Here is a 54458-nt window from a genome sequence, read left to right as displayed (position 1 = left end):
TTACCAGCTCGATTGGCAGCCTGACACAATCACCATCGGCATCGACGGCCGCGCGGTGATGCAGGTGCGCAACGACCAGCCCGGCGGCGCGGCGGCATGGCCCTTCACCACGCCGTACGACCTGATCCTGAACCTCGCGGTCGGCGGCGACTGGGGCGGCAAGATGGGCGTCGACGACGCGGTCTTTCCGCAGCGGATGACCGTGGATTACGTCCGCCACTGGGCGCGCCAATAGGCGCCGCCGGCTGGGGCGAGCGCCAGCCTCGCCTCAGCGGCGGCTGCGCACGCCCAGCATCGCCAGCCCGCCGGCAAGCGTCAGCGCCGCCAGCACCAGCAGCACCGCGCTGAAATCGCGCGGGGTGGCGAGCATCCAGGCGAGCAGCGGCCCGAGCAGCGCGGGAAGCGTGTTGGTGAGGTTGAGCAGCCCCAGGTCACGCCCGCGATGCGCCGGGGTGGGCAGCAACTGCATGGCAAAGGCGGCGTGCAGCGCCAGGAACACCGCGGACCCGATCGCATAAGCGACAAAGGCGATCGCCGCCCAGCGCCAGTCGGGCGCCACCGCCATGCCGGCAAGCCCGATCGCCGCCAGCACCGCGCCGCCCACCAGCGCCGGCTTGCGCCGCGCCGACCGGTCCGACGCACGGCCCGCAAGCAACGCCACCGGCAGCGACAGGACGAAGCCCACCGTCAGCAATTGCCCGACGCCCGGCGCCAGCGCCGCGGCGGGGACCGTCGGCATGATGCTCTGGAAGTAGTAAAGGAGGTAAAGCGACAGCGCGTTGCCGGCGACCTGCACCAGCAGCCGCGCGGCAAAGGAAATGACGATGTCCTGTCGCCGCATCATGACCACGCCGACCGGCGGTGGCGGCTGCGCGGCGATCCGCGCCCGAGTCACCAGCAGCGGGGTGACCGCCGCGCCGGTGATCGCTGCGACGATCGCCAGCCGCATCCCCTCGCTCGCCCACGCCAGCCCGACCAGCATCGCCGACACGGCGGACGCGGTCGGCACCGCCGCCGCCAGCAGGCCGCCCGCAACTCCCTTTTGCGCGTCGGGCACCTCGTCCGCCATGATCGCCAGCAGCGGCCCGAGCAGCGCGTTGACCGCTGCCTGGAACAATCCCACCGCCAGCATGATCGCCCACGGCGTCTGGGCCAGCGCGATGCCGGCGAAGGATGCCGCCGTCGCGACCAGCCCGAAGGCAATCCAGCGCCGCCGCCCGCCGCCGCGCGCCACGGAGCGGTCGCTCAGCCAGCCGAACAGGATGTTGGAGGCGCTGGCGACGATCGCGCCGACGATCACGATGGCACTGAACAGCCCGATCCGCGCCTCGCCCGCGATCAGTTCGATCTTCAGCGGCAGCAGCAGCGCGAGCAGCGGCTGGTACGCGATCACGCCGCCCGCATTGGCCAGCGCAAACACCAGCAGGAAGCCGGCCGATCGCCGTTCCCCCGGCGTCAAGATGCGCGTTTGAACCATCAGATCCGCACGATTGTGCGCTTCTCCAAAAAACCGGGGCAATTGCGCCACAGGATCGCGACCCGAAAACAACGACGTGCACATTAAGCACGATCGCAGACAAACAAACCTTGCAGTGCGCGCGGAACGGACCATGTAGCGTTCAATCATGACATTTGACACACTTCCCGCGCCGCTCGCTGGCGCGCTCGCCGAGCGCGGCTATCAGGCGCCCACGCCGGTCCAGGCCGCCGTAATCGAACCGGAGGCCGCTGGCCGCGACCTCATCGTTTCCGCCCGGACGGGTTCCGGCAAGACCGTCGCCTTCGGCATGGCGATGGCATCCGAACTGCTGGGCGAGGACGATCGCATCATTCCCTCGCGTGAGCCGCACGCGCTCGTCATCGCGCCGACTCGCGAACTCGCGCTTCAGGTCAGCCGCGAGCTGATCTGGCTCTACGGTCCGACCGGCGCGCGCATCGTCACCTGCGTCGGCGGCATGGACGCGTCCAAGGAGCGCCGGAACCTCAATCACGGCGCGCATATCGTCGTCGGCACGCCCGGCCGCCTGCGCGACCATCTCGAGCGCGGCGCGCTGGAGCTTTCCGCGCTCAAGGTCGCGGTGCTCGACGAGGCGGACGAGATGCTCGACATGGGCTTCCGCGAGGATCTCGAGGAAATCCTCGACGCGACGCCCGAGACGCGCCGCACGCTCCTGTTCTCGGCCACCATGCCCAAGCCGATCGTTCAGCTGGCCAAGCGCTACCAGAAGGACGCGCTGCGCATCTCCACGGTCGAGGAAGACCGCGGCCATGGCGACATCAGCTACCAGGCCGTCGCGGTCAGCCCGTCGGACATCGAACATGCGGTGATCAACCTCCTTCGCCTGTACGAGGCGGAGACGGCGATCCTGTTCTGCGCCACGCGCGACAATGTCCGCCACCTCCACGCCAGCCTCGTCGAGCGCGGCTTTGCCGCCGTGGCGCTGTCGGGCGAGCACAGCCAGAATGAGCGTAACGCCGCGCTTCAGGCGCTGCGCGATCGCCGCGCCCGCGTCTGCGTCGCGACCGATGTCGCCGCGCGCGGCATCGACCTGCCGAGCCTCAGCCTCGTCATTCACGTCGAGCTGCCGCGCGATGGCGAGACGCTGCAGCACCGTTCAGGCCGCACCGGGCGCGCGGGGAAAAAGGGCACCGCGGTGCTCATCGTCCCCTATCAGCGCCGCCGCTGGGCCGAATCGATGCTGCGCAACGCCAAGATCCCGGTCGAATGGGTGCCGGCGCCGACGCCAGAGGACGTGCGCGCCAAGGATCGCGAGCGGCTGCTCGAACAGCTGCTCGCCCCGGTCGAGGTGGAGGAAGAGGATCAGGCGCTCGCCGAGCGGCTGATGGCCGAGAAGACGCCGGAGGAAATCGCCGGTGCCCTCGTGCGCGCCTATCGCGCCGCCATGCCCGCGCCGGAGGAGATCGTCGCCGCGACGCCGGAGGCGCATCGCGCCGCCCAGCGCGAGAAGCACCGCCCCGGCTTTGACGATGTGGTCTGGTTCCGCATGAATCTCGGCCGCCGCCAGAACGCCGATCCGCGCTGGATCCTGCCGCTGATCTGCCGCCGCGGCAATCTGACGAAGAACGATGTCGGCGCAATCCGCATCGGGCCGAACGAAACCGCCTTCCAGATCCCGCGGGCGCTGGCCGCGAAGTTCCAGTCGGCCGTGGCAAAGACCGCGAGCCCCGAGGACGACGTGCTATTCGAGGTGTCGGACCAGGCACCCTCCTCGCGCGGGGTCTCCGGGCCGCGTACCGGCAGCGCGGATCGTGCCGAAGGTCGGGCGGGACCGGGCCGTGGCCCCGCGCGCGGTGGCCCGGATCGTGGTGGGCTGGGTCGTGGCAGCGCGGGCCAGGGCGGCCCGGCGCGTTATTCCGCGACGCGCACCAAGCCGTCGGGCGGCGGTCCGCGCCGCCCCTGACCGGCGCGCGCATCGCTGCACTTTAAGCGCATCGACTTAAATCTCGTTGCACCCGTCAGCGGTGCCCATTACCCCCGGCGCAACGGCCAGGAGCGCCGGGGGAGAGATTGATGCGCACCATAAAGTTACAGAAGCCCGGCGGGCTCGACCGCCTGCAGGTCGCCGATAGTGAGCGGGTGGCGCCCGGCTACGGCGAGATCGTCGTGCGCATCGGCGCCAGCTCGCTCAACTTCCACGATTATGCCGTCGTCACCGGGATGATCCCGACGCCGGACGGCCGCATCCCGATGTCGGACGGCGCGGGCGAAGTGGTCGAGGTGGGCGAAGGCGTCCGCGAGTTCGCGGTCGGCGACAAGGTCGTCTCCACCTTCTTCCCGCACTGGATGGATGGCGAACCTGCGCTCGAATTCATGCTCGACGTCCCCGGCGACGGCGCCGATGGCTTCGCGCGCGAATATGTGACCGCGCCCGCCACCTCCTTCACCGGCGCGCCGCAGGGCTATTCGGATGCGGAGGCGGCGACGCTGACCTGCGCCGGCCTCACCGCGTGGCGCGCATTGGTCGTCAACGGCCAGCTGAAGGCCGGCGATACCGTGCTGGTGCAGGGCACCGGCGGCGTGTCGATCTTCGCGCTGCAATTCGCCAAGGCGGCCGGTGCGCGCGTCATTGCCACCTCCTCCTCGGACGAGAAGCTTGAGCGGCTGCGCAGCATGGGCGCCGACCACCTCATCAACTACAAGAGCCAGGAGAATTGGGGCGAGGTCGCGCGGGGCCTGACCGGCGGGCGCGGCGTTGACCATGTCGTCGAGATCGGCGGATCGGGCACCATGCCGCAATCGATCGCCGCGACGCGGATCGGCGGCCATATCGCGCTGATCGGCGTGCTCGCGGGCATCGCCGGCAATGTGCCGACGATGTATGTGATGCAGGGCAATCAGCGGATCATCGGCCTGACGGTCGGCGCCCGCCGCCACCAGCAGGACATGGTCCGCGCGATCGAGGCGAACGGCATCCGCCCCGTGATCGACACGCACTTCCCGCTGGAACAGATCGCCGACGCCTTCCGCCACCAGGAATCGGGCAAGCATTTCGGCAAGATCGTGCTCGACATCTGACCGGCATGGGTGCGCGCGGGGATCGGCCCGGCGCGCACCTAAGCCATTGCACCCGGGCGCCTTGGCGCATTAGGTGCGGCAATCTTATTGTCGCAATCCGGGGACATCATGAAATTCACGGCGGCTTCGCTCGTCTCTCTCGTCGCGCTTGTTGCGCACAGCGCATCCGCCCAGGTTCCGGCCACCAAGCCCAAGTGGGACGTGAACGCCCCCGCCGGCGCCACCATTCGCGAGGTACCGATCCGCACCAGCGAGGGCAGCTGGATGGACGTGGACGTCAGCCCCGACGGCCGCACGCTCGCCTTCTCGCTGCTGGGCGACATCTACACCATGCCGATCGCCGGCGGCACGCCGACGCGCATCGCCGATGGCCTCGCCTATGAAGTGCAGCCGCGCTTCTCGCCCGATGGCCGGCGCATCGCGTTCACCTCCGATCGTGGCGGTGGCGACAACATCTGGGTGATGAACGTCGACGGCAGCGACAAGCGGCAGGTGACCAAGGAGGACTTCCGCCTCCTCAACCAGCCGAGCTGGAGCAAGGATGGCCGCTTCATCGTCGCCAAGAAGCATTTCACCACCGGGCGCTCGCTCGGCACCGGCGAAGTGTGGATGTACCACGTCTCCGGCGGCAGCGGGGTGCTGCTGGTCAAGCGCCCCAACGAAACCCACCAGAAGGAACTGGGCGAGCCGGTGTATGCGGCGGACGGCAAGTCGGTGTTCTACACCCGCAACGTCACGCCCGGCCCGATCTTCGAATATGCGCAGGATTCGAACACCAACCTGTTCGATATCGAGCGTTATGACCTCGACACCGGCGAGGTGACCAAGGCAGTGACCGGCGCCGGCGGCGCGGTGCGCCCGACGCCGTCCCCCGATGGCAAGAAGATCGCCTTTGTCCGGCGCGAGGCGACCCGCTCCAAATTGTACGTGAAGGATCTCGCTTCGGGCGAGGAGCGCAAGATCTACGACGATCTCGACCAGGATTCGCAGGAAACCTGGGCCGTCACCGGCGTCTATCCCAACATGGCGTGGCTCCCCGACAATTCGGGCCTCGTCTTCTGGGCCAAGGGCAAGATCCGCCGCATCACCGCCGATGGCAGCAACGCGCGCGAAATCCCGTTCACGATCAACGACACGCGCGGCATCCTCGATGCCCCGCACCCGGAAATCGCGGTCGCGCCCGATCGCTTCACCACCGCCATGCCGCGCTTCGCCAGCGTCTCGCCCGACGGGCGTCAGGTGGTGTTCGAAACGCTCGGCAAATTGTGGGTAAAGCCGGTCGCCGGCGGCGCCGCCCGCCGCCTGACCCGCGACAATGACGCCTTCGAACTGTTCCCCAGCTGGTCGCGCGACGGCAAGTCGCTGGTCTATGTCAGCTGGACCGACGATGGCCTCGGCCGGCTGCGCGTGATCGGCGCCAGTGGCGGCACGGGTCGCGACGTGACGGGCCAGCCGGGCCATTACGCGCGCCCGCGCTTCTCGCCCGACGGCAAGACGATCGTGTTCGAGCGCAGCGGCCATGGTGGCCTGACCAGCCCGAAATGGGCCGAGGATTCGGGCGTGTACCGTGTCGCGACCAGTGGCGGCGCGGTCACCCGCGTGCTGCGCGGTGCCGCCTCGCCGCAATTCGGCGCGGCCAACGACCGCATCTTCATGCTGGAGGATGAGCGCAAGGACGGAAAGTCGGTGCGCCAGCTCGTCAGCACCGACCTGTCGGGGCAGGACAAGCGCGTTCACGCCGATGGCGAACTCGCGACCGATTACATCGTCTCGCCGACCGGCGAATATGTCGCCTTCCGCCAGAATTACGCCGCCTATGTCGTCCCCCTGATGCCGGGCGGGCAGACGGTGTCGCTCTCACCCGACAGCAAGACGCTGCCGGTGACGAAGGTCAGCGCGGGCGGCGCCGATTATATCAACTGGTCGACCGACGGCACGCAGCTGCACTGGAGCCTGGGCCCGACGCTCTACACCGCGTCGACCGCCAGCCTGTTCCCCGCCGCGCCGCGCGGCGAAGGAACGCCCGGCTTCACCCCGCCGACCAGCGGCATCAGCCTCGCCATGGAGCAGGCGGCGGCCAAGCCGACCGGCACCGTCGCGATCACTGGCGCGCGGCTCGTCACCATGGCGGGCGAGGATGGCGGCATCATCGACGATGGCGTGGTGGTGATCCGCGGCGATCGCATCGTCGCGGTCGGCCCGCGCGCCTCCACCGCCATCCCCGCCGGCGCGACCACCGTCGATGCCGCGGGCAAGACGATCATCCCCGGTCTCATCGATGCGCACGCGCACGGTCCGGCCGGCACGGATGAGCTGGTGCCGCAGCGCAACTGGTCGATGATGCAGAACCTGGCGCTTGGCACCACCACGCTGCACGATCCGTCCAACCGCTCGAGCGAGATCTTCGCCGCGGCGGAGATGCAGCGCGCCGGCCTGATCCTCGCGCCGCGCATCTTCTCCACCGGCGAGATCGTCTATGGCGCGAAGGCCGCCGATGTGTACGCGCAGATCGACAGCCTCGACGATGCGCTGGCGCACGTCCGCCGGCTGAAGGCGCAGGGCGGCCACAGCGTGAAGAACTACAACCAGCCGCGCCGTGACCAGCGGCAGCAGGTGGTGGAAGCATCGCGGCGTGAGAACATGCAGGTCGTGGCGGAGGGCGGCTCGCTCTTCGGCCTCGACATGACTCACATCGCCGACGGCAATTCGACGCTGGAACACAATATCCCGCTCGAAACCTTCTACGATGACGTGCTTCAGTTCTTCTCGGCGTCGAAGACCAATTACACGCCGACGCTGGTGGTCAGCTACGGCGGCCTCGCCGGCGATCCGTACTGGCGCCAGGCGACGGATGTGTTCGCGCATCCGCTGCTGAAGGCGCATACCCCGCCGACGCGGCTGCTCGCCGACAACGCCCGCCGCATCAAGGCGCCCGACAACAATTTCGTCGACGACGACAATGCGCGCGAGGCGCACAAGCTGGCCAAGCGCGGCGTGCTCGTGTCGATCGGCGCGCATGGCCAGCAGGCCGGCATCGGCGCGCATTGGGAATTGTGGTCGTTCGTGCGCGGCGGGATGACCCCGCTCGAGGCGCTTCGTGCCGGCACGATCGTCTCGGCCCAGTCGCTCGGCATGGCGAAGGACATCGGCTCGCTGGAGGTGGGGAAGCTCGCCGATCTGGTGGTGCTCGATGCCGATCCCACGGCCGACATCCGCAACAGCGACAAGGTCCGCCAGGTGATGCTCGGCGGGCGGCTGTACTATGCGGCGACGCTCAACGAGGTCGCCACCGGCACGGCAAAGCGCGGCCGCTATTTCTGGGAGAATGGCGCCGCCGAGTAACCCCGGCGCCCTCCTCCACCCCATCCGCAACCCCTTGTGTTCGCCGCCCACCGGCGGCGAACGTCCGTCCCCCAGGAGTATGATCATGGATCGTCGCACCTTCCTCGGCAGCACCGGCGCTGCCGCACTGGCGACTGCCGTTCCCGCCGCCGCGCAAAAGGCTGCCGCCCCCGCCGCCGCCGGCACCAACGACCAGCAGCTGCGCACCTTGCTCGACCGTATCTTCTACGAGCGGATCGACGGGAACCCGGAGGGCGCCACTGCGCTCGGCCTCGACACTGGTGAGCGTGCGGCGCTGAAGTCGCAGCTGAACGACGGCTCGGCCGCCGGCGCGCAGAAGGATCTGGCGCGCGCGAAGCGTGAACTGGCCGCGCTGCGCCAGATCAACCCCGCCTCGCTCTCCCCCGCCGCCCGGCTGGATTACGAGGTCGTCTCCTACCAGCTCCAGCGCGGCATCGCCGGTGCCGAGAAGTTCACCTACGGCGCCAGCATGGGCCGGTTCACGCCCTACGTCCTCACCCATCTGACCGGCGCCTATCGCGAGGTGCCCGATTTCCTCGATGCGCAGCACCGTATCAAGGATGCCGCCGACGCCGACGCCTATGTCGCGCGCGTCGCCGCCTTCGCCACGGCGATCGATCAGGATAGCGAGCGGCAGCGCGCCGACGCCGCGCGCGGTGTGTTCGCGCCCGATTATGTCCTCGACACCACGCTGAAGCTGATGGGCGGGCTGCGCGATCAGCCGGCCGCCTCGACCGTCCCGGTGACGGCGCTGGCGGGCAAGCTGAAGGCTGCGAACCTCCCCGACGCGCGCGTCGCCGAAGCGACGAAGATCATGAATAAGCAGGTGTTCCCGGCGCTCGATCGCCAGCGCGCCTTGATTACCCAACTGCGCGGTCGTGCGGTCCATGACGCGGGCGCATGGCGTCTGCCCGATGGCGAGGCCTATTACGCCGCCGCGGTCGAGGCCGCGACGACGGTCGCCATGTCGGGCGAGGAAGTGCATCGCCTCGGCCTTGCCCAGGTGGCCGAGATCAGCAACCGGATCGACGGCATCCTGAAGGCGCAGGGCATGACGCAGGGCAGCGTCGGCGAGCGGCTGGTCGCGCTCAACAAGCGCCCGGATCAAGTCTATCCCAATACCGACGCCGGCAAGGAGCAGCTGGTCGCGCAGCTCAGCGCGCAGGTCGTCGCGATGCAGAAGCGCCTGCCCGAGCAATTCTCCTTCATCCCGAAGGCGCCGGTCGAGGTCCGCCGCGTGCCCAAGTCGATCGAGGCGGGCGCACCTGGCGGCTATTACCAGAACGCCTCGCTCGATGGCTCGCGCCCGGGCATCTACTACATCAACCTGCGCGACAGCTTCGATCGCCCGAAGTTCGGCCTCGCCACCCTGTCCTATCACGAGGCGGTGCCGGGCCATCACCTGCAGGTGATGACCGCGCTCGAATCGCAGGACATTCCGCTCATCCGCCGCCGCGGCGGCTTCAGCGGCTATACCGAGGGCTGGGCGCTCTATTCGGAGCAGCTGGCAGACGAAATGGGCATGTACGAGGGCGATCCCCTCGGCCAGGTCGGCTATCTCCAGTCGCTGCTGTTCCGCGCGACCCGCCTCGTCGTCGACTCCGGCATGCATCACAAGCGCTGGAGCCGCGAGAAGGCGACCGATTACTTCATCGCCACCACCGGCATCGCGCGCGGCCGCAGCCAGAATGAGATCGACCGCTACACCGTCTGGCCGGGCCAGGCGTGCAGCTACAAGATCGGCCACACCGTCTGGGCGCGCCTGCGCGACGCGGTGAAGCAGAAGCAGGGCGCCGCCTTTGATCCGCGCAAGTTCCACGCGGTGCTGCTCGACGGCGCGATGCCGCTCACCATCCTGGAACGCATGGTGACGGAGCGGATGCTGAAGGCGTAACGCCGCCGCGCCTTTCCGCGCCGCCATCTGCGCCGCCACCTGCGCCACCCTCGCTAAGGAGGCAGGATCCCGTCGATCCTGCGCCTTTGCGGCGGTGGCGTTTGTGTTAGGGGTCGGGGCAAATACGGGAGAGGCACCAATGCAGACCTATGACGACGTCGTGAACGGCCGCCGCAGCATTCGCGGGTTCAAGCCCGATCCCGTCCCCCGCGCGCTGATCGAGGAAGTGCTGGCGCTCGCCATGCGCTCCCCCTCCTCGCTCAACACGCAGCCGTGGAACTTCACCGTCGTCACCGGCGAACCGCTCGACCGCATTCGTGAGGGCAATACCGAGCGCAACCTCGCCGGCGTGCCCCATTCGCGCGAATTCCGGCTGGGCGAGGATTATGGCGGCGTCCACCGCGAGCGGCAGATCGAAATCGCCAAGCAATTGTTCGGCGCGATGGACATCGCGCGCGAGGACAAGGCGAAGCGGCACGATTGGGTGCTGCGCGGCTTCCGCCAGTTCGACGCCCCCGTCTCGATCGTCATCACCTATGATCGCGTGCTGCTGGGCAGTGACATCGCGCCGTTCGATTGCGGCGCGGTCACCACCGCATTGGTCAACGCCGCCTGGTCGCGCGGGCTGGGCTGCGTCATCAACAGCCAGGGGATCATGCAATCACCGGTAGTGCGCGAACATGCCGGCATCCCCGACGATCAGGTAATTCAGACCTGTGTCGCCATGGGCTGGCCCGATGACAGCTTCCCCGCCAATGCGGTCGTGTCGCGCCGCAAGCCGGTGAGCGAGGCGGCCCGCTTCGTCGGCTTCGCCGACTGACGCTCAGACGCGCGGTCAGAACCGGACGCAAAACAAGAAAGAGCCTGCCGGCGATCCGAACCGACGTGGAGTGCCGCGGTTCGGCGCCGACAGGCCCAGATGAACGGGCGGGAGCCCCTCCTCCCGCCGTCGTTCAGCGCGGAAAGCGCTTGTCCATCCAGCCCAGGATCGCGCGGTTCACCTCGTCGGGATATTCCTGCTGCGTCCAATGGCCCGATTTCTCGACGAGCACCTTGTCCAGATCCGGCACGTAGCGTTCCATCCCCTCGGCCATCGCCGGGCTCAGCACCACGTCATTTTCCGCCATCACCATCAATGACGGCACCTCGACCTTCTCGACGAGGTCCGCCGAGGCCTGCCAGTTGCGTGTGAAATTGCGGTACCAGTTGATCCCGCCGGTGAAGCCGGTCGCGGCAAAGGTCTGCGCAAAGGCCGCAATCTCGTCGTCGCTCAGGAATTGCTGCTGGTCGGTCGCCGGGTCGTACAGCTTCAGCCCTTCGCCCAGCGCCAGCGTGCGCTGCTCGGCCGGCAGCTTCTCATATTCCTTCAGCGTCAGCATCGGCTTGCGCATGAAATAGCGCATCGACCGTTCCGGGTCGGCGCCCAGCGCGGCATCCGCCTCCCCCGGCTTCTGGAACCAGACGATGTACATGTCATCGCCATAGACGTGGCGCATCGCGGCGATCGGATCATTCTCGCCGCGCGGCAGGAACGGCGTGTTGACCCCGATCACCCCCGCGCACCGCTCCGGATAACGCAGCGCGAATTGCCACACGACCATCCCGCCCCAGTCATGGCCGCAGGGAACCGCTTTTTCGATACCCAGCGCGTCCATCAACCCGGCGATGTCGGCGGTCAGATGCTCCAGGTCATAATCCTCGACCTTCTCCGGCCGGCTGGTCAGCCCATAGCCGCGCTGGTCGGGCGCGATCGCCCAGCGCCCCGCCTTCTCGAACGCCGCCAGCTGGTGCCGCCACGAAAACGCCAGTTCGGGAAAGCCGTGGCAGAAGATGACCGGAACGCCCTCGCCCCGTGGCCCGACCTCATAATAGGCCATGCGGATGCCGTTGGTGTCGGCGTATTGCACCGGCGGCATCGCCTCTGCGAGCGCGCGCGGCGCTTCCATCGCATCGTTCATCGCGGCGCTCATGCCCGCAACTCCGGCCGGACGACGACCTTGCACTGTTTCTCCGGGTCGGCCAGCGCGGCAAAGGCGGCGGCGACGTCATCCAGCCCGACCTCGTCGGTGATCGCCGGCAGCACGTCGATCCTGCCATCCGCGATATTGACCAGCGTCGCGGCAAATTCGCCCGCGGTGTAGCCAAGCACGAAACGGAAATCGATCTGCTTGTTGATGCACAGGAACGGCTCGATCTTGTCGGTTTCCATGCACACGCCGACCACGATCACCTGCGTGCCCACCGGCACCGATTCGATGATGTTCTGCAGCACGCCGGGCACGCCGACGCATTCGAACACGATCGCCTTCTTGCCGGCCTGACCGCTCATCATCGCCGCCATCCGCTCGGACGAGGTGCGCGGCACGCCCAGCTCGCTCCACTTGGTGTGCGGCGATTCCTTTGCCGGATCGACGATGATGTCGGCGCCCATCTTCTCCGCCACCGCGCGCCGCGCGGGTGAGAAGTCGGCCGCCACCACCGGGCCCAGCCCGCGCGATTTCAGCGCCGCGATCACCGCCAGGCCCACCGGCCCGCACCCGATGACGAGGTTCACCGTGTCCGCTCCCGCCGCCGACATAGCGACGGCATGTTCACCCACCGCGAACGGCTCGGTCATCGCGGCCTGCACGTCGCTGAGCCCGTTGGGCACCGCGATCAGCATCGCCTCGCTCAGCACCATCTGCTCGCTGTAGCCGCCGGGATAATTGTTCGAATAACCGATCGCCTCATAGCCCTGCGGCTTCATCGCGATCGGCATGGAAACGACGCGAGTCCCCGCCTTCAGTGTCTTCGCCGATCCCGGGCCATGATCGAGGATCTCGGCGGAGAATTCATGGCCGAAGATCATGTCCTTGGACGGGTCGGTGCGCGATTTCTCGCCGGTCCGCTCGCCCAGTTCCAGCATGTTCTCGAACGAATGGACGGCGTGAAGGTCGGAACCGCAGATGCCGCAGGCCAGCGTCTTGACCAGCACCTCGCCCTGGCCCGGCGTCGGATCGGGTACCTCGTCACACACCAATTGCTTGTTGCGTCTCACCACTGCGCGCATCGCGAGCCACCCTCTCCTGTCGTCCGGCCTGTTCCGGCGGATCATGCGTCGCATGGTGGCGCGCGCCCTCGTCCGGCGCAACCCTTATAATCATAACATGTTCGTATTTATTGCACGTGATCGGTATTTGGCGTATCCGGCCGTCAATCATGGGCGGAGGGACGAATGGTCGGCAACAGCGTGCCCGGCAGGCTGCAGGAACAGGTTATTGTGGTCGGCGCGGGGATTGCGGGGCTGTGCACTGCGCTGCGGCTGGGCGGCGGCACGCGCCGGCTGCTGCTGCTGGAACGTGACGACGCCCCGCCGGAGGGTGGCCCTGATGTGGCGTTCGACCAGTGGCAGCGCCGCGGCGTCGGCCAGCTGCGGCAGAGCCACGCCTTCCTCGCCCGGCTACGCAACATCATCCGCGACGAACATCCCCAGCTGCTCGCCGATCTCTACGCCGCCGGGTGCCGCGACATCGCCTTCCCGGACATGCTGCCGCCCGCACTGCGCGCGCGCTACGTGCCCGCGCCGGGGGATGAGGATCTGACCATCATCACCAGCCGGCGCACGACGATCGAACTCGTCATCCGCCGCTATGTGGAGCAGCTTCCCGGCGTCACGATCCGCAGCGGGGTGAAGGTGCGCGAGCTTATCCAGGATCGCGACGGCTCGGGCCTGATCCACGTCACCGGGGTAATCGCCGATACCGTCAACGGGCGCGAGGAAATCCGCGCCGACGTGGTGGTCGACGCTGGCGGCAAGGCGGCCAATCTGATCGAGCAATTGATCAAGGCCGGCGCACCGATCGGCGAAGCGGCGGAGACCGCCGGCGTGCTCTATTTCACCCGCCACTACCGCCTCCACGACGGGCAGGAGGAGCCGCCGCGCGGCGAGATCGCCGCCTCGGGGGACCTTGGCTATCTGAAGTTCGGCGTCTTTCCGGCCGACAACCATCGTTTCTCGATCACGCTGTGCGTGCCGGAGATCGAACACGGCCTGCGCCGCGCGGTGATGGACGGCGACATGTTCCAGCGCATCTGCATGGCGATGCCGGGCATGGCGCCCTGGGTCGATCCGGCAAAATCGGAACCGGTCGGCAAGGTCATCGGCATGGGCGACCTCCACAGCCGGTGGCGCAGCCTCGTCACGGACGGGCGACCGGCCGTGCTCGGCTATTTCGCGATTGGCGACGCCTTGGTACGCACCAACCCGCTCTATGGCCGCGGCTGTTCGCTCGCTGCGGTCAGCGCGGGCGTGCTGCGCCGCGCGCTCGATTCGGGCAGCGATCCTGCCGCGCGCCTGCTGGTCTATGACGGCGGCATCCGCGCAGAGGTGAAGCCCTATTACGACCTGATGCTGAAACAGGATCGCTCCGCCATCCGCCGCGCGCGCGCGACGCTGACGCCCGGCCATCGCCCGCGCGTCAAGGCGCGCCTCGCCAAGAGCTTCGTCGACGACGGTATCACCATCGCGGCGCGATCCGACATCAATCTGATGCGCGCGATGATGCGCGGCTTCCACATGCTCGAACATCCCGAGGCATGGCTGAAACGCCCCGCCAACCTCAGCAAGGTACTGAGCTATTGGGCGCGCGGGCGACGGCGCAATGCCGCGGCCTATGCGCCCGTCCCCGGCCCGGACCGCCCCGAACTGATGGCGCGGCTGGGGCTCGATCCACAGGCGGACATGCTCGCCGCCTGACGGCAGCACGGGCGCGCCGCGTGCCCGCGCGCCCCACGCCTCATCCGGCGGTGGCGCCGATCGGGATCGGCGTCGCGGCAGCAACCTCGGCGTCGATCGTCGCAAACAATTTGCCCGCCGCCATCTCGTCGCGCGTCCGCTCCGGCTCCAGCGCCGCCATATGGTCCAGCCGCACCAGCTCGCGCGGCACGTACCAGTGCAATGTGTCGCTGTGATACGCCTCCCACACCGTCTCGGCGACTTCCCGTGGCGGAATGGCGCGGAACACGCCGGCCTTGGGCGCGCTCGCCGCCGCGCCTTCCGGCAGGATCGGCGTATCGATCAGCGCCGGCAACACGTCGGCGACGCGCACGCCATAGGGCTTCAGCTCGATCGCCAGCGCCTCGGTCAGCCCCTTCACCGCATGCTTCGTCGCCGAATAGACCGCGATCATCGGCATGCCATAGGTCGCCGACGAGGAGGATGTGGTGAAGCACAGCGACCCCGGCGTCGCCTTCAGCAGCGGAATCGCCAGATGGATGCCGGTCAGCACGCCAATGAAATTGACCTGTACCACCGCCAGCACATCATCCCACGGCTGGTCGGCGAACGGCCCGCCCCGCCCGATCCCGGCATTGTTGTAGAGCAGGTCGAGCTTGCCGTCGGTGCACGCGGCAAAGGCGTCGAGCGCCGCGCGATACGCCGCGCGATCAGTGACATCGAGCCGCTGGACGAGGCAATTGTCCGCGCCCAGCTCTTCCTTCAGCCGCGCCAGCCCCGCCTCGTTGACGTCCACCCCGCCGACGAACCAGCCTTCGCGGGCGAACAGCCGGGCGGTCTCCAGCCCCATGCCCGATGCCGCCCCGGTGATGAAGATCGCCTTGCGCCCATTGGCGCGCGCGCCCTCGCTCGCGCCGCTCATTCCGCCGCCTCCGATTTCTTGTCGAGGCCCATCGCGGCCAGGATTTCGGGGCGGATATTCTCCGTCCCCTTCTTCTGGATATGGTCCGCCAGCCGCGCGCCGACCGCCGCCTGCGCCTCGCCGATGAAGCGGGGGCGGTTCGCCGCCGCCCATTCGATCGACGCCTCGCGATTGGCATTCACCCCGTTCACCGCCGGCATGACGTAGCGCGCGATCAGCTCATAGGATTTCTTCTTATTGTCCCATTCGGCCCAATTGTGGTCCATCATCAGGAACGCGCCGAACCCGCCCGATTGCTCGCGCAGCCGCTCGATCTGCTTCATCGCATCCTCGGGCGTGCCGATCACCGCCATGCCAGAATTGACCAAGGCGTCGACCGGGTCGCTGCCATCCGCCGGGGCGAGCGGCAGCGCCGCCACCTCACGGAAATAGTACAGCCATTTGTCGAGGCCGAAGCGCACCTGCGCACGCGCCTCCTCGCGCGTCGCGGCGACATGCATCGGCCCGACCAGCCGCCACTGACTACGGTCGACGCGCGTGCCGCTATCGGCCGCCTGCTGCTCGGCGATCGCCCAGTTGGACGCCAGCGCATTGAACCCGCCGCTTTGCGTGGCGCCGATCGACAGCAGCCCCAGGCCGTGCCGCCCCGCCGCCGTCGCGCCCGATGGCGACACCTGGCTCGCCACGCTGATCTCCACCGAGGGGCGGCTGTACGGCAGCATCTGCAACCGCGCCTCGTTCAGCTCGAACCAGTCGGTCTTCTTCGTCACCTGCTCACCGCGCAGCAGCGGGACGAGCACGTCGATCGCCTCGTCCATCCGGTCGCGCTGCTTGGCGACGGGAATGCCCATCATGAACGCGTCCGACGGCAGCGCGCCCGGCCCGACGCCGAACATCACGCGCCCGCGGGTGATATGGTCCAGCTGGTTGATCCGGTCCGCCAGCATCAACGGGTGGTGGTACGGCAGCGACGACACGCCGGTCCCCAGTCGGATGTGCCGCGTCCGCTCCGCCACGGTGGCGATGAACAATTCGGGGCTGGCGATCAGTTCGTAGCCGGCCGAATGATGCTCGCCCAGCCACGCCTCATCATAACCCAGTTTGTCCATGTGGACGACGAGATCCAGGTCGCGCTCCAGCGCCAGCGTCGGGTTCTCGTTCAACGGGTGGAAGGGCGCAATGAACGCCCCGAAGCGAATCCTCTCTCCCGCCATCTCTTCTCTCCTCCTGCCCTGTTTGGCGGCGATGCTACGCCGCACCACCGGCGGAGGCCATATGGATTCTGCAACATGTTATGATAATTTGCCCCGGCGCGGCGTTGCGGCTAAGGGACGGGGTGCCTAGGGTCCATGCCATGCAGAGGAATTACGGATGAGCCGCCGCGAGGAGGCGAAGGCTGAGCGTCGCCACCGCATCATCGCGGCCGCCCGCGATCTGATCAAGGAAACCGGCGACACCGGGCTGTCGATGCGCGCCATCGCCGCGCGCGCCGGCGTGTCGCTCACCACGCCCTACAATCTGTTCGGCTCGAAACGCGCGATCGTCATCGCCTTGCTGGAGGACGTGCGCGAATTCCACGAACGCTTCTCGCAATTGCGCAGCGTCGGCCCGGTCGACCGCATCTTCCAGGCAGTGTCGATCACCATCGCCTATCTCGCCGACGACCCCGATTTCTACCGCACCCTGTGGACCGAGGCGCTGCGCTTCGACAGCAAGGAATTGCGCGGTGAGCTTCAGTCGCCGCAGCGCTACGGCTTCTGGTTCTCGCTCCTGGGGGAGGCGCGCAACGAAGGCGCGCTGCTGCCGGGGCTGGAGCTTGATCCGCTGCTCCACGCGCTCGACGGCGTCTATGTCGCCGCGATGCTCGCCTGGGTGCTCGGCGCGATCGACGTGCAGGAGATCGAGGCGCATGTCAGCTACGGCTATGCGCTGGTGCTGCGCGGCGCGGCGACGCCCGAATATAGCGCCGCGATCGAGGAAAAGCTGATGGGCTATCAGCGCGATCTGATGACGCTGCGCCCGGCAATCGTCGCCGCCTGAAACCATTCGGGCGCCGCCCCGGCACGCGGCCGGGGCGACCTCCTTCTGGCTTACGCCTTGATCGCGGCCAGTGCCTGGTCGAAATCGGCGATCAGGTCATCGGCATCCTCGACGCCGATCGAGATGCGCACCAGATTGTCGGTAATGCCCAGCGCCGCCTTGCGATCATCGGCGACCGACAGGTGAGTCATCCCCGCCGGGTGGCTCGCCAGCGTCTCGGTGCCGCCGAGGCTCACCGCCAGCTTGGCGATCTTCAGCGCGTCGAGGAACGCGAACGCCTCCGGCTCGCCGCCCTTCAGGTACAGCGAGAAGGTCGAACCCGCGCCGCTGCAATGGCGGCGATAGATGTCGGCCTGCCTTTTGTCCTCGCCCCGCTCCAGGAAGCCGAGGTAGCCGACTTTCTCCACCTTGGGATGCGCGGCCAGGAATTCGCACACCTTGGCGGCATTCTCGCCCGCCCGGCTCATGCGCAGTTCCAGCGTCTCGAGGCTGCGCAGCAGCATCCACGCCGTATTCGGGTCGCAGATCGTGCCGATCGTGTTGCGCATCAGCCGGATGGTGTTGATGTGCTCCTTCGATCCCAGCACGCCGCCCGCCACCAGGTCCGAATGGCCGCCGGCATATTTGGTCAGCGAATAGACGACGATGTCCGCGCCCTGCTGCAGCGGCTTGGCCCACAGCGGCCCCAGGAACGTGTTGTCGATCGCGATCGGCGGCTTGTTCTCGCCGGTGAAGATCGCGTCACGGCTCGCCGCGACCGCTTCCACGTCGACCAGCGCATTGGTCGGGTTGGCCGGGCTTTCGAGATAGATCAGCGCGACATTGCCGGTCGCAGCCTCGGTCAGCACCGCGTCGATCTCCTCGCGCGTCGCACCGGCCGGGAAGTCGAGCCACTTCACGCCGAACTTGCCCAGGATTCGCGCGATCAGCGTCTCGGTCGCCGCATAAAGCGGGCCGGAATGGACGATCGTGTCGCCCGGCTTGGTCATCGACAGGAACAGCGTGGCGATGGCCGACATGCCGCTGGAAAAGGTCAGCGCATCCTCGGCATCTTCCCACACGCTCAGCCGGTCTTCCAGGATCTCCTGGTTCGGCCCGTTGAAGCGCGAATAGACAAGGCCCTCGGCCCCGCCCGGGCGCTTGCCGGTCACGCCCTCGAAATGGCGCTTGCCGGCGGCGGCATTGGGGAAGACGAAGGTGGAGGTGAGGAAGATCGGCGGCTTCAGCGCGCCTTCGGACAGCGCCGGATCATAGCCGTGGCCCATCATCAGCGTCGCCGGCTTCAGCTTGCGCCCGCCGATCTCCTCGACCGCCGCCTTGGGTGAGACGCGCGGGGCGACGCCGGTCAGGTCGGCTTCGGTTTCCTTGGTCATTCAGTAACTCCGGTCGGTGGCAGGTTGATCGCCACCTTGCCGGCAGTCTTACGGCCAGTGGCCTCGCCCCGCCATCATTTGGCGACATAAGGGGTGAAGGCGCCGATGACGCAGCTGCCGGTGGGGAAACGCGCCGAGCGATCGACCGTTTCCGCAATATCACCGCGGCACAGCCGGGGGCCGAACTGGCGCGTGACCAGCATGTCGCCGCGCGCCACGCCCTCGCACCCGCCGTTGGTATCGCTGACATAGATGCGGTTGCGCCCTTCGCGATAGACCAGCTTGTCGCCGATCGCGCGCAGCGAGATGGTGCGGAACCGCGTATCGATGCAATCCACCTGCGGCTGCGGGGTCAGCCGCGCGAGGTCGCGTTCCAATTGCGCACGATCGCGCTCCTGCGGGCCGGGGCGGTCGGCGGCGGCCCCGGTCGCACAGCCAGTGGCGGAAACGGCGGCGGCCCCGGCCATCGCGGCAAGCGCAAAGGTTGTCAGCACCCTGGCCATCATCATCCCTCCATGCTCGCGCGCAGGTTTGTCCTGTCGCGCCACCAACGTTTCTACCCGCGAAAACTATCCTTCGCCGCTCGTAGTTCACCCAGTCGGGCGGCGCTGTCGGCGCGCAGGAAGGGATTGGTCGCCAGCTCCTCGCCGATGGTGGTCGGGATCGTCGCCTCGCCCGCGGCACGCGCCGCATCCACGCGGCCCATCCGGTGCCGGATCGCCTCATTGTCGGGCTCGGCGACCAGCGCATAGCGGCCGTTCGACTGGGTATATTCATGCCCGCAATAGACGCGCGTTGCCGGCGGCAGCGTGGCGTAGCGCTGCATGTTGCCGAACATGTCGTCCGGGGTGCCCTCGAACAACCGGCCGCAGCCCATCGCGAACAATGTGTCGCCAGTGAAGATCGCAGCGTCATCGGCAAAGTAGAAGGCGACATGTCCCTGCGTATGCCCGGGCACCCGCATCACCGCCGCGCGATGCGCGCCCAGCGTCACCACATCGCCTTCGCCCACGCCATGGTCGATCTGCCCGATCTTCTCGCGCTCCGCCTCCGGCCCGGTGATCCGCGCACCGGTCGCCGCGACGATCGCACCATTGCCGCCGACATGATCGGGGTGCCAGTGCGTGTTCCAGATGTCGGTGATCGTCCACCCGCGCGCCGCCGCCGCATCCAGCACCGGCTGCGCCTCGCCCGGATCGATCACCATCGTCGCGCCCGATGCGGGGTCGTGGACCAGCCAGCTGTAATTGTCGCTCAGCACCGGCACGCGCACGATTTCCAGCGCCCCCGTCGCTGCTTCAGCCGGCACCCTCTCCTGTGACAATGGCATCATAGCCCCTTTCATTGAATTCGATCAGGCAGAAACCGTGGCCGAACGGATCGGCAAAGCCCGCGATCCGGCCATAGGGTGCCGCACGCACCCCCGTCTCGTCCACCGCCCCCGCCGCGATGGCGGCCGCGCGCGCCGTGTCGAGGTCATCCACCGCAATGTCGAAATGCACCGGCGTCCAGTGCCGGCGATAATCGCGGCGCGCCGGCGAGGCATCGCTCGCCACGCTGCCGTCCGCCTGTTCCAGCAGATAGAGCGGCGCTTCCAGCCCCAGCAGCTCGACCGCGCCTGCCCCGATCCGCCGCCCGACCCGCAGGCCGAGCGCGCGGCAGTAAAAGGCCTCCGCCCGCGCGAGATCGGGAACGTCGAGGTTCACGATCAGTCGCGCGGGCGCGGGCATCACCAGGTCCCGGTATTCGGCATCGACGCCCAGGGTTCCTGCGGCGGCTTCGGCCCGTTCAGCTGCAGCAGCTCGATCGAGATGCCGTCGGGCGTCTTCACGAACGCCATGTAACCGTCCCTCGGGGGGCGGTGGACGGTATAGCCGGCGTCTAGCACCGCCTGGCACGTCGCGTAGATATCGTCGCAATCATAGGCGAGGTGCCCGAAATTGCGCCCGCCGGTATATTCCTCCGGCGCGCTGCCATCCTCGGGGGGCCAGTTATAGGTCAGCTCCACCTCGGCATGGGCGCGCTCGCCCGGCCCGCGCATGTCGTCCGGCGTGGCAAGGAAGATCAGCGTGAATCGCCCTGCCTCGCTCTCGGTACGGCGCACTTCCTTCAGGCCCAGCACCTCAAAGAATTTGATCGTCTCTTCCGGGTTGGTGACCCGGATCATGGTGTGCAGATAGCGCATCAATCCTCCATGCTCATTTCTGTTCGCCGCCTTTCTGTTCGTCAGCGCCGAACTGCGCCAGCGCGCGCGCCGCCGATTGTCCCGCGGGCCGATCGGGCGCCAGTCGCACCGCTTCGCCCCACGCCGCCTTGGCGCCGGCCTCGTCGCCCGCCGCGGCGGCGATATTGCCGGCCTCCAGCTGCACCTGCGCGTCGTCGGCCGATCGTCGGAGCGCCTGCGCGATATCGGCGCGCGCCCGGCCCAGGTCGCCGTCGCGCCGCGCCAGCGTCGCCGACAGCAGCCAGGCGAGCGGATCGTCCGCCGCATCCTTGACCGCCATGTCGAGGTCCGCGCGCGCCGCCTTGCTGTCGCCGATCGCCACCAAGGCGCGGGCGCGGTCGAGCGCCGCCTCGCCGCGCTCCATGCCGGTCAGCGTGCCCGCCGCCAGCGCCGCGTCGAGCGCGGATCGCGCCTTCGCCGCATCCTGCCCGGCGAGCCAGGCATTGCCGGCCTGCGCCCAGTAACGCGCCGCCGCCTCGTCCTGCGCCAGTTCCGCCGCCCGCGCCGCTTCCTCGAACGCGGCGGCCGCCGCCGGGAAACGGTTCTGCCCGGCGAGCGCCAGGCCCAGGCAGCCGCGCCCGGCCGCGCTGCGATCAAGCGACGCTCGCCGCTCCGCCGCAACCGGATCCTCCGCAGCCAGCGCGACACAGCTCGTCGCGGATGGCGCCGCGACCGATGGCGCAGCAACCGGAGGCGGCGCCACCGAAGGGGTCGCGGCCTGAAGCGCGGCAAGAAGCAGGATCATGGCAGCAGGTCCCCGACGGTTCGGGTCAGCAGCGCAATGTCCGCCTCGCGCGACAGGCGATGATCGCCGTCCTTCACCAAAATCACCTGCACGTCGTCGGACCGGATCAGCTCGGCCAGCCGCACCGATTGCGCCCAGGGCACGTCGGGGTCACGCTGGCCATGGATCAGCCGCACCGGGCAATCGATCGCGATCGGCCCGTGCATCAGCCGGCTCGCCTCGCCCGCCTGCCAGAAACGGCGGGTATAGACGGTCGGCGCCGGGCCATAGGGGTTGGCCCGCTCCAGCTTGTTATATTGCAGGATGTAGAGCTTTTCGGGCTGGCTGAATCCCCAGTCGGTGAAATCGGGCGCGGCGGCGATACCGACCATGCCGACCACGCGATCGGGCCGTGCCAGCGCCGCCAGCAGCATGATCCACCCGCCCATCGACGATCCCACCAGCACCACCGGGCCCTCGACGGCATGGTCGATCATCGCCAGCGCATCGTCGCGCCAGTCGGTCAGCGACTGATCCTCGAACTTGCCCTCGCTCTCGCCGCAGCCGGCATAGTCGAACCGCAGGAATGCGCGGCCGTGCTCGCGCGCCCAGGCCTCCAGCGCCAGCGCCTTGGTGCCGCTCATGTCGCTGGCATAGCCGGGCAGGAACACGATCGTCGGGCCGTCGCCCTCGGTCAGGTGATAGGCGAGGCGGGGGCGCTGGGCTTCGGTCATCGCGCGCGATGTAGGGGCGATCGCCCGATTGCGAAAGGCGACAGCATCGCGATGCGACGCCGCGCCGCCGCGATCAGATCACATATTCGACCGTCTTCAACTGCGTTTCCGCATCGCGCTTCGCGGTGCGCTTGGCGACCATCTCGGCATGCAGCTCGGCGATCGTGCGGCTGCCGGTGGTCTTGAACGCGAACGGCAGCACGCCGTGGATCACTGCGCCCACGCCGCCCGCCAGCATCCGCACCCCGAACCGCGTCGCGACGCCGAAATGCTCGGCATAGCTTTCCCCGACGGACTCGGGGTGATCCAGGAACAGGCGGCGGAACAGGGTGGGATTGGTCGTGCGCATCATGAGACCTTATCACGCCTGTCGATCTGCGTCAGCATCTCCGCGGCCAGCAGCGGCAGCGTATCGTCGCGCGCGCCCATCACCACGATCCGGTCGCCCGGCCGGGCATTGGCCACCAGATGCGCCGCCGCCGCCGCCCGCTCGGCGATATGCCGCGCATTGCCGCCGCTGATCGTTATGTCGTTGGCGATATCGGCGCTGGTCACCTCGCGGCTCACCGTCCCGCCCTGGTAGACCGGGTCGGGCAGCACCAGCAGGTCATCGACGCCGAGCCCGTCGACGAACGTCTGCACCAGCTCGCGCCGCATCGTCTTCAACGGGCCATAGCCGTGCGGCTGGAACAGGACGAGCAGCCGGCCGGGAAAGGCATGGAGCGTGGCGAGCGTCGCGGCGATCTTGTCGGGGTTGTGCCCGAAATCGTCGATCACCGTGACCCCGTCGGCAGTGCCGATGACGTCGAACCGGCGCTTCAAACCGGTGTAGGCCGAAATTCCCCGGAGAGCGGCCGGCAGCGTGACACCCGCGGCCAAAGCTGCCCCGATAGCGGCCAGGGCATTGGCGACATTATGCCGCCCCGGAACAGCCAGGCGGACGCTTTCACCGTTCAGCGTGAACGACACCGCGAACGGCTCCTCGACCACATCGCGCGCCACCAGGTCCGCCTCGCCGCCCAGCGAGAATGTCGTCACCCGCTCGCGCGGCACCCGCATCGCCAGCGCCGCCGCATCGGGATTGTCGGCGTTGACGATCGCGTGGCCCGCCTTGGCAATGAAGTCACCGAACAGGATGTTCAGCTCTTCCAGTGACTTGTGATCAAGGCTCACGTTGTTCAGCACCGCGACGCGCGGCGTGTACAGCGCGATCGACCCGTCGCTTTCATCCACCTCGCTGACGTACGGCGCCCCCTCGCCCACCAAGGCGCTGGCGAACGGCCGGTCGGCGCCGGCGAAATCCTTCATCACCGCGCCGTTCATCACCGTCGGATCCATCCCCGCATCGTGCAGGATCCGCGCGATCATCCCGGTAACCGTCGATTTTCCGCTCGTCCCCGCCACCCCGATCGGCAGCCGGCTGGCGTTGAACAGCGCCGCGTTGAGCTCGGCACGGCTCATCCGCGGGCAGCCCAGCCGCGTCGCCGCGACAATGTCCGCGACCGTATCCTCGACCGCGGCGGAGGCGACGACGATCTGCTCGGTCGAGGTAATCCCGCTGCCGTCCTGCGGGAACAGCGCGACGCCCTTCGCCTCAAGGTCGGCGAACTTGGCCGGCACCCGCCCCTGGTCCAGGCCCCGGTCCGATCCCGCAACGCTCGCGCCGCGCCCGGCGAGGATCATCGCCAGCGGCATCATCCCCGATCCGCCGACACCGACGAAGAAGAAGCGTTTTCCTGCGATGTTGCCGTCCTGCATGGCCGCGGGCTATCGCCGCCGCGGGGCTTGGGCAAGGCGAAGGCGACGAGGCACATGACATTGCGGCCGATACGAAGGGTGCAGGCGTGAGGATCGGCATCGTCGCGCCCGCGAACAGCGCCAGCCCCGACATGGTCGCCCCGCTCACCGCTTATGCCGCGCTCGCCTATCCGGAGGTGGAGCTCGTCTTCCATCCGCAATGCTGGGAAAGCGACGGTCATTTCGCCGGCCCGGACGCGCGCCGCGCCGCCGCCTTCCTCGAATTCGCCAATGATCCCGGTTTCGCCGCGATCTGGTTCGCGCGCGGCGGCTATGGCTCCAACCGAATCCTCGACGCCGTCATGCCGCAGCTCAACGACGCGGCACGGCGCAAGAAATATGTCGGCTATTCGGACATGGGCTTCATGCTCGCCGCGCTTTACGCCCGCCGCATCGGCCAGGTCGCGCACGGGCCGATGCCGGTCGACGTGCTGCGCAGTTCGGGCGGCGGCGACGCCACGGTCGCCCGCTCGCTCGGCTGGATCGCGCGCGGCGAGCGGCAGGGGCTGGAGCCCGGCCTCGGCCGCCGCCCCGCTGCCGCCTTCAACCTCGCCATCCTCGGCGCACTGATCGGCACGCCCTGGCTGCCCGATCTCACCGACCACGAATTGCTGATCGAGGAAGTGGCGGAGCCGCTCTACAATGTCGACCGGCTGCTGTTCACCATGGCCAACGCGACGCAGCTGCGTGGCATCGCCGGTGTGCGCCTCGGCGCCGTCACCGCGATCAAGGACAATAATCCGCGCTGGGGCGAGACGCTGGACACGATGATCCGCCGCTGGTGCCGCGACATGGGGGTGCCGTTCCTCGGCCCGGCGGAGGTCGGCCATACCCAGACCAACCGCGTCGTGCCGTTCGGCCTCGCCTGAGCCGTTACCTGCCGGTCAGTCGGCCGGTGCGGTGGCGAGCGCGTCGGCCAGCCACGGCGGGATGATCGCATCGCCCAGCGACTCGACCCGACGATGCTCCACCATCAGCCCCAGTGCGGGATAGGTCGCGCGCGTCCGGTCCCCCGCTTCGGTCAGCGGCGCGACGACCAGCCGGCGATTGACCTTGGAGCGGTAATTCATCCGCGCGGTATTCTCCTGCCCGACATAACATCCCTTGCCGAAACTGACGCCGTTCAGCTCGCGCGCATTGCATTCCAGCCACAATGTCTCGCCGCTGCCCAGTTCCCCCACCCCCTCGGTCACGCCCAGCGACAGGCGGTGCGCCAGCCAGCCCTCCGCCGCCGCGCCGGGCGCGGCGATCCACCGCTGCCCCAGCGTGGCGAGCCGCGGGTCGGGCACGCCCTCGCTGCCGTCCACGGCCCAATGCACCGCCAGCGAATCGTCCCGCGCGATCGCGATCTTGCGCCGCAGCCGATACAGCGTCAGCCGCTTGGCCAGCGCGTCGGCCTGCTCCCCCCCGCAATCGAGCAGCAGGTCCTCGCCATCGGCCCACACCAGGAAATCGAACAATGCCTTGCCTTGCGGGGTCAGCAGCGCCGTCCACACCGGCAGCGGCCCCGTGACATCATTGGTCACCAGCCCCTGCAGGAATCCGCGAACATCCTCCCCGCTGAGGCGTAGGACGGCGCGATCGGTGAGCATGGTGGCGTTGGTCATGCCGACAAGCTAGGGCGTTCCGGCCCTATTCCAAGCTCCCGGATTGTCCGATGACCGACCGCCTCACCATCCGCCGCCCCGACGACTGGCACGTTCACCTGCGCGACGGCGCGATGCTTCAGCTGGTCGCGCCCTACACCGCGCGGCAATTCGCCCGCGCGATCATCATGCCCAATCTGACCCCGCCGGTGACCACCGCCGATGCCGCGCGCGCCTATCGCGAACGGATCATGGCCGCGCTGCCCGCCGGAACCGATTTCACGCCGCTGATGACCTGCTACCTCACCGACGGCGCCGATCCCGACGCGATCGCCGCCGCGCATGCCGAGGGCGTGTTCACCGCGTGCAAGCTCTATCCCGCGCATGCGACGACCAATTCGGCGCATGGCGTGACCGACATTTTCGCGCTCGCGCCGGTGCTGGAACGGATGCAGGCGATCGGCATGCCGCTGCTGATCCATGGCGAGGTCACCGACAAGGACATCGACATCTTCGATCGTGAGGCGGTGTTCATCGATCGCACGCTGCGCCGGCTGGTCGACGATTTTCCCGCGCTCAAGATCGTGATGGAACATATCACCACGCGCGAGGCGGCGGACTATGTCGCCGAGGCGCCGGATACCGTCGCCGCGACGATCACCCCGCAGCATTTGCTGATCAACCGCAACGCGATCTTCGACGGTGGCATCCGCCCGCATGCTTATTGCCTGCCCGTGGCAAAGCGCGAGCAGCATCGCCTCGCCGTGCGCAAGGCGGCGGTGTCAGGCTCGGCCAAGTTCTTCCTGGGGACGGACAGCGCGCCGCACGTCGTCGCGGCGAAGGAAACCTCCTGCGGCTGCGCCGGCATCTTCAACGCGCCCTATGCGCTGGAAAGCTACATCCGCGTGTTCGACGAGGAAGGCGCGCTCGACCGGTTCGAGGCGTTCGTCAGCGAAAATGGGGCGCGCTTCTACGGCCTGCCGCTGAACGAAGGGACGATCACGCTGGAGCGTGTCGACCAGACGGTGCCCGACCAGATCGGCAACGATACCGAGTCGGTTGTGCCGTTCCATGCCGGCGAAACTCTGGGCTGGCGGGTCGTCGCCGGCTGATCGCCGGCGTCGGGAAAAGGCTCAGGCCTTTTCCAGCGTGCATTGCAGCGGATGCTGGTTGGCGCGGGCGAAATCCATCACCTGCCCGACCTTCGTCTCCGCCACTTCATAGCTGAAGGTACCGCACACGCCGACGCCCTTCTGGTGGACGTGGAGCATGACGCGGGTCGCCTCCTCCGCGTTCATGCGGAAGAACCGCTGCAGGCATAGAACGACGAATTCCATCGGGGTATAATCGTCGTTCAGCATCAGCACGCGATACGGCGTCGGCTCCTTGATCTTGGCGCGCGTGCGGGTGGCCACGCCCACGCCGGTGCCTTCGCCGTCATTGTCTCGACGTTCTGCCATGGTCAGGATGCTGGTCATTGTTTCCGCCGAAATATGGCAAGCCTTGGATCAAGGGCAAGGGCCGAACATGCCCGCACCCGCGCCGCCCGCCCCTCACGCAAAGGCCGGTGCCTGCCGCAACTGCTGATAGGCCGCGATGACCTTCTGTAGCATTGCTTCATGGCTGCGGTCACCGCCGTTTCGGTCGGGGTGATAACGGCGCACCAATTCGCTGTAGCGCTTGCGCAGCGCCATGCGGTCCGCATCGGGGGCCAGCCCCAGCACCTTCAGGCTCGCGCGGTCCTGCCCCGACAATGGCTTGCCGTCGCTCCGTTCGGGCGCCTGCTCGCGGCGATAGCGCGCACCGATCGCGTCCAGCGGATCGGAAAAATCGGCCCAGCGCGGCCCCTGGTCGCCGCCACCGGCACGGGCGAAGGCGCGAGTCTCGCGTTCCCACCCCGCCATCGGCCGCTGCGCATGGTGGATTTCCTCCGCGCTCATCCCGTCGAAATAATTGTAGCTCGAATTGAACGCGCGGACATGGTCGAGGCAGAACCAGCGGAACCGCGGCGGGCCATCGCGCGCTGGCCCGTCCAGCGGCGGCGCGCGAAATTCCCCGGCCGCATCGCAGCCCGGCGCCTCGCACGGCCGGTCCCCTTCGATCCTTCCATGAAACCGTGCGTTCGGCCGATCCTTCGCCAAAATCAGAACATCCCCAGCAAAACGGACTATATAGGCGGCATGACCCAGCCTGCCACCGGCCCGATCCAGCACGCAATCGCCGCTCGTCTGACCGACGCGCTCAGCCCGACGCACCTCGACGTGATCAACGAAAGCGCGCAGCATCGCGGCCATGCCGGCGACGACGGCTCGGGCGAATCGCACTTCCGCGTGGTGGTGGAAAGCCCCGCTTTCGCCGGTCTCACCCGCGTCGCGCGGCAGCGGCTGGTGAACCAGGCGCTGGCCGATCTGCTGCGCGATCACGTCCACGCACTGGCGATGAAGACGGTCGCCCCCGGGGAGCCACGATGACCTATCGCCTCTGGTACTGGCCCGGCCTGCAGGGCCGCGGCGAATTCGTCCGCCTGCCGCTGGAGGCGGCCGGGATCGCCTATGAGGATTGCGCCCGCACCCGTTCGGTCGATGCGCTGGTGGAAAATATGGCCGCCGGCGATCGCGCGCCCTTCGCCCCGCCCTATCTGGAGCATGACAGCGTCCGCATCGCGCAGGTCGCCAACATCCTCCTCTATCTGGGTGATCGGCACGATCTCGCGCCCACCGACCGCCTTTGGATCCTGCAACTGCAGCTGACCATCGCCGACATCGTCGCGGAGGTGCACAACATCCACCATCCGGTGGAGCTCGGCGCCTATTACGAGGATCAGAAGCCCGAGGCCGCGCGCGCCGCCCAGCAATTCCGTACCGAGCGGCTGCCCAAGTTCCTCGACCATTTCGAACAGGCGGCTGGGGCCAATCCGGGCGTCTGGCTGATCGACGATCGCTGGAGCTATGCCGACACCTCGCTGTTCCAGCTGGTCGAGGGCCTGCGCTACATGTTCCCGCGGCGCATGGCGGCGCTGGAGCGCGACTATCCCGGCGTCGTCGCCATCCGCGATGCGGTGGCCGCGCTGCCCGGTATCGCCGCCTATCTCGCGAGCGATCGTCGCGTGCCGTTCAACACCACCGGCATCTTCCGCCATTATCCCGAGCTCGACGGTGACTGAGGCGGCGACCGCCCGCATCGGCCGCGCGCTTCGCCCCGCCGCGCGCATCCTGCTGGTCGACCGCGAATCGCGCGTGCTGCTGTTCCGCTTCACGCCCGATGATCGCGCGCCCTTCTGGTGCACGCCCGGCGGCGCCTGCGATCCGGGCGAAAGCTACCCCGATGCCGCGCGCCGCGAATTGTTCGAGGAAACCGGCATCCGCGCCGATCCCGGCCCGGAAGTGGCGCAACGCTGGGTCGATTTCCTCACCATCGAACGGGTCGAGGTCACCGCCGACGAACGCTGGTTCCGCATCAACGTCGATGCCGATGCCGTCGACACCTCCGGCCACACCGATCTCGAACGCCGCGTGATGACGCAGTGGCGCTGGTTCCGCCGCGACGAGATCGCCGGCTGGCCCGAGACCATCTTCCCCGACGACCTTCTCCTTATGCTGGAAGCGACCGATGACGCGTGATGACCTGATCGAGCTGACCCTGCTGCCCGCCACCCACGATATCGGCGGGTTCAAGGTCCACCGCACCCTGCCGCATCGCGAGCGGACGATGGTGGGGCCGTTCCTGTTCTTCGACCAGATGGGCCCGGCGCACCTGCCGCCCGGCGAGGGGATGGACGTGCGCCCGCATCCGCACATCAATCTCGCCACCGTCACCTATCTGTTCGACGGCGCGATCGGCCACCGCGATTCACTCGGCACGCAGACGGTGATCCGCCCCGGCGCGGTCAACCTGATGACTGCCGGGCGTGGCATCGTCCATTCGGAACGCTCGCCGGAGGAGGCGCGGCGCGACGGCCCGGCGCTGTCGGGCATCCAGACCTGGCTCGCGCTGCCCGACGGACAGGAGGAAATCGATCCGGCCTTTGAGCATGTCCCCGCCGCCGACCTGCCCGTGATCGAGGGCGACGGCGTCACCGCCCGCGTCATCATGGGCGACCTGTGGGGCAAGCGTGCGCCGACCACCACCTATGCCGGCACGATCTACGCCGACATCGCGCTCGCCCCCGGCGCCAGCGTGCCCATCGACGCCGCTGCCGACGAACGCGCCATCTATCTGGTCGAGGGGGAAGCCATGCTGGAGGGCGTGGCCCTCGAACCGCAGCGGCTCTACGTCCTGCGTCCCGGCATCGCCGCGACATTGCGCAGCACCAGCGGCGCGCGCGCGATGCTGGCGGGCGGCGACGCCTTCGCCACCCCGCGCCACGTGTGGTGGAATTTCGTCAGCTCCTCGCGCGAACGCATCCAGGAGGCGAAGCGCGCATGGATGGCGCGCGAATTCCCCGTCGTGCCTGGCGACGAGATCGAATGGATCCCGATCCCGGGCCAGCCCAAGACCGTCAGCTATCCCTGACGGCGTACGTCGCCGGCCGGGGGCGTGGTCATGCCCCGGCCAGGCGGCGCGTCGCCTCGTTCGCCCAATATCCCTCCCCGCCCTCGACGAAATCGCCACCCGAGGGCGTTTCGGCGGGGTCGGTCGGCGCCACCCACGTACCATGCGCATGGGTCTGCGCGACTCGCACCGGCGTCGCCGCGCCAGGCCATGCCTGCACCCACACTTCCTGCACCGCGCTTTGCTTGTTGGGCTCCATCCGCACCCAGGCGAGCGGCCGCTCGTCATCCGCTTCCTGCGCTGCGGCCAGCATCGCCGCGCGAATCCGCGCCTGCCGCTCCGGCCCCAGATATTGCCACACCACCGAATGCATCAGCACGCGGGTCACGCCGCGCGGTTGCGGCTCGGCCAGCCGCTCCTCGATCCAGGCCGCAGCGTCGCCGGCGTCCAGCCGCGGCGGATCGGCGGCGAACATCGCGAACGCTGCCTCCAGCCGGGCGGCACGCTCGGGCACATCGACCCAGCTATAGGCGATCAGCCGCTGCGCCGCCGCCGGATCACGCACGTCGATCGGGTTGATATCCACCCCCCGGACCGACGCGAAGCGCACCGCTTCGGGCGCCGGTGCCGCCCCGCGCCACTCGGGCCGGATCGTGACCGGCGACGCATCCGGCCCCACGATCGTCCCGCCCAGGTCGAAACGATAGCGATCGATCAGCAGGTTCAGCCCGGCGCTCGATCCGATCTCCAGCAGCTCGATCGGCTGGCCGAACCGCCGCGCGACCTGAAGCAATCCCATCATCAGCGCCGCCGATCGCCCCGGCTCGTTGGTCTGGGGCGGCCCGTCCAGCCAAGGCAGCAGCGCCGCGTCGTGCGCCACCAGCACCTGCGCGAGGATCGCCGCCACCTCCCCCTCGTCCACCACCTCGCCGCGAAACACCCGCGTCAGCCCCGCATCGGCACCGGCACGGTGCAGCGCGTGCAATCCGCCCACCAACCGCAGCGGCAGCGCGTCGACGGTCGGCTCGCCCGGCCAGCCCAGCACGCGGCGCCCGGCGGCGCTGTCGCGGGTGATGGCGGTGGCCAGCGCCCTGCACACGCGCGCCGTGATCGGCGCATCCATCGTGGTGCAATAATGGTGCTGGATCAGGAATGCGCCGCGGTTCGTCGCTTCGTCAGCCACCCGATTTCCCCTTTGCACAGGATATTGCGCGTGGCCGCGATGTTGCGCCTGCGCGGCGCACTGGTAAAGCCGCGCCCATGGCCGAACCGCTCGTTATTGCCGTCCCAAAGGGACGTATTCTCGCCGAGGTGCAGCCGCTGCTCGCCAGCGCCGGCGTCGTGCCGGAGGCCGCCTTCTTCGATGAGGACAGCCGCGCGCTGCGTTTTGCGACCCAGGATCCGGAAATCGCGCTCATCCGCGTGCGCGCCTTCGACGTCGCGACGTTCGTGGCACATGGCGCCGCCCAGCTCGGCATCGTCGGCTCGGACGTGCTCGGCGAGTTCGCTTACCCGGAGCTTTATGCCCCGGTCGATCTCGGCATCGGCTATTGCCGCCTCTCGGTCGCCGAGCCGGCGGAGCTGGCCGCGCACGATGATCCGCGCGGCTGGAGCCATGTGCGCGTCGCCACCAAATATCCGCACCTGACGGCGGAGCATTTCGCCCGCCGCGGCGTGCAGGCCGAGTGCATCAAGCTGAACGGCGCGATGGAGCTTGCCCCGATGCTCGGCCTCGCGCCGCGCATCGTCGACCTCGTCTCCTCGGGCCGCACGCTGAAGGAAAATGGCCTGGTCGAGGTGGAAACGATCGTCGAGGTATCCTCGCGCCTGATCGTCAACCGGGCGGCGATGAAGATGCGCGCCGGCCGCGTCGTCCCGCTGGTGGAGGCGTTCCGCCGCGCCGTGGCCGAGGCGAAGGCGGCATGATTCGCCTGTCCACCCGCGACGCGTCCTTCACGCGCGATTTCGCCGCGCTGGTCGATGCCCGGCGCGAATCGGACGCCGATGTCACGCGCGACGTGTCCAACATCCTGCGCAGCGTGCGTGAGGAGGGCGACGCGGCACTGCGTGCCTTTACGCAGAAGCTCGACGGCCATGATCTCGATGACGGCGGCTGGTCGATCCCGCTCGCCGATTGCGCCGCCGCGTTCGACGTCCTCGATCCGGTGCTGCGCGACGCGCTCGAACTCGCCGCCACGCGAATCCGCGCCTATCACGAGAAACAGCGCCCGGCCGGCAGCGACTTCACCGATGAGGCGGGCGTCCGACTCGGCGCGCGCTGGCGCCCCGTCGATGCCGCCGGCATCTACGTCCCCGGCGGGCGCGCAGCTTACCCCTCGACGCTGCTGATGAACGCCATTCCCGCCAAGGTTGCGGGCGTGGAGCGGCTCGTCGTCGTGACGCCGACGCCCAAGGGCGCGATCAACCCGCTGGTCCTCGCCGCGGCGCATCTCGCCGGTGCTGACGAGGTGTGGCGGATCGGCGGCGCGCAGGCGATCGCCGCGCTCGCCTGGGGCACCGACCGGATCGCCCGCGTCGATGTCGTCACCGGCCCCGGCAACGCCTGGGTCGCGGAGGCCAAGCGGCAGGTCTATGGCGTGGTCGGCATCGACATGGTCGCCGGCCCCAGCGAGATCATCGTCGTCGCCGATGGGGCCAATGATCCGGACTGGATCGCCGCCGACCTGCTCAGCCAGGCCGAACATGACGTGACGACCCAGTCGATCCTGTTCACCGATTCGGCCGACTTCGCCGATTCGGTCGTCGCGGCCGTAGAGCGTCAGCTGGTCGAGCTGCCGACGCGCGACACCGCGCGGATCGCCTGGGAGGCGAATGGCGCGATCGTACTGGTCGACACGCTCGAACAGGCGATGCCGCTGGTCGATGCGCTCGCGCCCGAGCATGTCGAGATTGCGGTCGATGCTCCCCAGCCGCTGTTCGACCTGATGCGCCACGCAGGCTCGGCCTTCCTCGGGCGCTATACGCCGGAGGCGATCGGCGATTATGTCGCGGGTCCGAACCACGTCCTCCCCACCGGCCGGCGCGCGCGCTTCGCCAGCGGGCTTGGCGTCACGGACTTCATGAAGCGCACCAGCTTCCTTCAGCTCGACGCCGCTGCGCTGGCAAAGCTCGGCCCGGCCACCGTCGCGCTGGCGGAGGCGGAGGGGCTGCCGGCGCACGCCCAGTCGGTCGCCCGCCGGCTCTGACCGCGCCGCCCCCGCACGCCGCGGGGGCTGGCCGTTCCGGGCCTATGCGCGTATGGGGCGCCGCCATGTCCCGTACCGCTGCTCGTACCAAGGCGCGCGCTGCCGCGCGTCTCGCCGCCACCCAGGCGCTTTATCAGCATGAGATGGAGGGCATTGCCATGTCCGCCCTCCTGCACGAATTCCACGCCCACCGTATCGGCGCGACGATCGAGGGCGCCGAATATGCCGAGGCCGATGTCGCCTTCTTCGACGATATCGTCACTGGCGCGCATGCCCGCGCGGGCGAGATCGATCGCCTGATCGAGAGCAAGCTGGCAAGCGGCTGGACGCTCGACCGCCTCGACAAGCCGATGAAGGCGATCCTGCGCGCCGGCACCTACGAACTGCTGTCGCGTGTCGATGTGCCCAAGGGCGCGGTGATCAGCGAATATGTCGATGTCGCCCACGCCTTTTACGAACGGCGCGAGGCGGGCTTCGTCAACGGCCTGCTCGACGCGATCGCGCGCGAGGTTCGCCCCTGAGGCGGGACCACTGACGTGGGCGACCTGATCAACCTCAACCGCGCACGCAAGGCGCGCGTGCGGGCCGCCGCCGCCGAACAGGCGGCCGCCAACAGGCTGGCGTTCGGCCGCACCCGGGCCGAACGCGACGCGATCAAGGCCGAATCTGCCCGGCTGGAACGACATCTGGACGCAACCCGCCGCGAGGATTGATCCCCCGCGTAGCTCCGAATCGGCTCAGGCGCGCGGCGCCCCCTCGACCGGCACGATCGTCATCGAGCCGCTGCTGGTCCGCTCCACCGCGATTGCCAGCGCCCATCCGGCCAGGATCAGCGTGACGATCCACGTCACCACCGCCCCGCCCGCCCGCAGCGGATTGGGCGCCGCCCGTGTCATGCCCAGCGGATGCGCCACCCGCGCCAGCACGAACAATACCCCGATCACCCACAGCGCCACCAGGGATCCGCGCGCCAGCTCGATCAGCGCCATCAGGATGAGGACGATCGGCGCATATTCGCCGAAATTGGCGTGCGCGCGCATCCCCGCCAGCATGCCCGGATCGCCCCCGTCGCCGACCATCACCTTGCCCCTGACGCGCCCGCGCACCAGCCGGATCGCGAGCCAGATGTTGATCACCGCACAGGCCGCAGCAATCGTCATTGTCACCGGCAGAACCATGGTTCCTCCCCCTTTTCGTTGATGGAGAAGCCTGCCAGCGCGCCATTCGGGTTGCAACGGCCGCCCGATCAGCTATAGGCGCGGGGCTTCGCGATGCGCCCGGCTACCCGGTGCGACCGGTGATCCGGTTCGCATCGATCGTCGTCGGGCTAATCGCATTTATTTCGAACAATAAAAGATCAAGGTGCCGCGATGGCCGTCCCCAAGCGAAAGACTTCCCCCTCCCGCCGTGGCATGCGCCGCGCACACGACGCTCTGTCGGTCGAGGCGTTCCAGGAATGCCCGAACTGCGGCGAACTGCGTCGCCCGCACAACCTGTGCACGGCATGCGGTCACTACAACGGCCGCGAAGTCCTTTCGGTCGAAGGCTGATTCAGCTGCCGGCACGGCGCGCGGACGCGCGCCGCTGCCGCTTCGGCATTGCAGATTAGGTTTACGGAGTCCGTCTTATCATGGCCGACAGTTCCTGGATCGCCGTCGATGCGATGGGCGGCGACGAGGGGCTGGCGGTCATGCTGGCGGGCGTCGCACGCGCGCGTCATCGCTTCGAGGGGATGAAATTCCTTCTCGTCGGTGACGAATCGGCGATTCGCGAAGGCCTGAAAAAGCATCCGAACCTCAGCCAGCATGCCGAGATCGTGCATGCGCCCGACGTCATCGCCGGCGACGAAAAGGCCGGCCAGGCGCTGCGCCGTGCCAAGACGACGTCGATGGGTATCGCCATCGATTGCGTGAAGCAGGGTCGTGCCGGCGCCGCCGTCTCGTCGGGCAACACCGGCGCCCTGATGGCGATGGCGAAGCTCGCGCTGCGCACCATGCCGGGCATCGATCGCCCTGCCCTTGCCGCGCTGCTGCCGACGCTTGGCACCAATGACGTCGTCGTGCTGGATCTCGGCGCCAATACCGAGGTCGAGGCCAAGAACCTCGTTCAGTTCGCGGTCATGGGCGCGGCTTATGCTCGCGTGGCCATGGATCTGGAAAATCCGCGCGTCGCGCTGCTCAACATCGGCAGCGAGGATCAGAAGGGCACCGAGGAGATCCGCGATGCCGCTGCCGCGCTGCGCGCTGCGCCGCACCTACCGATGGAGTTCACCGGCTTCATCGAGGGCGACCGGCTCTCGCGCGGCGACCATGACGTGATCGTGTGCGACGGCTTCTCCGGCAATATCGCGCTCAAGACCGCCGAGGGCACCGCCCGATTCGTCGCCGACCTGTTGAAGCGCGCCTTCACCAGCTCGGTCCGCTCGAAAATCGGCTTCCTGATCTCGCGTCCGGCGACGCAGCTGCTGCGCGACCATCTTGATCCCAACAACCACAATGGCGCCGTATTCCTCGGCTTGAACGGCCTCGTGCTGAAGAGCCACGGCGGCGCCAACGAGGTCGGCGTCGCAACGGCGATTGGCGTTGCAGCAAAGATGGTGAAGGCGGATCTCGCGCGACGCATTGCGGATGATCTCACCCGGTTCGAGAGGGAGACGGCATGATTCGCAGCGTTATCACCGGCACCGGATCGGCGCTGCCGGCGCGGCGCGTGTCCAATGCCGAACTGGCCGAGATGGTCGACACCACCGATGAGTGGATCGTCGAGCGCACCGGCATCCGCTTCCGCCACATCGCCGGGCCGGAGGAAACCACCGCCACGCTCGCCCGTGACGCGGCCAAGGCGGCGCTGACTGCGGCCGACGTGTCGGCGCAGGACATCGACCTGATCGTGCTCGCCACTGCGACGCCTGACCAGACCTTCCCGTCCAGCGCCACCAAGGTGCAGGCGATGCTGGGCATCGACGATTGCGTCGCGTTCGACGTCGCCGCCGTCTGCTCGGGTTTCCTCTACGCGGTGCAGGTGGCGGACAGCATGATCCGCGCCGGCGCCCACCGCCGCGCGCTGGTGATCGGCGCCGAGACGTTCAGCCGAATCCTCGACTGGGAAGATCGCACCACCTGCGTTCTTTTCGGCGATGGTGCTGGCGCAATCGTACTAGAGGCGCAGGAAAGCGAGGGTCCTGAGGGCCGCGGCATCCTCGCGTCGAAGCTGCACGCCGACGGGCGTCACAACGAACTGCTCTATGTCGATGGCGGCCCGTCGACCACCGGCACGGTGGGCAAGCTGCGGATGAAGGGACGCGAGGTGTTCCGCCACGCGGTCGTCAACCTCGCCACCGTGATGCAGGAATCGCTGGAAACCGCCGGCCTCACCGCCGACCAGGTCGACTGGGTCGTGCCGCATCAGGCGAATGCCCGCATTCTCGATGCTACCGCGCGCAAGCTGGGCCTGCCGGCGGAGAAGGTCGTGCTGACCGTCGATCAGCATGCCAACACCTCCGCCGCATCGGTGCCCCTGGCGCTCGATGCCGCGGTGCGCGACGGGCGCATCCAGCGCGGGCAGATTGTCGTGCTGGAAGCGATGGGTGGCGGGTTCACCTGGGGCGCCGCCGTCGTCCGGTACTGAAACACGGCAAGGCGCCACATCAATCTTTCACCACGCCCTCGCGGATGCTAACCTGCAGCAATCGGAGTGGGGAGTTGTAGTGCAAATGAGTGATGCGGGGACGTTAACTAGGGCGGATTTGGCGGAATCGCTGCATCGCCAGGTAGGTCTGTCGCGGGCTGACTCGGCACGCCTGGTCGAGCAGATCCTGGAATCCCTGTGCGGCGCGCTTGCCCGCGGGGAGAATGTGAAGATCTCCGGCTTTGGCACCTTCGTCCTGCGCGACAAGGGCGAGCGGATCGGCCGCAATCCCAAGACCGGGGTCGAAGTGCCAATTGCACCGCGCCGTGTGCTCACCTTCCGCGCCAGCCAGATGATGCGCGATCGCATCGTCGCTGCCCAGGCGTGAGCAACTCCCAAAAGGCTGAGGGCGCGTTCCGCACGATCGGCGAGGTCGCCAGCGCGACCGGCGTCGCGCCGCATGTCCTGCGCTATTGGGAAACCCGTTTTCCGCAACTCCGCCCGGTCACACGTGCCGGTAACCGGCGCTACTACCGGCCGGCGGATGTTGCACTCGTCCAGCGGATCCAGCGCCTGCTGGGTACGGAGGGCTATACGGTGAAGGGCGTGCAGAAACTGCTCGCCAGCGAAACGCGCGGCGGCAGCGCCGAGCCTGCGGCGGCGGCGGCCCCGACACCAGCCGGCAAGAGCGTGCCGATGGGCGCCCTGCTGGCGATCCGCGACCATCTTCAGGATGCGCTGAACGCCTACTGACCGCCGCGGCAGGCCTGTCGCGGCAACCGGTATGCCGCGTCAGACGCCCGGCCAGTCCTTGGGGCGCACCAGATGATGCCCCATCGGCCCGTGCCCGGCGCCCAGCCCCGGCGCCTTGGTCAACGCCTCGCGAACGAACAGCCGCGCACGCTCGACCGCCGGCGGTAGCGCCAGCCCGCGACCCAGACCTTCCGCGATAGCGCTCGCCAGCGTGCACCCCGTGCCATGGGTATGCCGCGTCTCGATCCGTGTGCCGGACCATCGCGCAATCTCGCCCTCGGGGCCGATCAGCCGGTCGGTGATGATATCGCCCTCCGCATGGCCGCCCTTGGCCAGCAGCGTCGCTCCGGTCGCCAGCACCGCCTGCTCGCCGCCCAGCGCCACCAGTTCAGGGCAATTGGGCGTGACCAGCGTGGCGAGCCGCATCAGCCGCCCGAACGCCGCCGTCGTATCATCGTCGGCGAGGACCGCCCCTGAACTCGCGATCATCACCGGATCGAACACGATCGGCACGTTGCGCAACGTCTCGATCACATCGGCGATGGCGTGCGCGGTCGCAGCGCTGCCGATCATGCCGATCTTCACCGCATCGACGCCAATGTCGTCGATGCACACCTGCATCTGCTGCGCGACCATCTCCGGCGGGATCGGGTGGACACCCGACACGCCCAGCGTGTTCTGCGCGGTGATCGCGGTGATCGCGGTCATGGGATGGCCGCCCAGCATCGTGACGGTGCGGATATCCGCCTGAATGCCCGCGCCGCCGCCCGAATCGGACCCGGCCACGATTAGGATACGCGGGGTCATCGCCACCCAGCCGCCGCTGCGCCCGTCACTGCGCTTCAGCGCTTGGCATCGGACGGCACGAAATGCCGCCTGGTCGATGCGGGATGCTTCTTCAGCGCGTCTCCGACCCGCGCCGGACGGTCGAGCAACTCACCCCCGCAATTGGGGCAGCGCTCGTCCATCGCATCGGCGCAATCCGCGCAGAAGGTACATTCGAACGAGCAGATGAACGCCCCGCCCTCATCGGCGGGAAGATCGGTTCCGCAACGCTCGCAATCGGGGCGCATCTCCAGCATGGCCAATCCTTACGCCACGCGGTCCGGCTGCGCCACCATCAGCGCTTCCAGGAACTGGCGCACGTCGGTGGCGATCGGCACCGGGCGGCCGGTCGGCAGGTGAACGTTGACGCTGACCATGTCGATCACCGCGCAAAGATCCCCGTCCTGATTGGCCAGCTCGAACCGCTTGGTCAGGCTGGAGTTGCCGATCCGCTCGATCCGCACCGATGCTTCCACGGTGTCGCCGAGCATCAGCGGCTTCAGATAGTCCACCGTCGCGCGGCGCACATGGAATTCCATGTCGAGCCATGCGTCCTTCAGCGCCTCGCCGATCCCGGTCCATTCCCAGAATTCGCTCACCGCAACATCGGCATATTCGAGATAGCGCGAGTTGAAGACGACCCGCTGGCCGTCAATCTCGGCGTAGCGGACCTTGAAGCTGGTGGAAAAACTGAAACCGGGACGAGTCACGTCGATGTCCTTGAACGCGGATGCACAAGCGACAGGCGCTTAGAATATCAGCTTCAGTCCGACCACCGCCAGCGTGGTGGCGAGGATCGGGGTCAGCAGTCGATCGGTCACGCGCGAGGCAATGATACTGCCCAGCACGATACCCGGGATCGATCCGGCCAGCAGCGAGGCGAGCAGGATCACGTCGACCGACCCCAGCCACCAATGGCCGATCCCGGCGATCAGCGTCAGCGGCACGGCATGGGCAATGTCCGATCCGACCAGCCGGTTCACCGGTGTCAGTGGATACAGCACGAGCAGCGCCGTCATGCCGAGCGCACCCGCCCCGACCGAGGTCAGCGAGACGAGCACGCCCAGGATTGCGCCTAATCCGACGGTGAGCAGCGCCAGCGTGCGCGGCCGCATCCCTTCGAAGAACGGCTCTACCCGCGCCACGATCCGCGCACGGAAGAAGGTGGCGATCGCGGTCGCTACCAGCGTCACGCCCAGCGCCAGCGCGATGCGCCCGCCGGTATCCGCGCCATGGACGCTCATGCGGCTGAGCGCGAGCAGCGTCACCAGCGCCGCGGGAATGCTGCCGAGTGCCAAGCGGCGCACCACCCGCCAGTCCACCGTCCCACGCAGGCCGTGCACCGCGCCGCCAACCGTCTTGGTCGCCGATGCGTAGAGCAGGTCGGTGCCGACGGCGGTGGCGGGGTGGAAGCCGAACGCCAGCACCAGCAGCGGCGTCATCAGCGATCCGCCGCCGACGCCGGTCAGGCCGACCAATATCCCCACCAGCACGCCGGCGAGCGAATAGAGCGGGTTATAGGCGTCCAACGAACACCCCCCGCGATGAACCGTGCGGCTGGTTCAACCAGCGTTCCGCGCCGGCACGTTCACACCCATGCTGGCCAGATACTTCTTCACGTTGCGCGCCGCCTGGCGCAGCCGCTGCTCGTTCTCGACCATGGCGATGCGCACATAGCCCTCGCCGTTTTCGCCATAGCCGACGCCCGGCGCGACCGCGACCTTGGCTTGGGTCAGCAATTGTTTGGAGAATTCCAGGCTCCCCAGATGCGCCAGCGCGGGGGGCAACGGTGCCCAGGCGAACATGCTCGCCTTGGGGCTCGGGATCTCCCACCCGGCCCGGGCAAAGCTCTCGACCATTACGTCGCGGCGCTTGTGATACAGCTTGCGGTTCTGCTCGACGATGTCCTGCGGGCCGTTGAGCGCGGCGCACGCCGCCGCCTGGATCGGCGTGAAGGCGCCGTAATCCAGATAGGATTTCACCCGCGTCATCGCCGCGATCAGCGTCTTGTTGCCGACCGCAAAGCCGATCCGCCAGCCGGCCATCGAATAGGTCTTGCTGAGCGAGGTGAACTCGATCGCAACGTCCTTCGCGCCCTTCACCTGCATGATCGAGGGCGTCGGGTTGCCGTCGTAATACAGCTCCGAATAGGCGAGGTCGGAGATGATCCAGACCTGGTTCTCGCGCGCCCAGGCGACCAACCGTTCGTAAAAAGCAAGATCGACCGACTCCGCCGTCGGGTTGGACGGGTAATTGACGACGAGGATGCTCGGCCGCGGCACGGTGAACGCCATCGCCCGCTCCAGGCTCTCGAAATAGCGCTCGTCCGGCGTCGTCGGCACCGCGCGGATCGTCGCCCCGGCGATGATGAAGCCAAAGGTGTGGATGGGATAACTGGGATTGGGCGCCAGAATCACGTCGCCCGGCGCAGTGATCGCGGTGGCGAGGCTCGCCAGCCCTTCCTTCGACCCCATCGTCACGACGACTTCGGTCTCGGGATCGACCTCCACGCCGAAGCGCCGGCCGTAGTAATTGGCCTGCGCCCGGCGCAGCCCGGGTATGCCCTTGGACGCCGAATAGCCATGCGCATCGGGCTTCTTCGCCACCTCGACCAGCTTGTCGATGACGTGCGGCGGCGGCGGCAGGTCGGGATTGCCCATGCCAAGGTCAATGATGTCCTCGCCGGCCGCGCGCGCCGCGGCCCGCATCGCATTCACCTCGGCGATGACATAGGGCGGCAGGCGCTTGATGCGGTAGAACTCTTCGGACATGCGAACCTCGATGGTGGAACGGCGCAACATAGACCGGGCGCGCACCCGGCGAAAGGCAGGCGGGGCTTTCGCGCGCCCATAGCCACGCTATGCTGACGGGCGGAGAGCGATGAATGACCGACAGTCCCCTGCCGCCAAGCTTGGCCGATCTGCAGCAATGGACGGCGATGATCGGTCGCGCCCAGCAGATGATGCTCGAACAGAGCGTGGCGGCGCTGGATGCCGGCAAGGAAAAGGGCACAGGGGCGACCCCCGGCACTGACGCCGCCCCGCGCGATCCGTGGGCCGAAGGACTGTCCGCCTGGCAGCAATTCATCGCCGCCACCCTGCCGCCCGAGCAGCAGCAGCCCTCGCAGGACAAGCGCTTCGCCGCCCCGGCGTGGCAGCAAAACCCCTTCTTCGCCGCGCTGCGCCAGGCCTATGAGTTCATCGGCGAACAGCTCATGCGCAGCGTGGAAACGATGCCGGGCGTCGACGATCGCCAGCGCGCGCAATTCCGCTTCGCGATGCGCAATTTCGTCGACGCGCTCAGCCCGACCAATTTTGCCTTCACCAATCCGCAGGTGATCGAACGGACGCTCCAGACGCGCGGCGACAATCTGCGCAAGGGGCTGCAGCACATGCTCGACGACATGGCGCGCGGGCAGATGACCCACACGCCGCTCGGCGCGTTCGAGCTCGGCCACAACCTCGCCACCACCCCCGGCAAGGTCGTGCTGCGCACCCCGCTCTTTGAACTGATCCACTATGCGCCGACGACGCCGCAGGTGCTGCAAACCCCGCTGGTCATCTTCCCGCCGTGGATCAACCGCTTCTACATCCTCGATCTGACCGCGGAGAAAAGCTTCATCCGCTGGTGCCTCGATCAGGGGATCAGCGTGTTCATGGTGTCGTGGAAGTCGGCCGACGCCAGCATGAAGGACGTTGGCTGGCGCGATTACATCGCGGCGCAGGTCGAGGCGATCGACACCGTGCGCGACCTGCTCGACGTGCCCGCTGTCCACGCCATCGGCTATTGCGTGGCGGGCACCACGCTGGCCGCGACGCTCGCCCTGCTCGCCGCGCGCGGCGAGGCGGAAAAGGTCGCCAGCGCCACCTTCTTCACCGCGCAGGTCGATTTCGCCCGCGCAGGCGATCTTTCCGCGCTGATCACCGACGAACTGCTCGACCGGATCGACACGCTGTCGCCCGAAGGGTTCCTCGACGGTCGCTACATGGCGGCGACCTTCAACATGCTGCGCAGCCGCGACCTTGTCTGGAATTACGTCACCAACAATTACCTGTTGGGGGAAGAATACACGCCGTTCGACCTCCTTCACTGGAACGGCGACGTCACCAACCTACCGGCCGGCTGGCATCGCAGCTATCTGGCGGATCTTTATCGCGACAATCTGCTGGTAAAGCCCGGCGCCATCACCATCGACGGCGTTCCGCTCGATCTCGCCAGGGTGGAAACGCCCACCTTCGTTCAGGCTGGGCGGGAGGACCATATCGCGCCGGCAGAGAGCGTCTGGGAAATCACCCGCTACTTCCGCGGCCCATTGCGCTTCGTGCTCGCCGGGTCGGGCCATATCGCGGGCGTCGTCAACCCGCCCGCGGCGCGCAAATATCGTCACTGGACGAATGATGCGCCGGCCGGATCCTTCGCCGAATTCGTGGCGGGCGCAACCGAGCATGAGGGCAGCTGGTGGCCGGACTGGCTCGCCTGGCTGCGCGGTCACGACGACACGATGGTCGAAGCGGCGGGTGCGCGCATCCCCGGCGCAGGCAAGCTGCCGGCGCTTGACGATGCGCCCGGTCGTTATGTCCGCACGCGATAAGGTAACAGCAGAGACCTTTTGCTGCGTTGCACAAAGTCCTTGAAACAGCATAACGCGGCCCTTATTTTGCGCTGCAGCATAAGATGAGCATGCACCATGTCAGTGGACATACCGTGCACCGCCAAGGAGCCGACGATGATCGACGCGATCTCTGCGATGACCGAAAAGACCCGCGCCCTGTTTGCCGAGGCGAACGACCATGCCCGCACGCAGTTTGAAAAGGGCTCCAAGGCGTTCGAGGACATGCACGTCTTTCAGCGCGACAATGTCGAGGCGGTCGTGGAATCCTCGAAGATCGCGGCGAAGGGCCTGGAGCAGATGGGCCAGGACGCCGCGGCCTATGTGAAGTCGTCCTACGAACAGGCGACCGGCGCGGTCCGCTCGCTCGGTTCGGTGACCTCGCCGGCCGACTTCTTCAAGCTGCAGAACGAATTCGCGCGCACCTCGTTCGACGCGTTCATGGCGCATGCCTCGCGCTCGACCGAATCGGCGCTGAAGCTGGCGGGCGAGGTCGCCCAGCCGGTGTCGAACCGCATGGCGCTGGCGGTCGAAAAGGTGAAGGCCGCCGCCTGATCCATCCTGTTGGCGCCTGACGCGCCAGCCGCATCGATACGCGCCAGCAGCGCTGATCTACCGTCACCCCGGGGCCATGCTCCGGGGTGATGTCTTTTGGGGCACCGGGGACGATAGCGGCGGCTCCCTTACCGGCCATCCGCCCGCACGGACAAAGAGAAAGGGCCCCGGCATCACTGCCGGGGCCCTTCCTGTATCACCCGAAGGCGACGGATCGCTTAGTCGCGATCGCGGTCGTTCGTCAGGAACGCCGGGGCGAACTCGGGCGCGGGGCCGTCATCATTGCCACCGCCGTTGCCGCCTTCCGGACGGTCACGACGCGGGCCACGGTCACGGCGCGGGCCGCGATCGCCACGGTCGCCGCCGCGGTCGCCACCACGGCCACCCCGATCACCGCCGCCATCGCGACGCGGACCACGGTCACCACGCGGCTCGCGCGGTTCGCGGGCCGGACGGGTGTCCTCCAGCTCGGCGCCGGTCTCCTGGTCCACGACACGCATCGACAGGCGAACCTTGCCGCGCGGATCGATCTCGAGGACCTTGACCTTCACTTCCTGGCCTTCGGACACGACGTCGCCCGGCTTCTCGACCCGCTCGTTCTTCATTTCGGAGACGTGGACGAGGCCGTCCTTGCCACCCATGAAGTTCACGAACGCACCGAAGTCGACGATGTTGACGACCTTGCCGGTGTAGATCTTGCCGACTTCCGCCTCTTCGACGATGCCCTTGATCCAGTTGATCGCGGCTTCGATCTGCGAGTGATCGGACGAGCTGATCTTCACCACGCCCTCGTCGTCGATGTCGACCTTGGCGCCGGTGGTGGCGACGATCTCGCGGATCACCTTGCCGCCGGTGCCGATGATGTCGCGGATCTTCGACTTGTCGACCGTGATCGTCTCGATGCGCGGTGCGTGCGCGCTGAGCTCGGTGCGGGTTTCACCCAGCGCCTTGTTCATCTCGCCCAGGATGTGCGCACGGCCTTCCTTGGCCTGGTGCAGCGCCGCCTCGAAGATCTCCTTGGTGATGCCGGCGATCTTGATGTCCATCTGCATCGTGGTGATGCCTTCGGACGTGCCGGCCACCTTGAAGTCCATGTCGCCGAGGTGATCCTCGTCACCCAGGATGTCGGACAGGATCGCGAAATCCTTGCCTTCCAGGATCAGACCCATCGCGATGCCCGAGACCGGGCGCTTGATCGGCACGCCGGCGTCCATGAGGGCCAGCGAACCGCCGCACACCGACGCCATCGACGACGAGCCGTTGGACTCGGTGATGTCGCTGGTCAGACGGATCGTGTAGGGGAACTCTTCCTTGGTCGGCAGCACCGGGTGCAGCGCACGCCACGCCAGCTTGCCATGGCCGACTTCGCGGCGGCCCGGCGCGCCGAAGCGGCCCACTTCACCGACCGAGTAGGGCGGGAAGTTATAGTGCAGCATGAAGTGCTGGTACGACAGGCCGTTCAGGCCGTCGATCATCTGCTCCGCATCGCGGGTACCCAGCGTCGCGGTCGCGATCGTCTGCGTCTCGCCACGCGTGAACAGTGCCGAGCCATGGGCACGCGGCAGGAAGTGCGTTTCCGCCTCGATCGGGCGGATCTGCGTGGTGCTGCGGCCGTCGATGCGCTTGCCGTCCTTCAGGATTGCCTGACGGACGATGTTCGCCTCCAGCTTCTTCACCAGCTTCAGCGTGCCGAGATACTGGGCGGGATCGCTTTCCTTGAGGTCAGCAAATGCCTCACGCGCCTTGGCGCGCGCCTCGTTCAGCGCGTTCTGGCGCTGCTGCTTGTCGGTCAGCTTGTAGGCGGCTGCGATATCCTTGCCGATCGCCTTCTCGAGCTTCTTCAGCGTCGCCGACTTGTCGTCGACCGGCGCCAGCTCCCAGGGATCCTTGGCGGCCTGCTCGGCGAGCTTGACGATCGCCTTGACGACCTCACGGCAGGCATCGTGCGCGAACAGCACGGCGCCCAGCATGATCTCCTCCGACAGCTCCTTGGCTTCGGATTCGACCATCATCACCGCGTCGTAGGTGGCGGCGACCACCAGGTCGAGCTGACCCTCTTCGACCTGCTTGTCGGTCGGGTTCAGGATATACTCGCCATCGACGTAACCGACGCGCGCGGCGCCGATCGGGCCCATGAACGGCACGCCCGAGATGGTGAGCGCGGCCGATGCAGCGACCATCGCCAGGATATCCGGCTCGTTCTCGCCGTCATAGCTCAGCACCTGAGCGATGGCGTTGATCTCGTTGTAGAAGCCTTCCGGGAACAGCGGGCGGATCGGGCGATCGATGAGACGCGAGACCAGCGTCTCCTTCTCGGTCGCGCCGCGCTCACGCTTGAAGAAGCCGCCCGGGATACGACCGGCGGCGGAGAACTTTTCCTGATAGTGGACGGTGAGCGGGAAGAAATCCTGCCCTTCCTTGACCGTCTTGGCCGCGGTGACGGCGCACAGCACCACCGTCTCGCCGAGCGTCGCGATCACCGCGCCGTCGGCCTGGCGGGCAACCTTGCCCGTCTCGAGCGTCAGGGTCTTGCCGCCCCACTCGATGCTTACCGTTTTCTTGTCGAACATTTCGTTTCCTTCACTCCGGCCGCCCTATGCAGCCGGGGCCTGCTTGAGCCAGTCTTGGCTCGTGCCAGTCGGGCCTTATTGCCCGCTGGCGTTGGACGCTCGCGTCACACGCGAAGCGCATATGCGAGAAGGGCGCCGCAAGGGCGCCCTTCCGTTATTACTTGCGAAGACCGAGCTTCGCGATGAGGGCGAGGTAGCGATCCCCGTCCTTCTTGCGGAGATAGTCGAGAAGCGAACGACGCTTGTTGACCATCATCAGCAGGCCGCGACGCGAATGGTTGTCCTTGGCGTGGCCCTTGAAGTGCTCGGTCAGGTTCCGGATCCGCTCGGTCAGGATCGCGACCTGAACTTCCGGCGAACCGGTGTCGCCTTCGGCGCGGGCGTGATCCTTGATGAGTTCCTGGCGGCGTTCCGCAGTGATCGACATGTGTTTTCCTTCGACATCTTTACAGGTTGAAGCCGCGGACGACACGACCCTCGCGGGCCTGGACCTCGATCAGCGCCACCGGCACATCGTGCAGGCAGGCAAAATACTGGCCATCGTCGGCAACGATCCCGGCCAGAACACGCCCTTGGCGGAGCGCCCCTGCCTGGTCGGGCGTGAGGGGTAGAGCCGGGATGTCGTCCAGCCCCGCCCTCAACGGCAGGAGAATATGTTCAAGGGTGCGCCCCTTAGCGGCTTCGCTCAAATTGTCCAGCGATATCGCCTGCGAAAGGCCGAAAGGCCCCGCCTTCGTCCTTCTGAGATAGGTGACATGCCCCACCGATCCAAGGGCCAGCGCAATGTCCCGCGCGAGGCTGCGGATATAGGTGCCCTTGGAGACATGCGCGCTCAGCGTCGCCTCCTCCAGCGCGCCTGCGTCGGCCGCCTCGGTGACGCTCAGCGCGAATACCGTCACCGCGCGGGTCTTGAGCACTACCTCCTCGCCCGCCCGCGCCAGGTCATAGGCACGCTGCCCGTCGACCTTCAGCGCGGAGAAGGCCGGCGGCATCTGCTCGATCGGCCCGGTGAAGTCCGCCAGCACGGCGGCCAGCGCCTCGCGCGTCGGGCGCACCTCGCTGGTCGCGATCACCTTCCCCTCCGCGTCCAGCGTATCGGTCTGCGCCCCGAAGCGGATGGTGAAGTCGTACACCTTGTCGCTGTCGAGCATCCGCCCGGCAAGCTTCGTCGCCTCGCCCAGCGCGATCGGAAGCACGCCCGACGCCAGCGGGTCCAGCGTGCCGCCGTGCCCCACTTTCGCCTTGCCATATCCGCCCTCGCGCAGCGCCCGCTTCACCGCGCTCACGCCCTGAGTCGATCCAAGCCCCAGCGGCTTGTCGAGGATCAGCCATCCATGCATGTCAGGGGTCCTCAGGCAAACAGCTGCGCAAAGGCGAGATACTGGCGCACCAGCCAGTCGGCGGGCGGGCCGACGATCTTGCCCACGATGCTCGCGCTCGGCCAGATCATCGGCACCACCACCAGGAGGACGATGATCAGCGGAAAGCCGAAACGCGCCAGCTTCGCCCATTCCACCGCCAGCCGACGCGGCAGCACGCCTTCCACCACATGCCCGCCGTCAAACGGCGGCAGCGGCAGCAGGTTGAACACCGCGAGGAAGATGTTGATCAGCAGGAAGTTGACGAGATTCGCGAAGATGAACTGGCTGACGCCCTCCGGCGGCCCGCTCATCTGCCCGTAAAGAACACCGATCGCGATCGCCGCGACCGCCGCCAGCAGGAAGTTCATCCCCGGCCCGGCGAGCGCCACCGCCACCATGCCCCAGCGCGGATTGCGCAGCCGCCGCGCATCCACCGGCACCGGCTTGGCCCATCCAAACACCGGCGCCTTGGCAAGCGCGAGGCCCAGCGGCAGGATCACGGTTCCGATCGGATCGACATGGCGGATCGGGTTGAACGACAGCCGGTTGAGCTGCGCCGCGGTCGGATCGCCGAGCGCACGCGCCATCAGGCCATGCGCCACCTCGTGAAAGACGATCGCGATGATCAGCGGAATGATCCACACCGCCGCGGCGTAGATGGGATTGTCGGGTGTCATGATGCCGGCGAGATAGGGGGGCGGGCGAGCGAGCGCCAGCGCCCCCGCGTGTCACGCCTGGCCCGCGGCGCCCAATTCCAGCGCGGCGGTGAAATGCCGCCGGCACAAGGCGACATAGCGGTCGTTCCCGCCGATCACCGTCTGCGCCCCCGCCGCGACCGGGCGCCCCTTGGCGTCGACCCGAAGGTTCATGGTCGCCTTGCGCCCGCATTCGCAAACCGACTTTATCTCGATCAGCGCGTCGGCCAGCGCCAACAGCCGCGCCGATCCCTCAAACAACGCCCCCTGGAAATCGGTGCGCAGGCCATAGGCCAGCACCGGAATGCCATCGACATCCGCCAGCCGCGCGAGCTGATCGACCTGCGCCGCCGTCAGGAACTGCGCCTCGTCCACCAGCACGCACGCCACCGTCTCCTCGGCGTGGCGATCGAGCACGCAGGCGGCGATATTGGTGCTCGCGTCGAACATCGTCGCCGGCGCCGACAGGCCGATGCGCGAGGTAATCGTGCCCGCCGCAAAGCGATCATCGATCGCGGCGGTGAACAGCATCGTCGCCATGCCGCGCTCGCGATAGTTGAAATCGGCCTGCAGCAGGTTGGTCGATTTCCCCGCATTCATGCTGGCATAATAGAAATAGAGCTTGGCCATCGCGTTGCTGTTCCCCATCGGCGCGCGCCGCGCCACTATTTTCCTGCCGCCCGTTTTGCAGCTCGTGCGGGATACGAAACCGCTCCCAGCGATTGTTCGCGCGAACCACACGAGGAATTCGCCGATGCTTCGTTCCTACCTCATCGGGCTGGCCGCGGGTCAGCGCGGGATCGTGCCGCTCGCCGCGCTCGCCGCCGCCGGCCGTCGCGGCGCGCTGCCCGATGACATGCCGCTCGCCAAATTGTTCAAGAACCCGCTGATCGCCTGGGGCGCCGTCGCCTTCAGCGCCGCGGAAATGGCGGGCGACAAGCAGAAGACCGCACCCGACCGGATCGTGCCGATCGGCCTTGCCGTGCGCAGCGTCACCTCCGCCTATGCCGGCGCGGCGCTGGCGCCCAAGGGGCAACGGGTGACCGGCGCCGCGGTCGCGCTCGGCACGGCACTTGCCAGTTCCTACATCGGCTGGCGCATCCGCATGGCCGCGCTTCGCCGCTATGGCCAGACCGCCACCGGCTTCGTCGAGGATGCGCTGGTGCTCGCCACCGGCGTCGCCGCCGCCGACCCGCGCCTCGTCAAGCGCGCTGCCTAAGCCGGATCGTAGCTAAGCTGAACCTTCGACGCCGCCTCGGCCGCAATGCGCCGGGCGTCGTCGGTGGTCGCGGCGCGCGCCAGCGCCACGCCCATGCGGCGATAGGGCCGTGTCGTCGGCTTGGCGAAAATCCGCACGTCCACGTCGCCCCCCGGTGTAGCCAGCGCCTCGGCGATGCCGTCATAGCGCACCGTGTCCGACGCGCGATCCGCCAGGATCACTGCGGAGGCGGACGGGCCGTAGCTGGTCAGCGTCGGGATCGGCAGGCCAAGGATCGCGCGGGCGTGCAGGTCGAACTCGCTCAGCGATTGCGAGATCAGCGTCACCATCCCCGTGTCATGCGGGCGCGGTGACAATTCGGAAAAGATCACCTCGTCATCCTTGACGAAGAACTCCACGCCGAACAGGCCATAACCGCCCAAATCGTCGACCACCTTGCGCGCCATGTCCTGCGCGTCGGCGATCGCCTTTTCCGACATGGCGGCCGGCTGCCAGCTTTCCTGATAATCGCCGCGTTCCTGCCTGTGGCCGATCGGCGGGCAGAAGACGACGCCCTCGCGCGTGCGCACCGTCAGCAGCGTGATCTCATAGTCGAAATCGACGAACTCCTCGACGATCACCCGCGCCCGGTCACCGCGCATATTGGCCACCGCATAGTCCCACGCCGCCTCCAGCGCGCCCTCCTCGCGCACCGTGCTCTGCCCCTTGCCCGATGAGGACATGACCGGCTTGATCACGCACGGCAGCCCGGTGTGTGCCGCGCCCGCGCGCACCTCGACCAGCGTCTCGGCATAGCGATAGCGCGACGTGCGCAACCCCAGCTCGACCGCCGCCACTTCGCGGATGCCGTCGCGGTTCATCGTCATCATCGTCGCGCGCGCCGACGGGACGATCGTCGTCCCCGCCGCCTCCAGCTCGGCCAGCACTTCGGTACGGATCGCCTCCACCTCGGGCACGACGAAATCGGGCCGATGCTTCTCCACCGCGGCCCGCAGAAGGTCCGCGTCGAGCATCGAGAATATCTCGCGCGCATCCGCCACCTGCATCGCCGGCGCGCCGTCATAGCTGTCGCAGGCGATGACATAGCAGCCCAGCCGCTTGGCCGAGATCACGAACTCGCGCCCAAGCTCGCCCGAACCGAGCAGAAGGATTGTTGCCGTGAACGCCATGCCGCACCGCCTTGCTGTTGCCGGTCGCGTGAGTGGCCCGATCAACGCGGCTTGTCCACGGGGGGCATCACTCGTAGCACCCGGCGAAACAGACGGGAGGATACATGGCCGGGTCCGATTTGCCGAAGGTGCTTGCGTTCGACGTGTTCGGAACGGTGGTCGACTGGCGCACCAGCATCACCGCCGAATCCGCCGATTTCCTCGCGCGCATCGGCCGCGCCGACCTCGATCCCGCCACCTTCACCGACAATTGGCGCCGCCGCTATCTCACCGGCATGGCGGCCTATGCCAAGTCTGGCCGCGACTTCACGATCCTTGATGTGCTCCACCGCGAGATGCTCGACGAAACGCTGACGGACGCTGGTGTCGATCCAGCCACGCTCGACGATGGCCTGCTGCAGGACTGGACCTTCGCCTGGCGCCGCCTTGCGCCGTGGCCCGACTCGGTCGAGGGGCTGACGCGCCTCAAGGGCCGCTTCCCGATCGTCACCTTGTCGAACGGCAATATCGCGCTGATGCTCGACATGGCGCGGCGCGGTCGTTTGCCCTGGGACGCGATCATGGGTGCCGAAGTCACTCGCGCCTACAAACCCGATCCGCGCGCCTATCTCGGCACCGCAGAAGTCCTGGGCCTGTCGCCGCAGGAGGTGTGCCTGGTCGCCGCACACCACAGCGACCTCGCGGCCGCGCGCGCCTGCGGGCTCAAAACCGCCTTCGTGTCACGCCCGATGGAATATGGCGGCCGCCCCGCCCCCGATGCGAACCTGGCGCAGGATTGGGAATGGTCCGCCGACAGCCTCACCGACCTGGCGGGAAAGCTCGGCTGCTGATTGGCAGCCGGCGGCTTATTCCCCGCCGGCGTCCAGATCGCGCGCCACGGTGGGCGATCGCAGCAGCTGGTCGATATGGCTGCCCTCGTCGAAGCTCTCGTCGCTCAGGAACTTCAGGCGCGCGGCATATTTCATCTTCACCCGCCGCGCGACTTCGCGCTGCAGATAGGCGGTGTTGGTACGCAGCGCCTTCAGCACCGCTTCCTCGTCCTTGCCCAGCAGCGGCTTCACGAACACCGTCGCATGGCGCAGGTCGGGGGACATGCGCACTTCGGTGATGCTCACCAGGTGAGTCGTCAGCACCTCGTCATGCACGTCGCCGCGTTGCAGGATCTCCGACAGGATATGACGCACCTGTTCGCCAACGCGCAGGGTACGGACGGATTTTTCTGGTTGATCGGTCATCGTGAGACTCCCCTCTCCCCGCCTGGGGGAGAGGGTTCATGTCCTTACAGCGTGCGTTCGCGCAGCTCGACCTCGAACGTTTCGAGGAAGTCGCCCGGGCGGATGTCGGTGAAGTTCTGCGTGAACGTCACACCGCATTCCAGACCAGCGCGAACTTCCGGAACGTCGTCCTTGAAGCGTCGCAGCGACGCAATTTCGCCATTGTAGATAATGACGTCGTTGCGCGTGATGCGGGCCTTGAGCGCCTTGCGGATGACACCCTCGACCACCAGAAGACCGGCGGCCTTGCCGTGCTTGCCGGCCGAGAAGACCTCGCGGATTTCGGCGCGGCCAACGACCGTCTCGAACGCCTCGGGGCCAAGCTCGCCCGCCATGCCGGCGCGGATCTCGTCGATCAGGTCATAGATGACGTCATAATATTTCAACGCCACCTTGTGCCGCTCGGCGATCTCGCGCGCCTTGGCATTGGCACGCACGTGGAAGCCGATGATCGGCGCGCCCGAGGCCGCAGCCGCGTTCACGTCGCTCTCGGTGATGCCGCCGACGCCCGAATGCAGGATGCGCGCGCGGATGTCGTCGGTCGAGATCTTGTTGATCGCGGCGACGATCGCCTCGACGGTCCCTTGCGTATCCGCCTTCACCACCAGCGGATATTCGATCGCCTTGTTCGCTGCCAGCGCAGAGAACATGCTCTCGAGGCTCGCCGGCGCCGCGGTCGTGCGCTTCTGCGTCAGCACGCCCTGGCGATATTCCGCCACTTCGCGTGCCCGCGCTTCGCTCTCGACCACCTGCAGCTGGTCACCAGCCGACGGCGTGCCCGAAATGCCGAGCACCTCGACCGGCGTCGACGGGCCCGCTTCCTTCAGCTGGCGACCCTTGTCGTCGACCATCGCACGCACCTTGCCGCTTTCCGCGCCGACGACGAACACGTCGCCGACCTTCAGCGTGCCGCGGGTGACGAGCACGGTGGCAACCGGGCCACGGCCCTTGTCCAGCTTCGCCTCGATCACGCTGCCTTCGGCATCGCGGTCGGGGTTGGCCTTCAGGTCCATCAGCTCGGCCTGCAGCTGGATCTTCTCGATCAGCTCGTCGAGGCCGGTCTTCTTCAGCGCGGAGACCTCGACGTCCTGCGTCTCGCCGCCCATCGCCTCGACCTGGATGTCATGCTCCAGCAGGCGCTCGCGCACGCGCTGGGCATTGGCATCGTGCTTGTCGATCTTGTTGATCGCCACGATCATCGGCTTGCCGGCCGCCTTGGTGTGATTGATCGCCTCGATCGTCTGCGGCATCAGCCCGTCGTCTGCGGCAACCACCAGCACCACGATATCGGTGACGTCGGCACCACGCGCACGCATGGCGCTGAACGCCTCGTGGCCCGGCGTGTCGAGGAAGGTGATCTTCGACTTGTCCTTCAGCGTCACCTGATAGGCGCCGATATGCTGCGTGATGCCACCGGCCTCGCCGCGCACCACGTCGGTGCCGCGCAGCGCGTCAAGCAGGCTGGTCTTGCCATGGTCAACGTGGCCCATGATCGTCACGACCGGCGGACGCGGCTTCAGATCGGCCTCGGCGTCCGGCGCGGTATCCAGCACCAGATCGATGTCGCTGTCGCTGACGCGCACGACATTGTGGCCGAATTCGGTGACCAGCAGCTCGGCCGTATCCTGGTCGATCGTCTGCGTCATGGTGACGGGCGAACCCATCTTGAACAGCGCCTTCACCAGGTCAGCGCCGCGTTCCGCCATGCGGTTCGCCAGCTCCTGGACGGTGATCGCCTCCGGCACCTGAACGTCGCGGACCTGCTTGGCCTGCGGTTCGCGCGGGCCGGTCCAGCCACGCTTTTCCTTTTCGCGCGCACGCTTCAGCGCGGCGAGCGAACGGGCGCGTGCGCCATCCTCGTTCAGCGCGCGGGTAACCGTCAGCTTGCCGCCACGACGCTCGTCGCCCTTGCGGTCGCGCTGCTGCGGACGCGCCGGCGCCGCATTGTTGCGCGGCGTCGCCTGCCCCGACGGCAGGTTGCGCTGCTGCGGCGAGGACGATCCGGCCGACGATCCGCTGGCTGTCGAGGCTGCTGCCGCGACCGGCGCTGGCTTCGGCTCGGGCTTTGGCTGCGGCTTCGGAATCTCCGGACGTGCCACCGGCGAGAAGCGGCGCGGGGCCGGCATCGACGGGTCGCGGCCCAGCACCGGGGGTGCAGGCGGCGGCGCCGGGGTCGGCTTGGGCGCGGGCGGCGGC

59 protein-coding genes (1 of these 59 running past the window's edge) are annotated in these 54458 nt (G+C 67.8%); 27 read left to right on the top strand and 32 right to left on the bottom strand.

Going from position 1 to position 54458, the window contains the following annotated elements; all coding sequences use genetic code 11:
- Positions 1-235 carry the 3' end of a glycoside hydrolase family 16 protein gene (locus XM50_RS12020; protein WP_046409771.1) on the top strand. The gene continues 584 nt to the left of window position 1, outside the view, so only the last 235 of its 819 coding nucleotides appear in the window; the start codon falls outside the window, past its left edge; its stop codon occupies positions 233-235.
- Positions 236-268: 33 nt separating this feature from the next.
- Here the strand turns inward: XM50_RS12020 and XM50_RS12015 are convergent, their stop codons facing one another.
- Positions 269-1477, bottom strand: coding sequence for an MFS transporter (locus XM50_RS12015; RefSeq protein WP_046409769.1), 1209 nt, complete (start codon positions 1475-1477; stop codon positions 269-271).
- 148 nt (positions 1478-1625) lie between these two features.
- On the opposite strand from XM50_RS12015, the gene XM50_RS12010 reads away from it, so the two are divergent.
- From XM50_RS12010 to XM50_RS11990, 5 genes are all read left to right on the top strand, one after another.
- Entirely contained in the window at positions 1626-3422 is a 1797-nt protein-coding gene (locus XM50_RS12010) for a DEAD/DEAH box helicase (protein WP_046409767.1), read from the top strand.
- A gap of 110 nt (positions 3423-3532) precedes the next feature.
- Positions 3533-4537, top strand: a complete 1005-nt coding sequence (locus XM50_RS12005; RefSeq protein WP_046409765.1) for a zinc-dependent alcohol dehydrogenase family protein — start codon at positions 3533-3535, stop codon at positions 4535-4537.
- A 108-nt stretch (positions 4538-4645) separates the two neighbouring features.
- Positions 4646-7879 (top strand): amidohydrolase family protein, encoded by a 3234-nt coding sequence (locus tag XM50_RS12000; RefSeq protein ID WP_046409763.1) that lies wholly within the window; start codon positions 4646-4648, stop codon positions 7877-7879.
- An 85-nt stretch (positions 7880-7964) separates the two neighbouring features.
- Positions 7965-9794: a DUF885 domain-containing protein gene (locus XM50_RS11995; RefSeq protein ID WP_046409760.1), complete on the top strand. Its 1830-nt coding sequence runs from the start codon at positions 7965-7967 to the stop codon at positions 9792-9794.
- Positions 9795-9933: 139 nt separating this feature from the next.
- A complete protein-coding gene (locus XM50_RS11990; RefSeq protein WP_046409758.1) occupies positions 9934-10614 on the top strand; it encodes a nitroreductase family protein in 681 nt (226 codons plus the stop codon).
- A gap of 133 nt (positions 10615-10747) precedes the next feature.
- On the opposite strand, the gene XM50_RS11985 is transcribed toward XM50_RS11990, so the two are convergent.
- The gene (locus tag XM50_RS11985) at positions 10748-11764 is read right to left on the bottom strand and encodes an alpha/beta fold hydrolase (protein WP_231621961.1); all 1017 of its coding nucleotides are present in this window, start codon (positions 11762-11764) and stop codon (positions 10748-10750) included.
- Complete coding sequence (locus XM50_RS11980) at positions 11761-12831, bottom strand: zinc-binding dehydrogenase (RefSeq protein ID WP_231621960.1); 1071 nt, start codon at positions 12829-12831, stop codon at positions 11761-11763. Before XM50_RS11980 ends, XM50_RS11985 begins: the two co-directional genes overlap by 4 nt.
- A gap of 177 nt (positions 12832-13008) precedes the next feature.
- Between XM50_RS11980 and XM50_RS11975 the strand changes: the two genes are divergently transcribed.
- Positions 13009-14529, top strand: a complete 1521-nt coding sequence (locus tag XM50_RS11975) for an NAD(P)/FAD-dependent oxidoreductase (RefSeq protein WP_197075526.1) — start codon at positions 13009-13011, stop codon at positions 14527-14529.
- A 40-nt stretch (positions 14530-14569) separates the two neighbouring features.
- Here the strand turns inward: XM50_RS11975 and XM50_RS11970 are convergent, their stop codons facing one another.
- Together XM50_RS11970 and XM50_RS11965 are read right to left on the bottom strand one after the other, a co-directional pair.
- Positions 14570-15430 (bottom strand): SDR family oxidoreductase, encoded by an 861-nt coding sequence (locus tag XM50_RS11970; protein WP_046409754.1) that lies wholly within the window; start codon positions 15428-15430, stop codon positions 14570-14572.
- The gene (locus XM50_RS11965) at positions 15427-16644 is read right to left on the bottom strand and encodes an LLM class flavin-dependent oxidoreductase (RefSeq protein WP_046409752.1); all 1218 of its coding nucleotides are present in this window, start codon (positions 16642-16644) and stop codon (positions 15427-15429) included. Before XM50_RS11965 ends, XM50_RS11970 begins: the two co-directional genes overlap by 4 nt.
- Before the next feature lie 157 nt (positions 16645-16801).
- Between XM50_RS11965 and XM50_RS11960 the strand changes: the two genes are divergently transcribed.
- Positions 16802-17470 (top strand): TetR/AcrR family transcriptional regulator, encoded by a 669-nt coding sequence (locus tag XM50_RS11960; RefSeq protein WP_046409750.1) that lies wholly within the window; start codon positions 16802-16804, stop codon positions 17468-17470.
- A gap of 50 nt (positions 17471-17520) precedes the next feature.
- Here the strand turns inward: XM50_RS11960 and XM50_RS11955 are convergent, their stop codons facing one another.
- From XM50_RS11955 to XM50_RS11915, 9 genes are all read right to left on the bottom strand, one after another.
- The gene (locus XM50_RS11955; RefSeq protein WP_046409749.1) at positions 17521-18843 is read right to left on the bottom strand and encodes a cystathionine gamma-synthase family protein; all 1323 of its coding nucleotides are present in this window, start codon (positions 18841-18843) and stop codon (positions 17521-17523) included.
- Positions 18844-18917: 74 nt separating this feature from the next.
- Positions 18918-19337: a hypothetical protein gene (locus tag XM50_RS11950; protein ID WP_231621959.1), complete on the bottom strand. Its 420-nt coding sequence runs from the start codon at positions 19335-19337 to the stop codon at positions 18918-18920.
- Positions 19338-19399: 62 nt separating this feature from the next.
- On the bottom strand, positions 19400-20152 hold the full coding sequence (gene gloB, locus XM50_RS11945; protein WP_231621958.1) for a hydroxyacylglutathione hydrolase: 753 nt from the start codon (positions 20150-20152) through the stop codon (positions 19400-19402).
- A complete protein-coding gene (locus XM50_RS11940; protein WP_046409745.1) occupies positions 20142-20573 on the bottom strand; it encodes a VOC family protein in 432 nt (143 codons plus the stop codon). The genes gloB and XM50_RS11940 overlap by 11 nt, the downstream gene beginning before the upstream one ends.
- Positions 20573-21031: a VOC family protein gene (locus XM50_RS11935; RefSeq protein ID WP_046409743.1), complete on the bottom strand. Its 459-nt coding sequence runs from the start codon at positions 21029-21031 to the stop codon at positions 20573-20575. Before XM50_RS11935 ends, XM50_RS11940 begins: the two co-directional genes overlap by 1 nt.
- A 10-nt stretch (positions 21032-21041) precedes the next feature.
- Positions 21042-21812: a hypothetical protein gene (locus tag XM50_RS11930; RefSeq protein ID WP_046409741.1), complete on the bottom strand. Its 771-nt coding sequence runs from the start codon at positions 21810-21812 to the stop codon at positions 21042-21044.
- Positions 21809-22525, bottom strand: coding sequence for an alpha/beta fold hydrolase (locus XM50_RS11925; protein WP_046409739.1), 717 nt, complete (start codon positions 22523-22525; stop codon positions 21809-21811). Before XM50_RS11925 ends, XM50_RS11930 begins: the two co-directional genes overlap by 4 nt.
- Positions 22526-22598: 73 nt before the next feature.
- On the bottom strand, positions 22599-22877 hold the full coding sequence (locus tag XM50_RS11920; protein ID WP_231621957.1) for a DUF6356 family protein: 279 nt from the start codon (positions 22875-22877) through the stop codon (positions 22599-22601).
- Entirely contained in the window at positions 22874-24283 is a 1410-nt protein-coding gene (locus XM50_RS11915; RefSeq protein WP_046409737.1) for a glutamate ligase domain-containing protein, read from the bottom strand. The genes XM50_RS11920 and XM50_RS11915 overlap by 4 nt, the downstream gene beginning before the upstream one ends.
- 86 nt (positions 24284-24369) lie before the next feature.
- Here XM50_RS11915 and XM50_RS11910 point away from each other — a divergent pair, with 86 nt between their 5' ends.
- On the top strand, positions 24370-25191 hold the full coding sequence (locus tag XM50_RS11910) for an LD-carboxypeptidase (protein WP_046409735.1): 822 nt from the start codon (positions 24370-24372) through the stop codon (positions 25189-25191).
- Positions 25192-25206: 15 nt separating this feature from the next.
- Here the strand turns inward: XM50_RS11910 and ygfZ are convergent, their stop codons facing one another.
- Entirely contained in the window at positions 25207-25929 is a 723-nt protein-coding gene (gene ygfZ / locus XM50_RS11905) for a CAF17-like 4Fe-4S cluster assembly/insertion protein YgfZ (RefSeq protein WP_046409734.1), read from the bottom strand.
- 50 nt (positions 25930-25979) lie between these two features.
- Between ygfZ and pyrC the strand changes: the two genes are divergently transcribed.
- Positions 25980-27020, top strand: coding sequence for a dihydroorotase (gene pyrC, locus XM50_RS11900; RefSeq protein ID WP_046409732.1), 1041 nt, complete (start codon positions 25980-25982; stop codon positions 27018-27020).
- 21 nt (positions 27021-27041) lie between these two features.
- Here the strand turns inward: pyrC and clpS are convergent, their stop codons facing one another.
- Complete coding sequence (gene clpS, locus XM50_RS11895; RefSeq protein WP_046409990.1) at positions 27042-27368, bottom strand: ATP-dependent Clp protease adapter ClpS; 327 nt, start codon at positions 27366-27368, stop codon at positions 27042-27044.
- A gap of 93 nt (positions 27369-27461) precedes the next feature.
- A complete protein-coding gene (locus XM50_RS11890) occupies positions 27462-28049 on the bottom strand; it encodes a DnaJ domain-containing protein (protein ID WP_443024661.1) in 588 nt (195 codons plus the stop codon).
- A gap of 39 nt (positions 28050-28088) precedes the next feature.
- On the opposite strand from XM50_RS11890, the gene XM50_RS11885 reads away from it, so the two are divergent.
- From XM50_RS11885 to XM50_RS11870, 4 genes are read left to right on the top strand one after another with little or no spacing between them, the layout of a single operon-like run.
- Entirely contained in the window at positions 28089-28379 is a 291-nt protein-coding gene (locus tag XM50_RS11885; RefSeq protein ID WP_046409729.1) for a BolA family protein, read from the top strand.
- Positions 28376-29071, top strand: coding sequence for a glutathione S-transferase (locus XM50_RS11880; protein WP_046409727.1), 696 nt, complete (start codon positions 28376-28378; stop codon positions 29069-29071). The genes XM50_RS11885 and XM50_RS11880 overlap by 4 nt, the downstream gene beginning before the upstream one ends.
- Positions 29064-29528: an NUDIX hydrolase gene (locus XM50_RS11875; protein WP_231621956.1), complete on the top strand. Its 465-nt coding sequence runs from the start codon at positions 29064-29066 to the stop codon at positions 29526-29528. Before XM50_RS11880 ends, XM50_RS11875 begins: the two co-directional genes overlap by 8 nt.
- Positions 29518-30420, top strand: a complete 903-nt coding sequence (locus tag XM50_RS11870; protein WP_046409725.1) for a pirin family protein — start codon at positions 29518-29520, stop codon at positions 30418-30420. Before XM50_RS11875 ends, XM50_RS11870 begins: the two co-directional genes overlap by 11 nt.
- 28 nt (positions 30421-30448) lie before the next feature.
- Here XM50_RS11870 and XM50_RS11865 read toward each other — a convergent pair whose 3' ends face one another.
- Positions 30449-31582 (bottom strand): DUF2332 domain-containing protein, encoded by a 1134-nt coding sequence (locus XM50_RS11865; protein ID WP_046409723.1) that lies wholly within the window; start codon positions 31580-31582, stop codon positions 30449-30451.
- A 77-nt stretch (positions 31583-31659) separates the two neighbouring features.
- On the opposite strand from XM50_RS11865, the gene hisG reads away from it, so the two are divergent.
- The 4 genes from hisG to XM50_RS19730 all read left to right on the top strand — a co-directional run bounded on the left by hisG (position 31660) and on the right by XM50_RS19730 (position 34318).
- Positions 31660-32325, top strand: coding sequence for an ATP phosphoribosyltransferase (gene hisG / locus XM50_RS11860; RefSeq protein ID WP_046409722.1), 666 nt, complete (start codon positions 31660-31662; stop codon positions 32323-32325).
- Positions 32322-33605, top strand: coding sequence for a histidinol dehydrogenase (hisD, locus tag XM50_RS11855; RefSeq protein ID WP_046409720.1), 1284 nt, complete (start codon positions 32322-32324; stop codon positions 33603-33605). Before hisG ends, hisD begins: the two co-directional genes overlap by 4 nt.
- A gap of 65 nt (positions 33606-33670) precedes the next feature.
- The gene (gene nusB / locus XM50_RS11850; protein WP_046409984.1) at positions 33671-34126 is read left to right on the top strand and encodes a transcription antitermination factor NusB; all 456 of its coding nucleotides are present in this window, start codon (positions 33671-33673) and stop codon (positions 34124-34126) included.
- 15 nt (positions 34127-34141) lie between these two features.
- Positions 34142-34318: a DUF4169 family protein gene (locus XM50_RS19730; RefSeq protein WP_082103026.1), complete on the top strand. Its 177-nt coding sequence runs from the start codon at positions 34142-34144 to the stop codon at positions 34316-34318.
- A gap of 24 nt (positions 34319-34342) precedes the next feature.
- Here XM50_RS19730 and XM50_RS11845 read toward each other — a convergent pair whose 3' ends face one another.
- The gene (locus XM50_RS11845) at positions 34343-34783 is read right to left on the bottom strand and encodes an MAPEG family protein (RefSeq protein ID WP_046409718.1); all 441 of its coding nucleotides are present in this window, start codon (positions 34781-34783) and stop codon (positions 34343-34345) included.
- Between the two features lie 192 nt (positions 34784-34975).
- Between XM50_RS11845 and rpmF the strand changes: the two genes are divergently transcribed.
- The 5 genes from rpmF (at position 34976) to XM50_RS11820 (ending at position 37985) form a co-directional block, all read left to right on the top strand.
- On the top strand, positions 34976-35155 hold the full coding sequence (rpmF, locus tag XM50_RS11840) for a 50S ribosomal protein L32 (protein WP_046409716.1): 180 nt from the start codon (positions 34976-34978) through the stop codon (positions 35153-35155).
- An 80-nt stretch (positions 35156-35235) separates the two neighbouring features.
- The gene (gene plsX / locus XM50_RS11835) at positions 35236-36267 is read left to right on the top strand and encodes a phosphate acyltransferase PlsX (protein WP_046409714.1); all 1032 of its coding nucleotides are present in this window, start codon (positions 35236-35238) and stop codon (positions 36265-36267) included.
- Positions 36264-37232, top strand: coding sequence for a beta-ketoacyl-ACP synthase III (locus XM50_RS11830; RefSeq protein WP_046409712.1), 969 nt, complete (start codon positions 36264-36266; stop codon positions 37230-37232). The genes plsX and XM50_RS11830 overlap by 4 nt, the downstream gene beginning before the upstream one ends.
- Positions 37233-37317: 85 nt before the next feature.
- Positions 37318-37620: an integration host factor subunit alpha gene (locus XM50_RS11825; RefSeq protein WP_046409710.1), complete on the top strand. Its 303-nt coding sequence runs from the start codon at positions 37318-37320 to the stop codon at positions 37618-37620.
- Positions 37617-37985, top strand: coding sequence for a MerR family transcriptional regulator (locus tag XM50_RS11820; protein WP_046409708.1), 369 nt, complete (start codon positions 37617-37619; stop codon positions 37983-37985). The genes XM50_RS11825 and XM50_RS11820 overlap by 4 nt, the downstream gene beginning before the upstream one ends.
- Before the next feature lie 39 nt (positions 37986-38024).
- Here XM50_RS11820 and thiD read toward each other — a convergent pair whose 3' ends face one another.
- Genes thiD through XM50_RS11795 form a run of 5 tightly spaced genes read right to left on the bottom strand, consistent with a single transcriptional unit; the run spans position 38025 to position 41581 of the window.
- Entirely contained in the window at positions 38025-38792 is a 768-nt protein-coding gene (gene thiD / locus XM50_RS11815) for a bifunctional hydroxymethylpyrimidine kinase/phosphomethylpyrimidine kinase (protein ID WP_046409706.1), read from the bottom strand.
- A gap of 35 nt (positions 38793-38827) precedes the next feature.
- Positions 38828-39067 (bottom strand): DUF1272 domain-containing protein, encoded by a 240-nt coding sequence (locus XM50_RS11810; protein WP_046409705.1) that lies wholly within the window; start codon positions 39065-39067, stop codon positions 38828-38830.
- A 9-nt stretch (positions 39068-39076) separates the two neighbouring features.
- Positions 39077-39520: an acyl-CoA thioesterase gene (locus XM50_RS11805; RefSeq protein WP_046409703.1), complete on the bottom strand. Its 444-nt coding sequence runs from the start codon at positions 39518-39520 to the stop codon at positions 39077-39079.
- A gap of 39 nt (positions 39521-39559) precedes the next feature.
- Positions 39560-40339 (bottom strand): sulfite exporter TauE/SafE family protein, encoded by a 780-nt coding sequence (locus XM50_RS11800; RefSeq protein WP_046409701.1) that lies wholly within the window; start codon positions 40337-40339, stop codon positions 39560-39562.
- A gap of 33 nt (positions 40340-40372) precedes the next feature.
- Positions 40373-41581, bottom strand: coding sequence for an LL-diaminopimelate aminotransferase (locus XM50_RS11795; protein WP_046409982.1), 1209 nt, complete (start codon positions 41579-41581; stop codon positions 40373-40375).
- A 113-nt stretch (positions 41582-41694) separates the two neighbouring features.
- Between XM50_RS11795 and XM50_RS11790 the strand changes: the two genes are divergently transcribed.
- Both XM50_RS11790 and XM50_RS11785 read left to right on the top strand, forming a co-directional pair.
- Positions 41695-43401, top strand: coding sequence for a PHA/PHB synthase family protein (locus XM50_RS11790; RefSeq protein WP_046409699.1), 1707 nt, complete (start codon positions 41695-41697; stop codon positions 43399-43401).
- Positions 43402-43536: 135 nt separating this feature from the next.
- Positions 43537-43974: a phasin family protein gene (locus XM50_RS11785; protein WP_197075524.1), complete on the top strand. Its 438-nt coding sequence runs from the start codon at positions 43537-43539 to the stop codon at positions 43972-43974.
- Between the two features lie 218 nt (positions 43975-44192).
- Here the strand turns inward: XM50_RS11785 and pnp are convergent, their stop codons facing one another.
- From pnp to XM50_RS11760, 5 genes are all read right to left on the bottom strand, one after another.
- A complete protein-coding gene (pnp, locus tag XM50_RS11780) occupies positions 44193-46544 on the bottom strand; it encodes a polyribonucleotide nucleotidyltransferase (RefSeq protein ID WP_046409697.1) in 2352 nt (783 codons plus the stop codon).
- Between the two features lie 157 nt (positions 46545-46701).
- Positions 46702-46971 (bottom strand): 30S ribosomal protein S15, encoded by a 270-nt coding sequence (rpsO, locus tag XM50_RS11775; protein WP_046409695.1) that lies wholly within the window; start codon positions 46969-46971, stop codon positions 46702-46704.
- Positions 46972-46990: 19 nt separating this feature from the next.
- The gene (gene truB / locus XM50_RS11770) at positions 46991-47884 is read right to left on the bottom strand and encodes a tRNA pseudouridine(55) synthase TruB (protein WP_046409693.1); all 894 of its coding nucleotides are present in this window, start codon (positions 47882-47884) and stop codon (positions 46991-46993) included.
- Between the two features lie 11 nt (positions 47885-47895).
- On the bottom strand, positions 47896-48582 hold the full coding sequence (locus tag XM50_RS11765; RefSeq protein ID WP_046409692.1) for a site-2 protease family protein: 687 nt from the start codon (positions 48580-48582) through the stop codon (positions 47896-47898).
- 51 nt (positions 48583-48633) lie between these two features.
- Positions 48634-49230, bottom strand: a complete 597-nt coding sequence (locus XM50_RS11760) for a thymidine kinase (protein ID WP_046409979.1) — start codon at positions 49228-49230, stop codon at positions 48634-48636.
- Between the two features lie 124 nt (positions 49231-49354).
- Between XM50_RS11760 and XM50_RS11755 the strand changes: the two genes are divergently transcribed.
- On the top strand, positions 49355-49819 hold the full coding sequence (locus XM50_RS11755) for a hypothetical protein (RefSeq protein ID WP_046409690.1): 465 nt from the start codon (positions 49355-49357) through the stop codon (positions 49817-49819).
- Here XM50_RS11755 and purT read toward each other — a convergent pair.
- A complete protein-coding gene (gene purT, locus XM50_RS11750; RefSeq protein ID WP_046409689.1) occupies positions 49816-50988 on the bottom strand; it encodes a formate-dependent phosphoribosylglycinamide formyltransferase in 1173 nt (390 codons plus the stop codon). The genes XM50_RS11755 and purT overlap by 4 nt on opposite strands.
- Before the next feature lie 104 nt (positions 50989-51092).
- On the opposite strand from purT, the gene XM50_RS11745 reads away from it, so the two are divergent.
- Positions 51093-51818, top strand: a complete 726-nt coding sequence (locus XM50_RS11745) for a haloacid dehalogenase type II (RefSeq protein ID WP_046409687.1) — start codon at positions 51093-51095, stop codon at positions 51816-51818.
- Between the two features lie 15 nt (positions 51819-51833).
- Here XM50_RS11745 and rbfA read toward each other — a convergent pair whose 3' ends face one another.
- The gene (gene rbfA, locus XM50_RS11740; protein ID WP_046409686.1) at positions 51834-52223 is read right to left on the bottom strand and encodes a 30S ribosome-binding factor RbfA; all 390 of its coding nucleotides are present in this window, start codon (positions 52221-52223) and stop codon (positions 51834-51836) included.
- A 44-nt stretch (positions 52224-52267) separates the two neighbouring features.
- Positions 52268-54458 (bottom strand): translation initiation factor IF-2 (gene infB, locus XM50_RS11735; protein ID WP_046409684.1); only part of this gene is annotated, 2191 nt, incomplete at its 5' end.

The sequence above is a fragment of the Sphingomonas sp. Ag1 genome, from assembly GCF_000980895.1.
Lineage (GTDB): Bacteria > Pseudomonadota > Alphaproteobacteria > Sphingomonadales > Sphingomonadaceae > Sphingomonas > Sphingomonas panaciterrae.
Note: the sequence above shows the minus strand (reverse complement) of the source record. Positions and strands in the feature narration are given on the sequence as shown.

What these genes read in the sequence shown, in the direction of transcription:
- XM50_RS12015 (WP_046409769.1), bottom strand. Translation starts at nt 1,477, where the DNA reads ATGGTTCAAACGCGCATCTTGACGCCGGGGGAACGGCGATCGGCCGGC.
- XM50_RS12010 (WP_046409767.1), top strand. Translation starts at nt 1,626, where the DNA reads ATGACATTTGACACACTTCCCGCGCCGCTCGCTGGCGCGCTCGCCGAG.
- XM50_RS12005 (WP_046409765.1), top strand. Translation starts at nt 3,533, where the DNA reads ATGCGCACCATAAAGTTACAGAAGCCCGGCGGGCTCGACCGCCTGCAG.
- XM50_RS12000 (WP_046409763.1), top strand. Translation starts at nt 4,646, where the DNA reads ATGAAATTCACGGCGGCTTCGCTCGTCTCTCTCGTCGCGCTTGTTGCG.
- XM50_RS11995 (WP_046409760.1), top strand. Translation starts at nt 7,965, where the DNA reads ATGGATCGTCGCACCTTCCTCGGCAGCACCGGCGCTGCCGCACTGGCG.
- XM50_RS11990 (WP_046409758.1), top strand. Translation starts at nt 9,934, where the DNA reads ATGCAGACCTATGACGACGTCGTGAACGGCCGCCGCAGCATTCGCGGG.
- XM50_RS11985 (WP_231621961.1), bottom strand. Translation starts at nt 11,764, where the DNA reads ATGAGCGCCGCGATGAACGATGCGATGGAAGCGCCGCGCGCGCTCGCA.
- XM50_RS11975 (WP_197075526.1), top strand. Translation starts at nt 13,009, where the DNA reads ATGGTCGGCAACAGCGTGCCCGGCAGGCTGCAGGAACAGGTTATTGTG.
- XM50_RS11970 (WP_046409754.1), bottom strand. Translation starts at nt 15,430, where the DNA reads ATGAGCGGCGCGAGCGAGGGCGCGCGCGCCAATGGGCGCAAGGCGATC.
- XM50_RS11965 (WP_046409752.1), bottom strand. Translation starts at nt 16,644, where the DNA reads ATGGCGGGAGAGAGGATTCGCTTCGGGGCGTTCATTGCGCCCTTCCAC.
- XM50_RS11960 (WP_046409750.1), top strand. Translation starts at nt 16,802, where the DNA reads ATGAGCCGCCGCGAGGAGGCGAAGGCTGAGCGTCGCCACCGCATCATC.
- XM50_RS11955 (WP_046409749.1), bottom strand. Translation starts at nt 18,843, where the DNA reads ATGACCAAGGAAACCGAAGCCGACCTGACCGGCGTCGCCCCGCGCGTC.
- XM50_RS11940 (WP_046409745.1), bottom strand. Translation starts at nt 20,573, where the DNA reads ATGCCCGCGCCCGCGCGACTGATCGTGAACCTCGACGTTCCCGATCTC.
- XM50_RS11930 (WP_046409741.1), bottom strand. Translation starts at nt 21,812, where the DNA reads ATGATCCTGCTTCTTGCCGCGCTTCAGGCCGCGACCCCTTCGGTGGCG.
- XM50_RS11925 (WP_046409739.1), bottom strand. Translation starts at nt 22,525, where the DNA reads ATGACCGAAGCCCAGCGCCCCCGCCTCGCCTATCACCTGACCGAGGGC.
- XM50_RS11920 (WP_231621957.1), bottom strand. Translation starts at nt 22,877, where the DNA reads ATGATGCGCACGACCAATCCCACCCTGTTCCGCCGCCTGTTCCTGGAT.
- XM50_RS11915 (WP_046409737.1), bottom strand. Translation starts at nt 24,283, where the DNA reads ATGCAGGACGGCAACATCGCAGGAAAACGCTTCTTCTTCGTCGGTGTC.
- ygfZ (WP_046409734.1), bottom strand. Translation starts at nt 25,929, where the DNA reads ATGACCAACGCCACCATGCTCACCGATCGCGCCGTCCTACGCCTCAGC.
- pyrC (WP_046409732.1), top strand. Translation starts at nt 25,980, where the DNA reads ATGACCGACCGCCTCACCATCCGCCGCCCCGACGACTGGCACGTTCAC.
- clpS (WP_046409990.1), bottom strand. Translation starts at nt 27,368, where the DNA reads ATGGCAGAACGTCGAGACAATGACGGCGAAGGCACCGGCGTGGGCGTG.
- XM50_RS11885 (WP_046409729.1), top strand. Translation starts at nt 28,089, where the DNA reads ATGACCCAGCCTGCCACCGGCCCGATCCAGCACGCAATCGCCGCTCGT.
- XM50_RS11880 (WP_046409727.1), top strand. Translation starts at nt 28,376, where the DNA reads ATGACCTATCGCCTCTGGTACTGGCCCGGCCTGCAGGGCCGCGGCGAA.
- XM50_RS11870 (WP_046409725.1), top strand. Translation starts at nt 29,518, where the DNA reads ATGACGCGTGATGACCTGATCGAGCTGACCCTGCTGCCCGCCACCCAC.
- hisG (WP_046409722.1), top strand. Translation starts at nt 31,660, where the DNA reads ATGGCCGAACCGCTCGTTATTGCCGTCCCAAAGGGACGTATTCTCGCC.
- hisD (WP_046409720.1), top strand. Translation starts at nt 32,322, where the DNA reads ATGATTCGCCTGTCCACCCGCGACGCGTCCTTCACGCGCGATTTCGCC.
- nusB (WP_046409984.1), top strand. Translation starts at nt 33,671, where the DNA reads ATGTCCCGTACCGCTGCTCGTACCAAGGCGCGCGCTGCCGCGCGTCTC.
- XM50_RS11845 (WP_046409718.1), bottom strand. Translation starts at nt 34,783, where the DNA reads ATGGTTCTGCCGGTGACAATGACGATTGCTGCGGCCTGTGCGGTGATC.
- rpmF (WP_046409716.1), top strand. Translation starts at nt 34,976, where the DNA reads ATGGCCGTCCCCAAGCGAAAGACTTCCCCCTCCCGCCGTGGCATGCGC.
- plsX (WP_046409714.1), top strand. Translation starts at nt 35,236, where the DNA reads ATGGCCGACAGTTCCTGGATCGCCGTCGATGCGATGGGCGGCGACGAG.
- XM50_RS11830 (WP_046409712.1), top strand. Translation starts at nt 36,264, where the DNA reads ATGATTCGCAGCGTTATCACCGGCACCGGATCGGCGCTGCCGGCGCGG.
- XM50_RS11825 (WP_046409710.1), top strand. Translation starts at nt 37,318, where the DNA reads ATGAGTGATGCGGGGACGTTAACTAGGGCGGATTTGGCGGAATCGCTG.
- thiD (WP_046409706.1), bottom strand. Translation starts at nt 38,792, where the DNA reads ATGACCCCGCGTATCCTAATCGTGGCCGGGTCCGATTCGGGCGGCGGC.
- XM50_RS11810 (WP_046409705.1), bottom strand. Translation starts at nt 39,067, where the DNA reads ATGCTGGAGATGCGCCCCGATTGCGAGCGTTGCGGAACCGATCTTCCC.
- XM50_RS11795 (WP_046409982.1), bottom strand. Translation starts at nt 41,581, where the DNA reads ATGTCCGAAGAGTTCTACCGCATCAAGCGCCTGCCGCCCTATGTCATC.
- XM50_RS11790 (WP_046409699.1), top strand. Translation starts at nt 41,695, where the DNA reads ATGACCGACAGTCCCCTGCCGCCAAGCTTGGCCGATCTGCAGCAATGG.
- XM50_RS11785 (WP_197075524.1), top strand. Translation starts at nt 43,537, where the DNA reads ATGATCGACGCGATCTCTGCGATGACCGAAAAGACCCGCGCCCTGTTT.
- pnp (WP_046409697.1), bottom strand. Translation starts at nt 46,544, where the DNA reads ATGTTCGACAAGAAAACGGTAAGCATCGAGTGGGGCGGCAAGACCCTG.
- rpsO (WP_046409695.1), bottom strand. Translation starts at nt 46,971, where the DNA reads ATGTCGATCACTGCGGAACGCCGCCAGGAACTCATCAAGGATCACGCC.
- truB (WP_046409693.1), bottom strand. Translation starts at nt 47,884, where the DNA reads ATGCATGGATGGCTGATCCTCGACAAGCCGCTGGGGCTTGGATCGACT.
- XM50_RS11765 (WP_046409692.1), bottom strand. Translation starts at nt 48,582, where the DNA reads ATGACACCCGACAATCCCATCTACGCCGCGGCGGTGTGGATCATTCCG.
- XM50_RS11760 (WP_046409979.1), bottom strand. Translation starts at nt 49,230, where the DNA reads ATGGCCAAGCTCTATTTCTATTATGCCAGCATGAATGCGGGGAAATCG.
- XM50_RS11755 (WP_046409690.1), top strand. Translation starts at nt 49,355, where the DNA reads ATGCTTCGTTCCTACCTCATCGGGCTGGCCGCGGGTCAGCGCGGGATC.
- purT (WP_046409689.1), bottom strand. Translation starts at nt 50,988, where the DNA reads ATGGCGTTCACGGCAACAATCCTTCTGCTCGGTTCGGGCGAGCTTGGG.
- XM50_RS11745 (WP_046409687.1), top strand. Translation starts at nt 51,093, where the DNA reads ATGGCCGGGTCCGATTTGCCGAAGGTGCTTGCGTTCGACGTGTTCGGA.
- rbfA (WP_046409686.1), bottom strand. Translation starts at nt 52,223, where the DNA reads ATGACCGATCAACCAGAAAAATCCGTCCGTACCCTGCGCGTTGGCGAA.